Source organism: Mycolicibacterium sp. CBM1, assembly GCF_054073305.1.
On sequence record NZ_JBSXPP010000025.1, the window covers coordinates 1 to 48,026 of the forward strand.

Consider the following 48,026-nt stretch of genomic DNA (forward strand, 5'->3'; position numbering starts at 1 on the left):
GGGGCTGATGAACGGATCTGTGACATCTGAAATCGCTTGACGAGCTGTCAGGCTGGAAGGATGTCGTTGTGCCTAAGCCCTACCCCGAGGAGTTCCGCCGTGACGTGGTGCGGGTGGCGCGCGAGCGTGGCCCTGGGGTGTCTGTGGAGCAGGTCGCTCGCGATTTCGGGATTCACCAGACCACGCTGAATTCGTGGCTTCGTATGGCTGATGCCGATGAAGGCCCGAAGTCGGTCGCAGCCCCGGATGTGCTGCGAGAGAACCGAGAGCTCAAGCGGCGCAATCGCCTGCTAGAGCAAGAGAACGAGGTCTTGCGCAAGGCGGCGGCCTATCTGGCGCGAGGATCGCTACCGGGAAAAGGCTCTACCCGCTCGTGAAGGAGCTGGCCGCAGCCGGTGCCCCGATCCGGGTGCCGGTGGCGGTCTCGTGTCGGGTCTTGAAGCTTCACCGCCAGCACTATTACGCCTGGCTGTCGTGTCCAGTCACCGACGCCGAGTACGACGAGGCGCATTTGGCGAATGCGATCTTCGACGCCCACCGCGAGGATCCTGAGTTCGGTTACCGGCTGTTGTTCGATCAGGTCCGCGCCGCCGGCCACAACGTCAGTGAACGTACGGTGTGGAAGATCTGCTCGATCAACCAATGGTGGTGTGCGTTCGGCAAGAGACGTCGCGGCCGCAAGGGCTTACCTGGCGCCCCGGCGCACGAGGATCTGGTGCGTCGCAAGTTCACTGCGCTGGGACCAAATCGGTTGTGGCTCAGTGATATCACCGAGCACCCGACCGCTGAGGGCAAGGTCTACATGTGTGCGGTCAAGGACGTGTGGTCCAACCGAATTGTCGGATACTCCATCGCTGAGCGGATGACCTCACAATTGGCCGTTGACGCGATCGAGTCCGCCGTAGCCCGCCGCGGCGGCACAGTCGCTGGTTGCACGTTGCACACCGACAGGGGCGGCCAATTTCGTTCCCGAAAACTCCAGCGGTCGCTACGGCGCCATCAGATGCTCGGCTCCATGGGACAGGTCGGCTCCGCCGGGGACAACGCCGCCATGGAAAGCTTCTTCTCTCTGCTGCAACGCAACGTCCTCGACCGCCAACGCTGGCCCACCCGCGATGACCTCCGCATCGCGATCGTCACGTGGATAGAACGCACCTACCACCGCCGTCGAAGGCAAGCCCGCTTGGGCCGATTGACCCCCATCGAATTCGAAGCCATCATGACCCAGACGGCCAACCAGGCCGCCTAACCAACTGTCACAGAATCCTTCAGCAGGCCCGGATGTCCCGATTGCGCTGATTTCTGCGTGGCTGGGTCACGCTTCGAAGTCTTTGACGATGGCGGCATACGTTCATTCGCAGCCGGAAGCGCTCGCAGCGGCGGCAAGGAGTTTCGAGAGAGTCGTCGAGAACGGCACTCAGGCGCACTGATCACCTCGACATCAGGGCCGGGTGGAGCAGAACGTCACCGGCCTCTTACTTCAGCCGCCGAAGGAAAGTGACTCACGCCGAGTCCCCAAGCCCGCCAGACCCCGTCAGGGCCGCGAACAAGAGTCAGAATTCTTGCGTCGTAAATCGGCATGGCGGCGAATGCAACCGCGGCGTGTTCAGCTTCTGGCATGAACTTGACGTAAGCGATGCCATCGTCGCCAGGGCACCGCTCGACGAACTGCATGATGGCATGGTCGCGCAGCATCTCTTCGGCTTGGCTGTAGTCGCCCCATAGGCGGGGATCGACGGTCAGAGCGCGCAAAACATCGAGAAATTCAGCTGTGTCCGTCAGCGCCTGCCACCAGATGAACGCCGCGCCAAGCGGCACGTTAGGTGTGGGTTGGCCCTCTGGGAAGAACGCTTTAAAGGCTTCCTCTCCGCTGCGCATCTCCAATGGCAGTGGATCGCCCGGCTGGTGGCCAGCCTGGCGTAACTCAGCCTGTATCGCTGCCCGTGCGAACGTGGGCACGGTCCGCTCAAGGCCGAGGTAGTACTCAGTGATGGTGAATTGTGGACGGGTATACGCCTGCCGATGCTGCTGGAGGCACGCCAGTACTGAGGCGGGCTCAAGATCCAACTGGTCTTGCAAGAAATCGTCAGGGTGGACGACTTCGATGTCGTAGTGCGCCAAGGATTCCGGCGGGAAGTCACGGGTGTTAGCGGTGACAATGAGCGCAGCCCCGCCACGAACAGCTGCTGCCGCGACGTGGCGGTCTTTCGGATCATTGGTCATCGCCGGCACGAGATCTTCGAAGCCAGCCACGTTCGCGTTCGGGAACGCTGATGCCATCTGCGCGATGCGGCGGGCGGCTCTGCCGGGCTCAACTCCCAGCTTGACGATGTTTCGCTCGACTTCGGACAGGAGATCGTCCGACCACAAGGGTTCAAACAGCTCGGCGTCAGCGATTCGGAGCAGCAGGTCGGCGAGTTGGTAGGGCACCAGAACACACGCATCGAGGACCACCCGTATTCGGGACACGAGTCAGCGCGTCTCCCCGAACTCGCCCAGTCGGCCGTACGCGTCGTCGGCGGCCGCCTCAGCGTTCATCGCGTCGAGCGTGGTGCGCCGTTGATGACGGACCTGCTCCTGATAGGCCAGAAGATCGGTGAGCTGCACCCGGCGATGCCGGCCCGGCTGCGTGTATGGAATCGTGCCGGCTTTGAGCAGTTTCACCAGCGTGGGTCGAGATACTCCGAGAAGGTCCGCGGCTTCTTGCGTCGACAACACGACGCGTTGCGGCTCCAAGGTGACTGCTTGCCCACCAGCTAGTGCATGGACTGCATGAGTCAGCACTGCTCTCAGCTCAGGCGTCAACGGAAACGACTGACCGTCGGTCGTTTCGATCGCCAGAGGCGACGCCGCTTCCAGGGCGACGAGTAGCGCAGCTAGATCCCGGTCGGTATCGGCCGGGAAAATCGTGTGTTCAGCTGTCGCAGTCACACCACCATGGTAATTCGAAAGAATCGAAAACGCACCGTCCGTGCGGCCCACGTTCATTCGTCAACTACTCGGCGATTCACATATCTGGGATGTGCCATCCGCTGGTCGGATGGGACACCTAGCAAGCGACGCTGGCGCAGACTTCCTTGCGGCTTGTGACAATTCGTGACAATTTCCACCGTGGAACAAGACAAGCCCCCTCAACGAGGGGGCCTGACCAGCGTGGCAGGTACAGGATTCGAACCTGTGTAGGCTTTCGCCGACGGATTTACAGTCCGCTCCCATTGGCCGCTCGGGCAACCTGCCGGGGGTCGCACCCGCCGGGGTTCCCGTTTGGTGCGAGTAGCAGGGTACAACGAGGATGTACCCCGAACACAAACCGGCCGATCACAACCGAGGAGGACACGAGTCCAATGGCGGATTCATCGTTCGACATCGTGAGCAAGGTTGACCGCCAGGAGGTCGACAATGCGTTGAACCAGGCGGCGAAAGAACTGAGCACCCGGTTCGACTTCCGCGGCACCGACACCACCATCGCCTGGAAGGGCGAGGAGGTGATCGAGATCGTGAGCTCCACCGAGGAGCGCGTCAAGGCCGCAGTCGACGTCTTCAAGGAGAAGCTGGTCCGTCGCGACATCTCCATGAAGGCCTTCGACGCCGGAGAACCCCAGGCCAGCGGCAAGACCTACCGCGTCTCCGGCACCTTGAAGCAGGGCATCGACTCCGAACACGCCAAGAAGATCAACAAGCTGATCCGTGACGAGGGGCCCAAAGGGGTCAAGTCGCAGGTGCAGGGTGACGAGATCCGGGTGAGTTCCAAGAAGCGCGACGACCTGCAGGCCGTCATCGCGCTGCTCAAGGGAGCCGACCTCGACGTCGCCCTGCAGTTCGTCAACTACCGGTAGCAGCTCCTAGCCGAAGTCCTCGCTCGACCAACCGGTCAGTGCCTAGTGTGGTGAGCATCACCACCGCCGCGTTGAAGCGAGGACAGCGATGACCGCCACCCCCGAGACCGCACCCGTGCCCGCCGAGCAGGACGGCGGCTCCTACGACGTCGTCATCATCGGCGCCGGTATTTCCGGGATCGGGGCGGCCTACCGCATCCACGAAAGCAACCCGCGGGCGCGGTACGTGATCCTCGAACGCCGGGACCGCATCGGGGGCACCTGGGACCTGTTCCGCTATCCCGGGGTGCGCTCGGACTCCAGCATCTTTAGCCTGTCCTGGCCGTGGGAGCCGTGGGTCCGCAAGGAGGGCGTGGCCGACGGCGACCACATCCGCGAGTACATGCAGGACACGGCCCGCAAGCACGGCATCCTGCCGGCCATCCGCTTCAACACCCACGTGCACTCCGCCGATTGGGACTCGACCACCGACACGTGGACGGTGCACGTTACCGAGGATGGTGTCGCCAAGACCTATCGCGGGCGCTTCGTGTTCTTCGGCTCGGGTTACTACAACTACGACGAGGGCTACACCCCGGAGTTCCCCGGGCTCGGAAGGTTCACTGGCACCGTCGTGCACCCGCAGTTCTGGCCCGCAGACTTGGACTACACGGGCAAGAAGATGGTCGTCATCGGCAGCGGTGCCACCGCGGTCTCGCTGATCCCGGCGCTGGCGCAGAAGGCTGCCAAGGTGACGATGCTGCAGCGCTCACCGACCTACCTGCTTGCTGGCTCACGGGTCAACCCGCTGATCGAAGCGGTGCGAAAGGTGCTGCCCCGCAGGATCTCCCATGCTTTCGCCCGATACTTCGCGGTGGCATTCGAAAGTGTGGTCTGGTTCTTGGCGCGCACCGCTCCTGGGCTGGCCCGACGGTTGATCCGGGCGCAGAACGCCAGCCGGCTGCCTGCGGGCTATCCGGTGGATGTTCACTTCAAGCCGCGCTACAACGTGTGGGACCAGCGGCTGTGCCTGGTCGCCGACGGCGACATGTTCGACGCTATCAAGGACGGCCGCGCCGAGGTGGTCACCGACCACATCGACCACTTCGATGAGACCGGAATCGCGCTGAAGTCGGGTCAGCACCTCGACGCCGACATCGTCGTCACCGCCACCGGCCTGCAGCTGCAGGCGCTAGGCGGGGTACGAATCACGGTGAACGGCAACGAAATCAAGCCGCAAGACCGGTTCTCCTACAAGGCCCACATGCTCGAGGACGTGCCCAACCTGATCTGGTGCATCGGCTACACCAATGCGTCGTGGACGTTGCGTGCCGACATGACCGCGCGGGCAGCGGCGAAGCTGATCGCGTACATGGACACCCACGGCTACACGCACGCCTACCCGCATCTCGGGGGTGAGCCGATCGCCGAGAAGCCGACCTGGGACCTGCAGGCCAGCTATGTGCTGCGCAACCTGCACGCCTTGCCGAAGTCAGGGACCAAGCGGCCGTGGGTGGTTCGGCAGAACTACCTTGCCGACGCCATCGACCACAACTTCATGGCCAAGGTCGACGAAGACATGACGTTCGGGCGAATCGCGACCCCTGCGCGCGTCGCGGGCTGATCCGCGACCAACGCCTCGTCTTTGCCCATCACGTGAGCGGGCAACGTCGGTTGTCGCCCGAAGATGGGCATCAAGCCATCCTCCGGCGTGCGCTCTCACCAGCTATTTCAGCAGGTGAAGTGACGGAGGCGCGACGGCACGCTAAATTCTGACAAGGCGGCCAGCAAACGGAGGGAGGGCGCCGTGGGGATGTCGTTGGCCGAGCTGGACAAGTGGGATCCCGACGCGATCCACGCCGTGTTCTCCGCAGTCACCGACCACTCGGAATCGACCCGGTTGACTTCCGACGGCCTCGGCCAGGTGATCAACGCCGTCCCGTGGGAGGGCAAAGCCCACGACGCCGCGGTGTCGGCCAACTCCGATATCCGCCGTGACCTCAACCTGCACGCCGACGAACTCGATGCCGTCGCCAAGGCGGCCAAGGCCGCCGAGACCGAGATCCGGTCGATCAAGTCCGACTGGCAACACCTCCAGCAGGAGGCGTCCGCCGCGGGCATGACGATCGACCCCGTGGCTGGGACCGTCACCTACGTAAGGTCCTCGGACCCCGACGAGGCGGCGATCCAAGAGCACAACTACCAGGTGATTTGCGAGGAAGTGCACCGGCTGCTGCAACGCGCCGACCAAGCCGACGCGGATCTGGCCGCCGCCATCGACGGCGCCGACGGTCACAAGTCGGCCGATGAGGTGAACGAGCAACTCTCCGATCACTGGGTGGCTCCGGAGGACGCCGAGAAGGTGGTCCACGATGCGCTCGCCGGCGACAAGGGGGCTGCAGCCCGCGTCAACGGTGTGCTGGACAGCATCACCGAGGCACAGCAAGCGGGGGTTCCGCTGACCCCCGAGCAGGGCGCCGTGCTCAGCCAGCTACAGGCGCAGGAACACGGTATGTCGGTGGACGCGCTGCAGACCGCTGAGCAGCGGCTGGGTGACCAAAAGGACATGGTCGGTAACTCGTGGCAGCTGATGAGCAATCCTAAAATCAATTTCCCCAAGACCGAACTGAAGCCGGGCGCGCAGACCGATTTGAACTCCAGCGTTCGCGGCGGCTTCGATCAGCTACCCACCAGCGTCCAAGATGCCTTGAAGCAGACGACCTTCAGCGACGGATGGCTTGACCACGGCAAAGACCTGAGCATGATCGCCGGGATTGTGCACGACGGGGATTCGCACTTTCAGCACGGAACGGATGTCGACCGGGGTCTGATGGGCCGAGCCACCGATCTGATGCGGGTGTCGACGGACGAACAGCGGTTCGGACAGATGTTGAACGATCCGAACTTTGCGCTGCTGAATCCGTTGTCACAGCAGCTGTTCGAAGCGGGAAGCCCCGACCACATTGTGGACAGCGAGTTGGTGAACGCCGTGCACAACCCCCTGCTTGCCGATATGAAGCCCAACGAGTTCCTCTCGTACGCCACCAACAACCACTGGACTGATGGCGGTGCTGCGGTGGCCAAGGTGTTCGACTGGACCGGTCACGCGCCGAGTTCAGAGGCTCAGATCGCCGGTGCGACGGCGCACACCTATGCGAATTTCCTTGGCGACCAAGCCAAAGGCTTACTCGACATGCCCGGCCACCACACACTCGGTGAGATCAACCCGAAGTTGGTCCAAGGCTTCGCGCACGGCCTGGCACCGTATGTGCCCAACATCGCCGGTGAGCACAACGCGCTGAGCCAGTTCTTCGGAGATCTCGACGACGCAGCCTCACAGGGCAACGATCTGATGCCCAAAGCCAAAGGACTGTTCTCGGTGCTCAACACCGACCCGGAAGCGGCGAAGTTCTTCGACGGCAAGGCTTATGAAGAGATCCTGCGTGACCAGAACAGCTATGCGAAGGGCATCGCCGACGGCCTACCCGGTTCCGTGCTGGACAACACTCGCATGCAGGAGGCCGACACGATGCGGGCGTTGGTCGACGTCGGCACCAATAACGCGCTGGATGCCAAGGGCGTCAACACCGATCTGCGAGCGGCTGAAGCGTACGCGTCCAAATCGGCCGCCTACGACATGGCCGTCAACGTCTTGAGCGCTGGGGCCGACGCGACGCCGGCCGGCCCTGCCGGGGCGCTCGGTGTCGAGGCGCTTGGTTCTGCGTTGAAGTCCGACATCATCGGTGCCGCACCGAGCGCAACAGCACAAGCCGCTCTGTACCCGAATATGACGGAATTCGACGCCGATCGAGCGGTTCTCAATGGGTTGCATGCGAATGGGGTTGCGGTCGACCTGCCCCCTGGATTCATTGAAGATCATGCAACCGGCGGATCGCATATCTCGACGTACGCAGAGTATGCCGCGCAAGCCCGCGGCCAGGTACTGAGTGAAGCCCAATACAACACCGCGATCCGGCAGGCCCTCGCGTCGATCGTCGGCGCAGATAATGTGCCTACCGTCGGAATGGAGAAAGACACGTACAACGACATCATCAAAAACCCGCACCCTTGGAGTTGAGTGTGACCTATCGGGCGTCTCAAGCGGCTCGCCGAGTATTCGCCCTACTCGGAGCTGCGGTTCTGTTGACTTCATGCACCGAACACGTCAAGGGTGCGCCGGTTTCACCTCCACTGCCAGATCCATGGAAAGGCTTGACTGGTGACGTGCGCATGGTGTGGAGTGCCGAGCCGGGTATTGATCTGACTACCGGTCCGGCGGTAGTCGTGCGGGCCTATATCGAGTCGTACTTTCTCGCCAGCAGCATGGGCACACTCGACGTTGCGTATCCAGGATTCAGTCGAGCCCTGCCCGCGAAGCAGTCGAGCGGTGAGCCAGCTTCCGACGACCCCTGGCCTGATACCAACTATCCAGTGAAGTATCCCTTGGTGGGCACCAACAAGGATCACATACTGCGAGTGGACAACTCAGGCGAAACGACAGTCGCCGTAGTATGCGACTTTGCTTACGGTGTCGGGTTCGACCTTGGCGACGGCTCCTATGGACATGATTCGAACTTCGAGGATGACGGCGTCGGCACGATCTGGATGAAGATCGTGATGACAAGCCAACCACCCTCAGCACAGCGTGGCCCGGCGGCCGCACCGACGACCGACATCTTCAATGGCGCCCAGATCAGCGGACGTTTGGTTGACATCCAGAGGGACACTCCCCAGTGGCCGACGCGCGAGGCTGATGCCCAGGCCTGCCGAGACCGAGCACCGGACCCCAAAGAGCGGCGAACATTCCTCTGGCGGAATAAGCATCCACGCTCGGACTACCCCACCCTGCCGCCCTACCCCGGCTGGCCCGCGGCGGGTCCCTCCTAGGTGACGTGACAGCTCTTCCGAAACGCGGTATCACTGGTGATATCGCGTTCTGGAGGACACACATGCCTGCAAAGCTCTCCGTCGACCTCGACGCCCTGCGCCAGTCGGCAACCAAGGTCACCGGCCACGGTGACGATCTGCACGCCAGCCACACCACCGCCGGCACCCGCATCTCCGGCGCACAGGGCGGCTGGGCCGGCAAGTCGTCCCAGGCCCTGGCCAACCGCGTCGCCAAGTGGAACACCCGCACCACCGAGCTGGTCGCCAAGATCGGTGATCACGCCCAGGGCATGCACACCAGCGCCACCCACTTCCAAACCACCGAGCAGGACAACGCCCAGGCGCTGCGGGACGTCGCATCGCAGTTGCCGAACTCGACGAACTCCATGTGAACACCGGGGTGTCGGCAATACCCTGAACGCCATGACACCTGATCGCCGCGAACCCAACGTCGTCGTGCTCGGTGGCGGGTCCTGGGGCACCACCGTCGCATCCATCTGCGCCCGCCGCGGGCCGACCCTGCAATGGGTGCGTTCGGAGGAAACCGCCAAGGACATCAACGAGAACCACCGCAACTCCCGTTACCTCGGCGACGATGTCGAGCTGTCGGAAACCCTGCGCGCCACCACCGATTTCAGTGAAGCCGCCAACTGCGCCGACGTCGTCGTCATGGGGGTCCCCAGCCACGGCTTCCGGGGCGTCCTCATCGAACTCAGCAAAGAGCTGCGCCCCTGGGTGCCGGTCGTCAGCCTCGTCAAGGGCCTCGAGCAGGGCACCAACATGCGGATGAGCCAGATCGTCGAAGAGGTCCTGCCCGGCCACCCGGCCGGCATTCTGGCCGGCCCCAACATCGCCCGCGAGGTCGCCGACGGCTACGCGGCCGCCGCCGTTCTGGCCATGCCCGACCAACATCTCGCCGCCCACCTCGCGAAGATGTTCCGCACCAAGCGATTCCGGGTCTACACCACCGACGATGTCATCGGCGTGGAGATGGCCGGCGCGCTGAAAAACGTCTACGCCATCGCCGTCGGCATGGGCTACTCACTGGGCATCGGCGAGAACACCCGCGCCATGGTGATGGCCCGCGCCGTGCGGGAGATGTCCAAGCTCGGGGAGGCCATCGGCGGCCAGCGCGACACCTTCGCCGGCTTGGCTGGCATGGGCGACCTGATCGTCACCTGCACCTCCAAGCGCAGCCGCAACCGCCACGTCGGCGAACAGCTCGGCTCCGGTAAGACCATCGAAGAGATCATCGAGTCGATGAACCAGGTCGCCGAAGGCGTCAAAGCGGCCAGCGTGATCATGGAGTTCGCCGAGAAGTTCGGACTCAGCATGCCGATCGCCCGCGAAGTCGACGCCGTCATCAACCACGGGTCCACCGTCGAGCAGGCCTACCGTGGCCTGGTCGCCGAGAAGCCCGGCCACGAGGTCTACGGCGCGGGCTTCTAACCAGCCGCCGACTACCCGGGGAACGACGGGAACAGCGGGTTAGAGCCCTCCGGCCGGTCCAGCATCGGGCTGGGCCCGGAGGTGAACGTCGCCGTCGGCCCGACGACGAACCCGACCTGGTCGTGGGTGTTGACGCAGGCCACCGCCCCGCCACCGTCGACGCCGCAGGTGATCTCCCGGAAGTTCAACCGGGTGTTCGGCGGCAGCGGCTTGACCTCGCCGGCAGCGGAGAAGATCGGCCCACCCGTGCTGGAGAAGCCCGGTTCGCCGGATGCCCCGCCGCTGACCAGGTTGGCCCCGTCCGGGGCGCCGGGCAGCGGGCCGCTGCAGCCATAGCTGGTGTTCTGCCTGTTGATCACGCATGTGACACCGGGCGGGCCGGCGAACGCGTACCAGTTTCCGCCCATCGTGGTGTAGTCCACCGGGCTGATCGGGGTGTAGGCGTTCACGTTCGGAAGCACCGGTGCCGGGGCCGGCGCGGGAGAAGGATCGGCCCAGGCCGTGCCCGGCACGCCGATCGCCGCTGCTCCCGCCACGCTCAGCAGGCCGATCAGGATTCTGCTCGCCATGTCCACACCCTACGTAAGCGCCGCATACGGCGCGCGTTTGCACTTTCCCGGTCCTTCGGTCGAAGCTGCCCGGTTCGTTACCGCAATGCGGGTCCCACGCCAGCTGCGCGCGCTGCCTCAGGCCGGGATCGTCATCGCCACCAAGGCAACCGTTGCAGGGATGTGAGCCCCGGTCAGCGGGTCAGCGTCCGGCCATCTTCTCCAGCCGGGCGATCCGGTCCGGGATCGGCGGGTGCGTGGAGAACAACTTCCCGATCTTCTCCCCCGAGCGGAACGGGCTGGCGATCATCAGGTGGGCCTGGTCGGCCAGCTGCGGCTCCGGTGGGAGCGGAGCCTGCTCCACCCCGCCGCTGATCTTGCGCAGCGCCGACGCCAGCGCCAACGGGTCACCGGACAGTTCCGCCCCGGACTCGTCGGCTTGATACTCGCGCGAACGCGACACGGCGAGCCGGATCAGCGTCGCGGCGATCGGACCGAGCAGCGAAACCAGCAGCAGCGCAAAGGGATTGGCGCCACCGTCACGGTTGTTGCCGCCGAACATGCTCGCGAACATCGCGATGTTGGCCAGTGCGGTGATCACCGACGCCAGCGCGCCGGCCACGCACGAGATCAGGATGTCGCGGTTGTAGACGTGGGACAGCTCGTGGCCGAGCACTGCTCGCAGTTCTCGCTCGCTGAGCAGGTTCAGGATGCCGGTGGTCACGCACACCGCGGCGTTGCGCGGGTTTCGGCCGGTGGCGAACGCATTGGGGTTGGCCGTGTCGCTGATGTAGAGCCGCGGCATGGGCTGGTGTGCGGTGGTCGCCAGCTCGCGCACCATGGCATAGATCTGCGGGGCCTGCACCTCGGTGATCGGCTGGGCATGCATGGCACGCAGCGCCATCTTGTCGGAGTTGAAGTACACGTAGGCGTTCATCCCGAGCGCGAAGATCAGCGCCAGGAACATCACGTTGCGGCCGAACAGCGATCCGATGAACACGATCAACGTCGACATTCCGACGAGCAGCATGAACGTCTTGAACGTGTTGGCGGTCGGATGCCAGGTCATCGAGTATTCCTCCTACGAGCGACGCACTCTCCGCGACATTAACGCCCGGCACCAACCGGCAGGTTCCGCAAACCGCGTGTCAACCGTGCCGGTTGATCGTGTAATCCACCAGCGAGGCCAGCGCCCGCCGCCCTGGAACGTCCGGCAGTCCTGCCAGCTCTTCACCGGCCTGGGCGGCGTACCGCTCGACGGTGGCTTTCGCCCTGGCAAGCCCGGCGCCGCTACGCAGCAGCCCCAGCGCCTCGGCCAGCGCATCGTCGTCTTCGACCGGGCCCGCGAGCAACTCCCGCAGCCGGTCGGCGTCCGGGCCCGTCTCGGCCAGGGCATACAGCACCGGCAACGTGTGCACGCCCTCCCGCAGGTCGGTGCCGGGCAGCTTGCCCGACTCGTCGGGATCACTGTCGATGTCGATGATGTCGTCGGAGATCTGGAACGCCGTACCGACGATGCCGCCGAGCCGGCTCAGCCGCTCGATCTGGTCGTCGGTGGCACCGGAGAACGTGCCACCGAACCGGCCCGATGCCGCGATGAGGCAGGCCGTCTTCTCGTACACCACCTTCAGGTAGTGCTCGATCGGGTCGATGTTCTGCGCGGCACCCTTGGTCTCCCGCATCTGGCCGGTCACCAGCTGCGCGAACGTCTCGGCGATGATCAGCACCGCTTCGGGGCCCAACCGGCTCACCAGGCGCGAGGCCGTGGCGAACAGGTAGTCGCCGGCCAGGATCGCGATGTTGTTGCCCCAGCGAGCATTCGCGCTGGGCGCACCGCGGCGCATCTGCGCCTCGTCCATGACGTCGTCGTGGTACAGCGTGGCCAGGTGCACCATCTCGATGACAGCACCCGCCACCGTGACCTGCCAGGCGTCCGGTTCGGGCCCGATCTGCGCCGAGAGCACCGTGAACAGGGGCCGGAACCGCTTACCGCCGGCCTCGAACAGGTGCACGACGGCCTCGGTCATCAGCTCGTCACCGCCACGCAGTTCGGTGCTCATGAGCTCTTCGACCCGGGCCACCCCGTCGCGGACACTCTGGGCGAACTCCGGGTCCCCGAAGTCCACCCCTGCCACCACCGTCGCCGGAGTCCTCACCCTGCCAACATACTGGGGGCATGGACTACCGGTGGGCAGGAGGGCACCGACCCGGGAATTCGGCGCAGTGCGATGTGGTCGTCGTCGGGGCAGGCCCGGCGGGCTCGTCGGCGGCCGCCTGGGCCGCCCGCAGCGGCCACGACGTGCTGGTCGTCGACTCCGCCGAGTTTCCCCGGGACAAGGCCTGCGGTGACGGCCTGACCCCCCGCGCGGTGCTGGAGTTGCAGCGCCTCGGGCTCGATGAGTGGCTCGCCGGCCACATCCGCCACCGGGGACTGCGGCTGTCGGGCTTCGGCGCCGACATCGAGGTGCCCTGGCCCGGCCCATCGTTCCCCGGGACCGGCTCGGCGGTTCCCCGCACCGAACTCGACGACCGGATCCGCAAGGTCGCCGAAGACGCCGGTGCCGCGATGCTGCTGGGCGTGAAAGCCGTTGACGTGTCCCGAGATGTGCGGAGCCGGGTGGAAGCGGTGGTGCTGGCCGACGGGTCCGAAGTGCGGTGCCGGTGGCTGATCGTCGCCGACGGGGCCCGATCACCGTTCGGCCGGGTGCTGGGTCGGCAGTGGCATCAGGAGACGGTCTACGGCGTCGCGGCACGGGGGTACCTGGCCTCGCCGCGCTCCGGCGAACCGTGGATCTCCTCGGATCTGGAACTGCGTTCGCCCGCCGGCAATCGAGCCGGAGCGGGGCAGGTGCTGCCCGGATACGGCTGGATCTTCCCGCTCGGCAACGGCGAGGTGAACATCGGCGTCGGAGCGCTGGCCACCGCCAAGCGACCCGCTGACGTGGCGCTGCGCCCGCTGATCAAGCACTACGCCGACCTCAAGCGCGAGGAGTGGGGCTTCGAGGGCGCTCCCCGGGCGGTGGCCTCGGCCCTGCTGCCGATGGGCGGGGCGGTATCCGGTGTGGCGGGGCCGAACTGGCTGCTGATCGGCGACGCCGCGGCGTGCGTGAACCCACTCAACGGCGAGGGCATCGACTACGGGTTGGAAACCGGGCGGCTGGCGGTGGAGATGCTGGGCGCGGCCGACCTCACCACCGCTTGGCCATCGGTGCTGCAGAGCCATTACGGGCGCGGCTTCTCGGTGGCGCGGCGCCTCGGGTTGCTGCTGACGCTGCCCCGCTTTCTACCGCTGACCGGACCGGTAGCCATGCGCTCGTCGCACCTGATGGCGGTAGCCGTCCGAGTGATGGGCAATCTGGTCACCGACGAGGACGCAGATTGGGTGGCACGGGTGTGGCGCACAGCGGGGTCAGGGTCGCGGATTCTCGATCGGCGCAAACCGTTCAGCTGACGTGTTGAGTGAGCGTTGACGTCTGCGATCGACCGCCGATTCGCAGCGTCGCCGCTCACTGAACGACGGCCCAGGGCCGCACACCGTCCGTAATGACAATTTTGACAAAACATTGCCTGCTTGGGGCTAGGCTCCCGCGCATGACTGATTACGACGCGATCATCGTCGGCGCCGGACACAACGGCCTGACGGCCGCCGTGGTGCTGCAGCGCGCCGGTCTGCGCACCCTGTGCGTGGAGGCCAACACCTACAGCGGCGGCATGTCGGCCACCGTGGAGCTCATCGACGGGTTCAAGTACGAGATCGCCGGCTCCGTGCGCTTCCCCACCGCACCGAAGATCAACTCCGAACTCGGGCTGGACACCCTGCCGACCATCGAGAACGACGTCATGTCGGTCAACATCGGTGAACACGGCGAGGAAGCGATGATCTTCCACAACGACCCGATGGCGATGATGACCCATCTCAACGAGAAGCACGGCATGGACGCCGTGATGGCGATGGCCAACCTATACGCCTGGAGCACCGGTCCGCGAAAGGCGCTGGGCCGCTTCGACGCCCTGGCGCTGCCGAAAACCATCGACGAAATGTACGCCTGCGCCGCCGACGAGAACGAGCGCCGCGCGATCCACGAGATGCTGTTCGGCTCCGCGATGGACGTCATCGACCGCTTCCTTCCGGACAAGGACAAGCATGCCGTGATCCGCGGCATGCTGGCCTTCTTAGCGGTGAACTCCACCTACCGCGGGCCGTATACCCCAGGCAGCGCAACGTGTTTGGCGTTTGCCCTGGCCATCCCCGAAGAGGGCGGCCAGATGACCACCAAACTCAAGGGCGGCATCGGCGTGCTGGCCGAGCACCTCAAAGCGCTCTACACCGAGGAAGCCGGCGAGATGCGCTACCGCACCAAGGTCGAACAGATCCTGGTCGAGGACGGCCGCGTCACCGGGGTCCGCCTCAAGGACGGCGAGGTGATCACTGCTCCGATCGTGGTGTCGAATTTGGCCCCGGACACCACACTGCTGGATCTCGTTGGTGCCGAGCATCTTCCGTCGTCGCTGGTGACCAGGATGGCCGGGCGCGACCACCGGGCGTCGTTCATGCAGATCCATTTCGCCCTCGACGGGCTGCCCCAGTACGCAGCCCCCTACGACTTCCTCAACGAGCCTGGCATGCAGATGTCGGTGGGCATGTTCGGCTCACCGGAGGAGCAGCAGCGGCAGTGGGACAACTGCCGCTTCGGTACCGTCCCAGCGAACCCTGCGCTGTCCATACAGATCCCCACCGTCGGGGATCCGGAGATGGCCCCCGAAGGCAAGCACGCGGCCAGCGCGTACGCCTACGCCTTCCCGATCGAGGCGCCGCGCGAGCAGCATGGTCATCTGAAAACGCTGATGGCTCAACAGGTTGTCGACAAGATCACCCGGTTCGCGCCGAACTTCAAAGACATCCTGATCCGGGACATCACGTTCGCGCCATACCACATGAACACGATGTTCGGTGCACCCAACGGCGACTTCTGCCACGGTCTGCTGCAGCCGGAGCTGATGGGCCCGAACCGGCCGGGACCCAAGGGCTTCATCGACGAGCCGATCCCGATCGAGGGGCTCTATCTCGGCGGTGCGGGCTGCCACGGCGGACCGGGCATCACGTTCATCCCGGGCTACAACGCCGGCCATCAGGTGTTGGCCGACGCGGGCCGCTAGCGATTTCCGCGACGGGCTAGGGCTTGACCGCAGCGTGCAGGGCGACGATGCCGCCGGTGAGGTTGCGCCAGCGCACCTGTCCCCAGCCGGCGTCGCGGATCTGCTGCGCCAGCGCGGCCTGGTCCGGCCAGGCCCGGATGGACTCGGCCAGATAGACGTAGGCCTCCGGGTTGCTCGACACCGCGCGGGCCACCCGAGGCAGCGCCTGCATCAGGTACTCCTTGTAGACGGTCGAGAACACCGGAACCACCGGGGTAGAGAACTCACACACCACAAGCCGTCCACCCGGGCGGGTCACGCGCGCCATCTCCCGCAGACCAGCCGTGTGGTCGACGACGTTGCGCAGGCCGAAGCTGATGGTCACCGCGTCGAATACGCCATCGCCGAAGGGCAGCTTGGTCGCGTCGGCAGCCACCTTGGGCACCGGGCGCGCGGCGCCGGCCATCAGCATGCCCACCGAGAAGTCCGCGGCCACACACCACGCGCCCGACTTGGCCAACTCGACCGTCGACACCGCCGTGCCGGCGGCCAGATCCAGCACCGTGTCACCGGGTCCGACGTCCAGGGCCGATCGGGTGGCCCGCCGCCAGGTGCGATCCTGACCCAGGGACAGCACCGTGTTGGTGACGTCGTACCGGCGCGCCACGGCGTCGAACATCGACGCCACATCGCGGGGGTCCTTATCCAGCGTCGCGCGACTCACGGTGCCGACGCTACCCGAGCGGGAATGGGCGGCACGGAGACGCGTTGGGTTAAGCCATGACCGAAAAAATCTGGTTCATCACCGGGACATCGCGCGGATTCGGCCGGGAGTGGGCGATCGGGGCTCTCGAGCGCGGTGACAAGGTCGCCGCCACCGCGCGCAACACCGAGAGCCTGGCCGATCTGGTCGACAAGTACGGCGCGGCGATCCTGCCGATCCAGCTCGACGTGACCGACCGCGCCGCCGACTTCGCGGCGGTCAAGCAGGCCCACGACCACTTCGGCCGGCTCGACATCGTGGTCAACAACGCCGGCTATGGCCACTTCGGCTTCATCGAGGAACTCACCGAGGCCGAGGCTCGCGCTCAGCTGGAGACCAACCTGTTCGGCGCCCTGTGGGTGACGCAGGCCGCGCTGCCGTTCCTGCGGACACAAGGCAGCGGACACATCATCCAGGTGTCGTCGATCGGCGGGATCAGCGCGTTCCCGCTGGTCGGCATCTACCACGCCTCGAAGTGGGCGCTGGAGGGCTTCTCCCAGGCCTTGGCACAGGAGGTCGCCCCCTTCGGTGTGCACGTGACGCTGATCGAGCCGGGCGGCTTCGACACCGACTGGGCGGGCTCGTCGTCCACGACGTCCTCGGAGTTACCCGACTACGCCGAGCTACACAAGAAGGTCGCTGAGAGCCGCGCGCAGCGGTGGGCCAAGCCGGGCGATCCGGCGGCATCGGCGCGAGCGATCATGAAGGTCGTCGACGCCGAACAGCCGCCGCTGCGGGTGTTCTTCGGCGAGTCCCCATTGCAGACGGCCCGCGCCGACTACGAGAGCCGCCTGGCGAACTGGGAGCAGTGGCAACCGGTCGCCGTGGAGGCTCAGGGCTAATTACATCGCGTGCGCGTCGACCTTCGAGAGTTGGCGCGCACGCGATGCCATCCGTTCACTGAGGTGGATCAGCCGATCCTCGTGCCCGGCGGGCATCGTGTAGGCCAGCCGGCGTAACTCGATGGCAAAGTCGTGGAGATCTTGGCGAAACGATGCATCGCTCATCAGACGCCCCCGTCTTGGAGTGTTGTGGTGAAAATTGACAGACGAGCTGTTTCCGCTTCTCCCCCTTGAGTTTTAGTGTGCTCCTGCTCACAGAGGATGGGAAGGCTTCTCAGCAAGAATTCAGTGAACTTCCACCCTCACGCCGCGCGGTTGCGCCGCCGACCCTCGAGGCGAACCGCTTCGTAGTGGCCGAGTAGTTCCTCGCAGATCGCCGGCCAGGTACGGCCGAGCACGCTGCGCCGGGCAGCCACCGAGTAGCGGGCGCGTTCGTCGAGTAGATGCTCGACGGACTGTTCCAGGCGCGCCTCGAATTCGTCGACGGCGAGCAACAATCCGGTGCGGTACGGGGCCACCAGGTCGCGTGGGCCACCCGCGTTCGGCGCCACCACGGGCAGGCCGGAGGCCATCGCTTCCTGCACCGCCTGGCAGAACGTCTCGTGCTCGCCAGGGTGGACGAAGACGTCCATGCTCGCGTAGGCGGCGGCCAGCTGCTCACCATAGAGCGCGCCGGTGAACACCGCCGACGGCAACAGGGCCCGCAGCTTGTCGCGGTCGACACCGTCACCGACGACCACCAGCTGCAGATCGTCGCGGCGCTCGAGCACCGCCAGCCGCTCCACATGCTTCTCCGGAGCCAGCCGCCCGACGAAACCGACGATCGGCTTACCCTGCGGCGACCAGCGCCGCCGCAGTTCACCGTCGCGCGCCGACGGCGCGAAGCCCGTAACGTCGACACCCCGAGCCCAGTGATGGACCCGCGGAATACGATGGGCAGCAAGATCTTCCATGGCCGCGGTCGACGGCGCGAGGGTACGGTCGGCATGGGAGTGCAGATGACGCGTCCAGGCCCACGCGGCTCGGGATGCCACACCCATGCCGTAGCTCTCGGCGAACCCGGCGACGTCGGTCTGGAAGACAGCCACCGTCGGCACCCCGAGGTAGCGCGCGGCCTGCAGGCCGCCGTAGCCGAGCAGCGCCGGTGACGCCAGATGCACGACGTGCGGGTCGAACCCGCGCAGCACCCCCACTATCCTCGGCCGCGGGACCCCCAGCGGCAGCGAGGTCACTTTCGGGAACATCCGCGACGGCACCCGATGCACCCGGATCCCGTCGTAGACCTTGTCGGCCGACGGTTCTCCCCGTGGGGTGTCGGGAGCGATGACCAGCGCTTCATGACCGGTGCGGCGAAGATGCTCCAATACCCGCAGCACCGAGTTGGTGACCCCGTTGACGTTGGGCAGGAAAGATTCGGCGACAATCGCAACGCGCACGTCACGAGCGTGACAGCGGCGCCTGTCAGCAAGGTTGCGCCAAGGCGTACGCGACACGAAAAACTGGTGTGGATGCCCCAGGGGATTAGCGCGCAGGCAGTTTTGTGTTGTGCCCGTCATGCATCACCTAGGGTTGAGCGCCGACGACGTGCTGACCACGACCCGCGCCGTGCGCAGGCGGCTCGACATCAGCAGGCCGGTCCCGCGGGAGATCGTCGGCGAGTGCGTGCGCATCGCCACCCAGGCTCCCAGCGGGCGTAACCGGCAGCGCTGGGACTTTGTGATCGTCGACGACCCGGTCCTGCGCGCGAAGGTCGCCGACGTATGGCGCAGGGGCTTGATTACCCCGACCGGCGTGGCACCGACCGCGGGCAGCCGCACACCGCTCAGCGGCGACGAGTGGTCCAGGATCGCAGATAGCGTCGACCGCCTCGCCGCTGTACTGCAGGATGTGCCGACCCTACTGATCGCCGGGGTCCGCGTGGACGGGCGCGAGGAGCTGACGACCGTACGGGGCCAGGCAGGAGCGTGGGGGTCGGTGCTTCCCGCGCTGTGGAGCTTTATGCTCGCGGCCCGGGAACGCGGCATCGGAACCGCTTGGACCACATGTCATCTCAGCTACGAACACGAGATGGCCGAGCTGCTCGGCATTCCCTACGACCGGGTGGTGCAGGCCGCACTGACCCCGGTCGCCTACACGACGGGCACGTCATTTCGCCCGGCGCCCCGTGCCGATCCGTCCGGCTTCGTCCACTGGAACTCCTGGTGAGGAACTGGTACCGCAGGTACGGTGCCAGCATGCGGTACTGGTCGGCGCTTGTGGTGACCGTGGTGGTTCTGATTACCGGGTGCAGCAGGGATATCGCCGGTGCGGCAGAGATGGATCCGCACGGACCCGGCACCGCGGTGAGCAAGGACGGCTACGGGATCGTGGCCGGCGACCCGAACGCGCCCGTGCACATCGAGATCTACACCGAACCGCAGTGCAGCCACTGCGCGGATCTGCAGAAGGACTTCGGCGACCGGCTTGCCACCTACCTGGACTTCGGCCAGCTGACCATCACCTATCGGCCACTGACCTTCTACGACGCCAAGCCCGGCGGCTACTCCGACCGGGTGAGCAACGCGCTGTTCCTGGCCGCTGGGCCCGGCACGTCGGCCACGGCGTTCCAGTCGTTCGTGCAAAAGCTGTGGGGACACCAGGATCCGGGTGGACGCGGACCCGGCGGCGAGGACATGGCGGCGATGGCCCGCGACAGCGGGGTGGCCGCGACCGCGGTCGAGGCGATCCGGGCGGGCAAGCCCGCGGTGAACCTCAAAGAGATGGCCGACACCAACTTCGAGTACCTCTACGAACTCGACCCGATCAACACCGGCACCCCCACGGTCTACGACATCAAGCGCGACAAGATCCTCGACATCTACGACGACAACTGGCTGTCCAAGTTGATGTCCTCCTGATTCAGACGGCGCTCCAGCATCGCGAGCGCGGCCAGCACCAGCCCGCCGACCAGCCAGGCCACCACCGCGATCGAGCCGGCCGGGATGATGGCCAGCGCCGCGGTACGGTGCTGCACCCGGACTAGATCCGGGTCGCTCTTGTCGTACTCGACGTAGATGCGCATCCCCTCGGCCAGCTCCGACGGGTAGAGCACTCCCAGTTCGGGCCGGTAGGTGACCCGGTCCGGGGTGACGAACTCGATGGTCGACCGTCGCGGGCCTGCGGAGAGAACCTCGGCCTGCGCGACGCCCATGTTGCGTTCGATCTCGCGGTCGTTTCGCCAGGCGCCGGCCACCAGCAGGATGGATTGCAACGTCACCAGGCCGATGAGGATCCACACCGCACACTTGCTCCAGCGCAACACTTTCCGGCGCGGTGTGTCGACAGCATCGGGATCGCGCCAGGGTAGCGCGGGTCGCAGCAGAGCTTGCAGCAGGGCGAGAAGCCTGCCGATCACAGCGCCGCCCGGATCGCGGCGTGCAGCTGCCGCAGCGAGGACCTGTCGGCCTTGACCTCCAGCACGCGCATTCCCTCGTACGGCTCGTCGAGGACCGCGACGAGATCGTCGACCTCGATCTGTCCCGCGTCGACGTGATAGGCCCGGCACAGCGCGCCGACGTCGACGTCGTGCGGGGTGCCGAAGACCCGCGACGACACGTCGGAGAATCGCGGATCGCCTTGCTCCAGCAACTCGAAGATGCCGCCGCCGTTGTCGTTGGAGACCACGATCGTGAGGTTCTTCGGTGTCGGCTCGGTCGGCCCGATCAGCAACCCGGAGCTGTCGTGGACGAATGTCAGATCCCCGAGCAGCGCCACCGTCCGGCCCGGATCATGGGCCAGAGCCGCGCCGATCACCGTCGACACCGTTCCGTCGATGCCGGCCACGCCGCGATTGGAGCGGACCTTCACCCCGTCGGTGTTCAGCCCCACCAGCGCGACGTCGCGCACCGGGTTGGACGCGCCGAGCACCAACTGGTCACCGGGGCGCAGCGCATCGGACACCGCCGCAGCGACGTGCAGCCCGGTGGTCAGCGGATGAGCCGCCAGTTGCTCGCGCACCGCCGTCAGCGCATGCCGATTGACCTCCGCGCAGCGGTGCAGCCACGCAGGATCCGGGGTGCCGTGGGTCTCGGCTCGGGTGCCGGTGGCCTGCGAGTTGCCGGACACATCCGGCCAGCGCGGGCCGGTGGTCAGGGCGTAGACCGGCACCGACGGGTCGGCCAGCAGCGCCGACACCGTCCGGTGCAATGTCGGGCGGCCCAGCATGATGACTTGGCGGGGCCGCAGCAGTGGCAGGGCCAGCGGGTGCAGGGCGTTCGAGGCATGCGGGGCGGTTGGCTCCGCAACAGTCGGCAGACCCGCGAGGTTGGGGTGGACACCGGCGCCGTGCCCAGCGATGACCACCGTGTCGGGGGTCAGGTCGATTTCCAACGGTTGGTCGAACGTGACCGGCGGCGTGTAGGTCCAGGGCTTGCCGCCGGGCCGACCGGGTGGGAACCCGGACCCGGCGCCCGCGTGTTCGACGGCGGGTACCAGCGGCTCGCGCAGCGGGATGTCGAACTGCACCGGCCCGGCGTTGGCGGTGCGCGCCCCGGTGGCCGCGGCGATCACCCGGCAGGTGGCCGAGCGCCACTGCGCGTTGAGTGAGTCGACCTTCTCCGCGGAGTTCTCGGCCAAGCCGAGGCTGATCGACGCACGCACCTGGGTGCCGAAGTAACCCAGCTGTTCGAAGGTCTGGTTGGCGCCGGTGCCGAGCAGCTCGTACGGGCGATTGGCCGACAGCACGATCAGCGGCACCCGGGCATAGTTGGCCTCGACGACGGCCGGCCCCATGTTGGCCACCGCAGTGCCTGAGGTCATGGCCACGCAGACCGGAGCGCGTTCGGCCACCGCCAGGCCGATGGCCAAGAATCCGGCGGTCCGCTCGTCGATGCGGACGTGCAACCGCAGCCGACCGGCCCGGTCGGCGTCGGCCAACGCGAAGGCCAGCGGAGCGTTACGTGAGCCGGGGCACAGCACGACATCGCGGACGCCGCCGCGAATCAGTTCGTCGACGACGACGCGGGCCTGAGCCGTCGATGGGTTCACCACTACAGCGTGTCACAGCCGCGTATTGACGCCCAAAAGCGCTCAGACCAGCGAGCCCGCGAAGAAGTCCAGCATCGCGCTGTTAACGGTGTCGGGCCGTTCCAGGAAGCCGAGGTGCCCGGTGTGCCCGATCTGCACATAGCGCCCGTAGGGCAGTGCCTCGGCTACCTCCCGGCCCAACGCGGGCGGGGTTAGCACGTCGTCGGCGAACCCGATCACCAGCACGTCGGTCGGTATGGAGCGATAGGCGGGCAGCCGGTTCTCCTTGGGGTAGACCTCAAGCTGAGCCCGCAGGCCGGGGGTGCGTTTGATCGGGAACGCGGTGAACATCTCCATCCAGTCCCCGATGGCTTTCTCGTCGTTGATCGTCTTCGGTGAGAAGTTCTCCAGCACACGCACTTTGGCAGCGTAGGCCGGTGGCACCTGGATCTCCGCCTTGGTCAGTTCGACGTCGGCGGCGCGGAAGGAGCGCCGGGTGCGGTCCAACCGCCCGCGGGTGCCCATCAGAACTGCCTGACTGACCAGATCGGGCCGGGCCAACATCAGCTCCTGGGCGATATAGGCGCCCATCGACATGGCCACCAGCCGGGTCGGACCGCCGACCACCTGCTCGATGAGGTCGGCGGTATCGTCGACCATCTGCTCGGCGGTGAAGCCACCGGCGTTCTCGGTCGCGCCGATGCCACGGTTGTCGAACGTGATGCAGCGGTAGCCGGCGGCCTGGAAGGCCGGGACCTGATGGATGTGCCAGGTGCGGCCGGCCCCCCCGGTGCCGGCGATGAACAGCACCGGATCGCCGGAGCCGTTGTCCTCGTAGGCCAGGTTGATCACCTGGCAGAGGCTACGCGCCCCCGTTTGCGCCTGCCTCGCGACCGGGCCGCGGCGATGGCCCCGGTTTATGCCGCTGCCCTCGTGGCCCGCCACGCCGGGCTCGACCAGGCCGGCGAAGTGCGCCGGTCCAGCACTCCTGCCTTCACCCCCGCGCTACCGCACGGCCCAGATCGGCGCCGCTGCGCGACCGCGACGTCGAGGTCGGCCGGGCCGGGAATACGAGACCCACCGACGCCTGACTATGGGCTTCCCAATCCATATCCCGCAGTCCGCTTTTGCCGTCCGGAATGAGCACCGGTAATGCGAAGAGCCGACTTCGGAATCGCCGGGAACTAATCAACCGCCAACGACGACCAATAGCGCGACCTATGAGTCGGAGGGTGGTGACCGCCCGCACCTGCCGCCTGAATCTCGCCGTTAAACAGAGGGAGAATCGCCATGCAGATCACCGAACGATCCTGTGACCAGGGCGGAATCGAGGTGCACGGCTTCGATGCAGCGGTAGCCAGTCCGAGCGACATCCGATTTATCAAGCAGCGCATCTACACCGACAAAGTCGTCATTCTCAAAGCCCAGGAACTGAAGCCGGCCGCATTCGTCGAACTGGGCCGACAGTTCGGCACGCCGATCTCTTACTACGAGCCGATGTATCACCACCCGGAAAACGAACTGATCTTCGTCTCGTCGAATCTCAGCCGCCCGGAAGGGCAGATAGGCGTGCCGAAGACCGGCGGGTTCTGGCATGCCGATTACCAATTCATGCCCGAACCCTTCGCGTTCACGCTCTTCTACCCGCAGAAGCTACCCACCGGGACACGCGGCACTCGGTTCATCGATATGGCCACCGCCTACCAGCGTCTGCCCCCTCGGCTCAAGGAGACGATCGCCGATACCTACTGCCGACACAGCGCGCGCCGGTACGTCAAGATCCGCCCTTCGGACGTGTACCGTCCGATCGGCGAAGTTCTGGCGGACATCGAGCGTGTCACCCCACCGCAGAAGTGGCCGACCGTGCTCGTTCACCCGGTGACCGGCGAACGCATCCTCTACATCTCCGAGGCATTCACCTACGCAATCGAAGATGCCTACGGCAACCCGCTGCCGACCACCCTGGTGGACGAATTGCTTGATTGCTCAGGGCAACTCGACCAGTCGTATGCGCACCCCAATATCTTCGTCCAGTCCTACGAGCTCGGCGACCTCGTGCTGTGGGACAACCGGACACTGATCCACCGAGCCCTGCATAACCCGAACGACGAACCTAGCGAGTCCTACCGCGTGACCGTCACCGACGAATACCCACTCGGAGCGGAGGTCGCAGCATGACCAGATCTACCCAACACCCGCCTGCCGAATACCGCCACGTCGACGACGTCCTGCTCAGCCGCACGATGGCGCCTTATGTCAGCAAGGACACCGTCTACCTCAAGCGAGCGACCGTACAGCGGTGCGAAGGCGTCGTGATCGGCAGCGGCGAAATGGGATTCGCCCGATCCTGTTACATCGAGGAGACGGGGCATTTCAACGCGGTCGAGTTCATCATCTCCTACAACCAGCTCTTCTACTACACCCTCGCGGCGTCGGTACGCGACGACCTGATCCCGGAGCTGGCGGGCTGGACGATGGACGACTACTGGCAACGACAGCTGCCCTCGATCCTGATCAGCAAGATTGCCACTCGGTTCCGGCAACCGATCAATGCTCGGGCCTATCGCGGTGACCTGACCATCACCGATGTCGAGTTCCGTAACCGGTCGCGCCCGTTGTTGGCCCTGCAGACCACCATCGAGTTCTCCGATGACGGCGTGGGCAGCGCCGTCGGTGAGCTCGAGATCGTGTTGGTGGACCTGCCCACGAATAGCCCGTGACCCGAGCCCATTTCGACCTCGTCTCCACGCTCGAGCGGACGGCGCGGACCGACGGGGGACGTTGCGCCTTGATCTTCGGGGCGACCCGGGTGTCGTTCGCTGAACTGGCCCAACGCGCGACAGCGGTATCCCAGGCACTCGCCGCGGCAGGTGTGGGCCGCGGTGACCGGGTGGTCCACGTGGCCAAGGACTCGCCGGTGCTCTATGAGTTGCTGTACGGCTGTGCACGGATCGGCGCCGTGCTGGTTCCGGTCAATTGGCGGTTGACCGCCGACGAGATGAACTACATCGTCGATCATGCCGAAGCCCGCCTCGTGGTGACCGACCGGACCGATGTCGCGGGGGAAAGCGTTGTCGGCCTGGCAGACTTCGCGTCCTGGCGCGACCGTGCGGACGGGAGTGCCGAGCCCGCCATCACCGTGGATCGGGACAGTCCGATCGTGCAGATGTACACCAGCGGGACCACCGGCAGGCCCAAAGGAGTCGTGCTCGCTCACCGAACCTTTGTGGCGGTGCGGGAACTTCTGGACAGCGCCGGGCTCGACTGGATCGATTGGCATGAGAACGACGTCAGCCTGGTCGCCCTGCCCGCTTTTCACATCGGCGGAATGTGGTGGGCCACACAGGCGCTCAACAGCGGCGTGACCAGTGTGATAATCCCGCGATTCACCCCGGCGGAGGCCCTGACGGCGATCCGCGACCACGGCGTCACCGTCAGCTGCCTCGTCCCAGCGATGCTGCTGATGCTGGTGTCCCAACCCGGGGTGAGGAAGTCGGACTTCGCCACAGTGCGCAAGATCACCTACGGCGGCTCTCCGATCGGCCCGGATCTGCTGTCCCGTTCGATCGCGACCTTCGGGTGTGACTTCGCGCAGATATACGGACTGACCGAGACCGGAAACACCGCTGTGTGCCTTCCCCCGGAAGAACACCGGCCAGGTCGGGCCCGATTGCACGCGGCGGGCCGCCCCTACCCTGGCGTCGGCGCGAGCATCCGCGATGCGCAGGGCACCGAGCTGCCGGCCGGGACATCGGGCGAGGTCTATCTGCGCAGTCCGGCACAAATGCTCGGGTACCACCGTGATTCGGTCGCGACGAGCCAGACGGTGGTGGACGGCTGGATTCGCACCGGTGACGCCGGATATATCGACGAGGACGGCTTTCTGGTGATCCGCGACCGGGTCAAGGACATGATTATCGTCGCGGGTGAGAACGTTTACCCAGCGGAGGTCGAGAAGGCCCTCAACTCACACCCCGGGGTGCATGACAGCGCGGTGGTGGGTGGTCCCGACGATCGGCGCGGCGAGTGCATTCATGCGTTCGTGGTCGCCAACGCCGACGCCCGGCTCGACGTCGACGAGCTCCGAGAACATCTGGCCGGCAAGCTCGCCCGGTTCAAGCGGCCCGACAACTACCATTTCGTCGATATGATCCCGCGCAACGCGAGCGGCAAGATTCTGCGCCGGGGTCTGCGCGAGCAGTTCTGGACCGCGACGGAGCGACGGGTCAACTGACGGCGTCGTCTCCCCTGCCGGTGCGACCACGCCGAATGCCCAGCCAGCCAAGGAGCACGGCGACGAATTCGATCAACTGGCGCAGCGGGCTGCGGCTGTCGCCGACGGCGCAGCCGGCGGACTCGATCGCACTCGCTGTGCGTTCGGTGGCGCCGTAGCCGGCTTTCCGGACGACGGCGCAGAGGTCGGCAGTGTCGATGTCATCGCGGGTGTCGATGGTGGCGGTCTTGGTGCCGAAGTCCACCGAAGCGCGCACTCCGTCGACCTTGTTGAGCTGCTTTGCGATGTGCGACGCGCACATCCGGCAGGTCATCCCGGTGACGTCGAGTTGGATTCGGCGCTCATGGTCCGCGGTGATCTCGGTCAATTCCATTCCTCACTGGTCGGGAGGCGGGTTGCCATCCGGTAGACGTACTCGGCGGTCATCAATTCGGGTAGGGCGACCGGCTCCGTCCTGAGCTCGGCGGTCGGACCGAGACCGAGGTCGATGCTCGACAACTCGCCCAGATACTCGGCGTAGGTTCGCGAGCCCAAGTGCATGCCCAACGTGAACCAGGCGTCGATGGCCGACCATCGCCGTGGGTTTCTTCTCGCCCAAACACTGGCATCCAGCCGTCGTTTCCAGTCCACAGCGTCGAGTTCATCGCCGCCGGACTGCGCGAGGAAGTCCCGGTAGGCCACCGGTTGTCCGTGCACCACGGTGAGAGCGCGGCCCGGCTTGGTCACCGCACCGCACTCGGAGAGCGCATCCAGGATCGCCCGAGCCGCAGCCCGTCCGGTGGTGACCTCTTCGGTCACCGTGACGGCGGGGTGGGCACACAACGCGAGGCAAGCGTCGGCAACGGCAGTGAGGATATCGGCGCCGCCCGCCATCTGCTCCGGCTGGCCGAGCACCCGCGGCAGCCGCGCAATGGTGAAGTCCAGCTCAGAGGAGTGGGCCACGATCAGCTCGGCCATCGCCTTCGATGCGGCGTACGGGTAGGGCGCCTCGCGCGGATCGATGACCTGCGGTGCGGTCACGTCACCGGTGACCACGAACGTCGACAACTGCACGAGCCTCGCGTTTCGCCCGGCACAGACCTGTGCGGCGACCGACACCAATTCCACATTGGCGGGCCGAAGCTCACGGTAGGGCACCAGGACGTTGGTGTTGCCAATGCAGTTCACCACCGTGGCGGCGTCGGTGTCGTCAAGCAGCCGCTCCAAATCCTGCGGACCCAATCGGCCGGGACAAACCTCGAGCCGCACCGACGGGTGACGGCGCAGGGACAACCACGGCTCCCGTTCGGGCACCGGCGATCTGGTGACGAACACCCACTCATCCGGCACCGGCGCCGACTCGATGACATCCATTGCCGCCTCGGCGAATCCAGTGCCGAGAATTCCCGACCCACCCAGGACCAGGATCGGTCGTTGCCCGCGGCCAGGCGCGGGTCGATCGTGCTGTCGAGCTGTCCGCGACCGTTTCTCGGGCACTGCCGCCAGGTCCTGTTCGATCTCGGCGGCGGTAGTGGCGTCCAGCCAGCTGAATGGCCGGCACATGTCGGCGACGAGATTCGTGGCGGTGTCGGCGCTGATGAGATCCAGAATGGTCATGTGCCGAGCCAGATATCGGCGGGTGTGAGGCAGGATCCTGATCAAGTCCAGCGAGCCGACACCTTCGTCGAGCAGAGACGAGTCCGCCGTGATGTCGCGGCCGAGCCGACGACTCCACATCATGGCGAGGCCGGTCGCCCGCTCGTCGACCGCCGGGTCTTGGGCAGCCCCGCTGATCGGCGATAGCGAACGCAATGTCGCACTGTCGATCTTGCCGTTGGTCCGCCGCGGGATGCCCGGAACCCCAGCGACGGTGAATGACGGGACACCCATGCCGCCCACTATGGTCCTGATCCGCGCAGCCGCTGCCGCGTCGTCCGTGCCGGCGCGAGTCCGGCTGGTCGCGAACCACACCCCGAGACTGTCGTCGTTGATCTCGACGGCCACATCGGTGACGTCGAGCGCCGCGGCCACGCGCCGCGTCACCTCGGCGGTGTCGACCCGCCGGCCCGCGACCTTGACCACGGCGTCCCGGCGCCCCTTGAGCACCGGAAAGCCGTCCTCGTCGACAACCACCCGATCCGCGGTGGCGAAGGCACGCCGCCGTGTCCCGTCCGCACTGGTCACCACGCCGAAGCCGGCACTCTCGACACCGAGGTAGCCGGAGGCGACCGACTCCCCGACGATGACGACCTCGCCAAAAGCGCAGTACACCGAACCCGGGACCACCGGCCGGCCCAACCTCGACCGCGCATGCACGTCGAGGGCCCTACCGCCGGAGACGATCGGCAAGTACGTGGAAGCCACCGTCGCCTCGGTCGGTCCGTAGCTGGATATCAGCGAGATATTCTTCCCCACAGTCAAAGCGATCCATCGGTCGACGGCTCCGGACCGAATCGCCTCACCCCCGACGACAACCTGCCGCAGCTGGGAGCACCGGATAGTCGCCATGGCCTGTTCGTCATCGCACAGCAGATGCCACACTGCAGTCGGCAGATCGACGACGGTAACTCTCCTCGCGCGGACATCATCGGACAATCCTTGTAGGTCAGCGGCTTTCATTGCTGCGGAGCGGACGATCCGGGCACCGCAGAGCGTCGCGGCGAAGATCTCCTCGACACTGATATCCGAAGTCAGCGGCGCACATTGGAGGACGGTGTCCTCGGCGGTCCAGCCGTACGCCTGGACGATCGCGTGGCTGAACACCGACAGCGACTCGTGCGAGACCCGAACCAGTTTCGGCTGCCCCGTGGAGCCGGAGGTCGGCATGAAGTAGGCCGTCCTGGCGCCCAGTTGAGGGTCGGCCGCCACATGGTCAACGCGGCGGGCCACCACCTCCTGTGCATCGGCGGCAAGAGCACCGGTCGCCACCCAGCCGGCAATGTCGACAATATGAGCCGAGACGCCCTCCCCTTGAGCCGCAATCGCGTTCGCACGTGCCGGCAAATCGTCTGGCGTGTCGCAAACACTGTAGCCGCAGCCGGCCAGGTGACAGGCAACCAGAAGCGCGACGGTCTTGTCGGTGTCGTCGTCGGTGAAAACCACCACATCGCCCGGCTTCACGGCGGTGCGGACCAGCCAGGCAATCCATTCGTCGACGTGAAGCCCCTGCCGCAGGTCGGAGCGTACGGCGCCGGTGCCGTCCAGGAACCAGGCCTGCGACGCCATCGGGGACGGGGACGGGGATCGGCCGGGCCGGGCCGATTCTGGGCGGCTGCGGGTGCCATCGTCCTCGATACCGAACCACTCACCGACCGTCGCAGCCAACGGCTGGTGCCAGGTGGTCGGCATGGCTTCCAGCACTGCGGCAATCCGTCCCGCTACCCCGACACCGGACTGTGGGAAATCGTCTCGCGTCCAGACGGTCACGTCGAGGATTTGCTCCTCGTCGTCGAGGACGCATGCCACCGTTGTCGTCTCGACTGGGCCGATCGCGGTGGTCACCGGCGCCTCGCGCAGGTGACGACGCAGCGACGCAGCGCAAGGTTCGCGCAGAAAGTTCAGCGTCAACGCCGTCACATGCGAGGTGCGGTTGACCGCCAGGTAGATGCGGCGATAGTGCTCCTCCCGGAGCCACTTTCGGCGCATCGCCCGGACGTATCCCCGATCCAGAATCCGGGCCACGTCGTGCACCGACGCGAAAGGCGGGAACCATGTCGGCTGCGGCACCGAGTTGACCAGGCAGGTCGCGACGTCAAGATCCGGCTCGCCGAACCGATTGTCGGTCGCATGGATCAGGAGACTGGCCGTGCTGTGCCGGGTACTCGCATCGACGGCGACGGCAGCAGTTGCGACCAGAACGTTCAGCGGGATCCCGGTGGACTCACTCAGATCGACCAACGACGCGTACCCGGCGCCGCCGAGTCGCACAGAATCCCTGCGGACTGCTCTAGTTGCCGTCGCAGATGTCTCCGCCGAATTCTGTCCGTAGCAGAGCCGGGCATCGGCGGACAATTCGCCACGCAGCGTCTCGGTGAGCCGCCGATGAGCGTCCTGCACTCTGCTCGTCTCACGCCGATGCGCGGCGGCCACCTGTGCCACACCAGCTGCGACAGAAGGCATTTCTGCGGGGCATCCAGCGGAAAGATAGTCACCCAAGTCGGCCTCGATGATCCCCGTGGCGCCACCGTCGAGCAGAATGTGATGGGTAAATGCATCGAGGCCGCAGGCATACCCGTCCCGATCAGTTCGAATCACATACCGAACAAGTGGGACACCGTAGATGCTGTGCACCCACCCGCGTTGCAGTTGACCGGCTCCGTCGTCGACACGGCTCTGAGCATCGTGAACAACACTGACGATGTCATCGACGCACAGCATCGGAACCAGGTCAGGGTAAGCACCGTCACGAGACGTTTGCCGCAGGACGCATAGCTGCACCGGGTTCTTCAGAATGGTGGCGTGCAAGGCCGACCGCAATACAGCCACCTGCAGCCGGCGCAACTGGTAGCGGCGGGCAACCAGGTACAGCGCAGGGTCGCCGTCCTGCAGGACCCCGCTGTAGATGTTCTGTTGGGACCGCGACAGCGGGATCCCCGTGAGCTCACCCCCGTCAGGCCCGGTCACGGACGTCCTGCAGAATGGGGACCCACGCCGCGACCGTCAACACGTCGGCCAGCCGCAGTGGTATCTCGGAATCACGCTGCACACCCAGATGTTTCATCAACAGTACGAAGCGAATCGAGTCCAGGCCGAGGTCCCGGAGGTCGGTCTCGTCGCCGTCGGTGAAGTCCGACGCGTCGACGTACAGCACCGCACAGACGGCCGCGACGACCGCGTCCCGCACGGCCTCAGCCACGGGCCGACGCCCCGAGCTTCGCAGCCAAGGATGCCCGCATGACCTTGCCGGACTGGGTGCGGGGGACCTCGGTCACGATCACTATCGTTGACGGTCTGGCGACCGACTCTGCCTCGCGCCTGAAGGCGGCCGCTATCCGCTGCTTGAGTGTGCCGGTCGCCGACTCGTCCAGCGCGGTCGACGGGATCACAGCCAGACCGACCAGCGCCCCGAATTCGGCGTCGGGAATCTCGAAGCATGCGGCTTCTTGAACACCCTCGACACTCTCGGCGATCCGGTCGACATCGTCGGGCGCGATGTTGACTCCGCCGGAGATGATCAGCTCCGAGGATCGGCCCCTGATATAGAAGAAGCCGTCATCATGGCGTTCCAGGATGTCACCGGTATTGACCCAGCCCGCGACCAGAACTTGCCGGGTATGGTCCGCATTGTTCCAGTACCCCAACATATTCGCCGGGGACTTGATCCACAGTGTTCCAGAGCTGGCCGGGCTGGCGGCATCCGAGCCGAGCGGCGGGCCGCTGCCGTCGGCGTCGAGATGAACCTCGACACCAGGGTAGGGACGTCCAACGGCACCGGCTTCGATCCTGGTGATCGAACCGTCTTCGGTGGGCAGACACAGTGCGGTGCAGCCGGTCTCGCTCAAACCGTACACCTGGGCGGTCTTGACTCCGGCCGCCTCGATGAAGCCCACATCCGCCGCGATCGCCCGAGACCCGCCGTACCCGACAAGACGCAACGCCGGCATCGTCGCTCCGGTGGCCCGCGCGTCGGCGACCAATCGTGACAACAGAGTCGGGACGACGCACGTCGTCGCCACGTCGTTGTCCATCAGGATGCTCAGCAGCGACGCCGTGTTCTCGCCGCCGGTGATACACACGCAACCCTGCATCAAGCACGTCATGATCCACCACAGTCCACCGATATGGGTGGCCGGCAGGGGCGAGTACGTGGTCTCCCCGACGACCCAGTCGACCCAGTCCAGCCGGTCCGCGTGCAAGATGTCCTGCACCGCGAAGAACGTACGGTTGGCCAACAACACAGCCTTGGGCTCGCCGGTTGTTCCACTGGTGAAGATCATCGCCAGTGGATCGTCGGCGCCAAGATCCGCTACACCACCGCGAATGTCCAGGCCGCGCAGCCGCGCAGCGTCCGCCTCGCCGGCACCAGGGGCGACACGGAGAACGGCTAGGGAACCGAGGCTACCGGCAAGTTCGGCAATGCTGAGTGGACTGCCCGGAGTGGCGAGAATCACCGCGGGATCGGCAATCTGGGCGAATCGCCGCATGGTGGCCAACGGAAGCCGTCCGTCCACCAGCACCGCGATGGCGCCCAGCTCTGCGCAAGCCAGCACCGACAGGTAGGTCTCGGGGCCGTTGTCCGACAACACGAACACCCGCGAGGCCCGCGTCACCGACTGTGCGGCGAGCTCGGCAGCCAACCGTCGCGTCTCGGCGGCCAGGTCGCGGTAGGTCAGCGTGCCGGTTCCGTCGCATCGGCGCAGGGCAACGGCGTCCGGCCGTCGCTGGGCCTGTCCGAGGATCCTGTCCAGGACGGTCTGCGGGTGGGATCGCACTGGTGGGCAACCGCTTTCTGGATCGTATGTCACGGGATGTTGAGGGCGGCCAGTTCGATCTCACCCGACGCAGCACCACCGTCGTCATCCCAGAACTCGATGCGGCACGGCACCTTCAGGTAGCGCCAATTCCGCTCGACGACCTCGAAGTCTTCGCAAAGCAGGCGGGCGGAGAACCGCTGTGCGTTGATCGGACGCCTGAATCGTGATGATGCCGACTTGATCAGCATGCTGGGAAGTTGATAGTCGAAATAGTCCTCGATCGACCAGCCGACCAAGGCTGGGATCTCCTCGTTGAGGATCGCCGGCGCGAACGCGCTGTACGCGATCTGATTGAAACAGATGACCATATCCGCGGCGTTGAAATGCCCGGTGCTACGGATGTAGGACGAGTCGGGAATGCTGAAGTTGCCCACCGCGAACACCGAGTCTGCGCTGGCCCGGTAGTCGGCATCGAGAAGATAGCGACATCCCTTGTACGCGTACGGCTCCAAAACCCTGACCAGCAGGTCCTCGGGGATGGGGCGGGTAGCCGCACGGATGCCATGAACCGGGGCCACGTCAGCGGTGCTCATACGGCGTAGCCCGGAGTCGCAAGGCCGTCCAACATGGTCAGCCGGTATGTCGTCAAGGTGCCGGACGCCATGCCGTGCTTGGCTCGATGCATGAGTGCCCTGTTGTCCCACAACACAATATCGCCTACCTCGTAATGCTGGCTATGGATGAACGGCGACGCGAAGTCGGGATCGAGTTGGCCGGTCGCAAGCATGAGCTCCTGCAGGATCGTCGGATCGAGCATGCGGCCGTCGGCATCCTCGATCGTCGTGGTGCCCGACGCACAGATGTAAAGGATCTCGTCGCCCGTGTCTGGATGCCGAATCACAGTGGGCCACTTGATGGGTGGGGTGGTCTCGGAGATCTCGGCCCACACTTCACCGATCGGCCGGTACACGTCGGAAGGACGGATCTTGATGTGACGACGTGGATCATGGGTACTGAGCGTCCCTCGCACCGGATCCTGCTTGGCGGCGGGCAATGACCGCCAGACCTTGTTCAGATCGATGAAGTAGGTTCCCCTGTCCTGCCCCGGCACCGACAACGGAAGTACCATCGAAAAGGCGAACGGTTCGCGCATGAACATGTAGTCGATGTGCCAGAACGCGCCGGTCCGCGGCACGCCGCGGCCTTCCTCGGTCGAAGATACGAAGATCTCCGGGTAATCCTCGTGGTGATACATCGGTTCGTAGTAGGGGACGATGTCGCCAATGATCCGGCCGAGCTCGATGAACTGCTCGGCGGACGGGTGGACGTCCTTGAGCACGACGAGCTTGTTGCGGTAGACCACATCTCGGATCTCGTCGCGGGTTATGTCGCGAAAACGTTCAGGATCGACCCCGGTGATCTGCGCACCTAGGCCCGCACCCTTGACGTTGAGTGTCATCTACTCTCTCATTTCGTTGTCGGTCACCGCCAGTTCCGGCGACCGGCTGTCCAGCGGCGATCGCAGCGGGCTATTCACGACGCTGGCTCTCGGATTCGCCAAAGTCCCAACCGGCGGGAAGCATGGGAACCGAGCTCGATTCGCCGTCGGTGGACAGATGTCTCAGCCCCGATGCGGTCGCTCCGGTCGTGGTGGCAGCTCCTGCGAAGCCGATGCGCCCAACACCCTGGCTACTCGCGGTGCTGGGCATCGGTGGCATTTCAGGGACCGCGGCCGCCGGTGTCGAGGCAGGCGCCTCGAGAAACTCGTAGCGATATCCGTGTGTCCCGGCACCGATCTTCGCGCTCCCCCGCCGGCGGCCGCGTGCGGCGGCTGCGGCCCGCGCGGCAGCGATGGCAGCGACCGCCTCGTTCATCGAATCGCCGGCCTTGGCTTGGGATTCGGGACCGGTCGCCACCGGCGGTGGGGGCAGCGGTGGAATGACGTAGCTCAGTGCGAATGCGGGTGCCGGCCCACTCCCCGCGGATGACACGGGGGTCGTCGGGCTCGGGCTGGCAACCTGGGGGACCGGGCTCGGCGCCGCTGCCGGGGCCAGCGGTAAACCGGCACTCACCGGCGAATCGCCACTCGCGCCGGCACCGGCGTCCGCGGGAGCCGCAAGCGGGTCGGTTTGCGGGTCGCCGGTGAACAGCAGGGCGAGCGCGCTCAACGCGCTCAGTGCGCTCAACGCGGGCAGGAAGAACGGCAGGAGGAGAAGGCCGTAGGAAGCGTAGTAAGGAATCCAGAGGATCTCGTAAACAACTGCCGCGACTGCGGTGAGGAACAGCGTGGCCGCCGGACTGAATCCGAGGTCTTCGAAGAATGCCAGAAAGTACTTGTACGGATCGGCGATGAAGTCGGTGATGTCTTTGATGAGCTGGCTGAGCCAGTTCGACGCACTCTGCGCCGCGCCGACCGCCTCGGCGCCCGGTGCGAGGATGGCCGGAGCGGGCTCGGCGAGCGGAATCGCGGACTCCGCCGCTGCCGCGACCGCCTGATAGGTGGCCATCACCTCAGCGGCTTGAACCCACATACGAACGTAGTCGGCTTCGTTGACCGCGATGGGGATCGCGTTGATGCCGAAGAAGTTGGTGCTGATCAACATCCCATGGGCAACGTGGTTGGCGGCCAGTTCGCCCAGGCTGGGCATCGCACCGAGCGCAACCCCGTAGGCCGCGGCGATCGTATTGTGTGCCGCGGCCCCGGCAGCGCTGGCAACGGACGCCTGCTCCAGCCAGGCCAGATAGGGAATGTGGGCGGCCGCATATTGCGCGGCGCTCGGCCCCTCCCAATGGGCGGTCTGTACGTCGGCCAACAACTGGGTCAGCTCGACCGCAGCGGCGCTGTAGGTGACACTGAGTTCTTGCCACTGTGCGGCGGCAGCCAGCAGCGACCCCGGTCCTGGTCCGGCGCTGAGCAGAGCAGAGTGCACCTCTGGCGGAACGGCCATCCAGACCGGTGCTGTCACCACTCCACCTCCTCAGGCCGACGCACCTTGTTCGACGGATAGTCGTATGCCGGTGCCGGAAAGTTCCTGCCGCTCTTCGCCGATGCGCACCAGCCGACACCAGTACGGTGTGTGCCATGCCAGTGATCGACGCTCGCTTTCTAGACGGGATATCGAAGACGGCTTTGCTCACCCTGTATCAGCGCGCAGCCGAAGCGGCGCGGCCCGACGGGATCATCGCGGATCCAATGGCCATCACCCTGCGCGACCGTCTTGGCTACGATTTCCACCACTTCGGTCGGACCCATCAAGCCACCGCACTGCGAGCCCTTGCCTTCGACATCGCTTCCCGTGAGTTCTTGGTCGGACATCCTCGTGCTACCGTCGTCGCCCTCGCCGAGGGACTGCAGACCAGTTTCTGGCGCCTCGACAACGGCGCAATCACCTGGGTGTCGATCGATCTGGCACCGATAGTCGCCCTCCGCCGGCAGTTGCTGCCACCGTCAGACCGTCTTCATCATCGCGCTCAGTCCGCTTTCGACCCGTCCTGGATGGACGTTGTTGACGACACTGATGGGGTGTTGATCACCGCGGAGGGCTTGTTCCAGTACCTCGACCGTGACTCGGTGTTCGACCTCATCACACAGTGCGCCAGCCGGTTTCCCGGTGCAACGCTGATCTTCGACAGCGTTCCTCAGTTCCTCAGCGCGTACTCTATCCGCCGCGGTATCAAGGTGAGTAAGCACTACACCGCGCCGCCCATGCCGTTCTGGTTCACCGCCGATGACTACGACCAACTCCGAGCGTTGCCCGGAGTCCGCGCGGTTCGCGAGCTACCGATGCCACCGGCGCGCGGCGCAATGCTGCGGCGCGCAGCCTCATTCGTCTACCGGTCTGCCGCTCTTGCGCGTTTCCGGGCGCCCACGAATCTTGTCGAGTTCGGCTAGGACTTTTCCGGCACGGACACAACCGATTCCTCAGGTGCGCCGGTGACGTCGGGCCAGGGCGCCGGAACCGGACGGGATCGCACCACCTGCGGCCACCAGAACCACTTACCCAACAATGCGGCGATCGACGGAGTCATGAACGCCCGGATCACCAGCGTGTCGAAGAGAAGGCCCACCGCAATCGTCGTACCGATCTGGGCGACCACCTTGAGCTCGCTGACCGCCATCGACATCATCGTAATGGCGAAGACCACACCCGCTGAGGTGGTCACCGAACCGGTGCCGCCCATTGCCCGGATGATGCCGGTATTCAGGCCCGCGTGGATCTCCTCTTTGAACCGCGCGACCAGCAACAGGTTGTAGTCCGCTCCAACCGCCAGCAGGATGATCAATGACATTGCCATCACCATGAAGTGCAGTTCGACGCCAATGAGGTACTGCCATATCAACATGGACAGGCCGAATGAGGCACCGAGCGAGCTCAGAACCGTGCCGACGATCACCGTCGCGGCGACAGCGCTTCGAGTAATGATCAGCATGATCACGAAAATCAGTGCCAACGCCGCGATTCCAGCGATGAGAAGGTCGCCGTTGTTGCCCTCCTGCATATCCTTGAACACCGAAGCGGTACCGCCGACGGAGATGGCCGAGCCCTCCAACGGCGTCGCCTTCAACGCCTGCTTGGCCGCTTGTTCGATGGTGTCGATGTGCTTGATGCCGTCGGGAGTGAGCGGGTCGCCCTCGTGGATGATGATGAACCGGACGGCGTGACCGTCCGGGGAGAGGAAGACCGTCATCCCACGTTTGAGTTCGTCGTTGTCGAACGCCGCCGGGGGCAGATAGAACGAATCGTCATTACGTGCAGCGTTGAACGCCTGACCCATTGCCGCTTGATCGCTTTGCATTGCCGCCGTTTGCTTCAACAGCCCGTCCTGGGTGGCGTATAGGGTCAGCAGCATCGCCTTCATCCGCTTGAGCGTCTCGATCTGAGCAGGGAACTGCTGAACGAACTGGGGCATGAGGGTATCCATGCGGCCCAGATCGGGCAGTATGGCGTCGATGTCGCCGGTCAACGCGTCGGTTCCGTCGAGGGCGTCGAACACCGACCGCGCCGATGCGCACGCCGGGATGCTGAAACAGTTCGGCTCCCAGTACAGGTAGTTGCGGACCGGCCGGAAAAAATCGTCGAAATCGGCGATGTTGTCCCGCAGCACCCGGACATCGTCGGCCATGGCTTTGGTTTTGCCGACCACGTCGTGCGTGGTCGTGCCCATCTCGGTCATCAGCGCCTGCATCCGCATCAAGGCGTCGATGCTGCGTTGTATCAGGTCAGCTTGCGCAAGAACGTCTTTCATCCGGTCCTGAAGATAGCTCTGGTTCAGTACCTGCACGCTTCCCTGCATGCTCAGCTGCGCTGGAATCGTACTGAATTGCAACGGCATTCCGTCGGGCCGGGTGATGGTCTGCACCCGGCTGATCCCGGGCTGGTTCAGGACATTCCTGGCGATCTTGTCGATCAACAGGAAGCCAGCGGGGTTGCGCAGGTCGGTTTCCGTCTCGATCAGCAACACTTCGGGATTGAGCCGAGCGCTGGAGAAGTGTCGCTCGGCAGCGGCGTAGCCGGCGGCGGAGGGGAGGTCAGGCGGAAGATAGCGTCTCTCGTTGTAATTGGTTCGATATCCTGCCAGCGACAGCAGCCCGACCAGCGTTACGACGCTGGTCGCAACCAATACCGGTCCTGGCCAACGGACGATCAGTGCGCCGACCTTGCGCCAGCCCCGAATTCTGGTGGCGAGTTTGGGTTCCAAGCGACCCCAACGGGCGGCCACCGTGACCACCGCCGGCCCCAGGGTGAGCGCGGCCAGCACCGCCACCAACATTCCGCTCGCCAACGGGACACCCAATGTCTGGAAGTACGGCAAGCGCGTGAAGTGCAGACACAGCGTCGCACCGGCGATGGTCAACCCAGAGGCGAGGATGACGTGGGCGGTGCCGTCGAACATCGTGTAGTAAGCCGATTCAGGATCCTGGCCGTCGGCCCGAGCTTCCTGATAACGGCCGACCAAGAAGATCGCGTAATCGGTGGAGGCGGCAATGGCCAAAGTGACCAACAGGTTCGTGACGAACGTCGTCAGGCCGACCAGGTTGACGTAAGCCAGCGTCGCCACGACGCCGCGGGCCGCGGCCAGCTCCAGCAGTACCATCGCGAGCACGATCAGCACGGTTGCCACCGACCGATACACCAGCAGCAACATCGCGGTGATGACCACGAAGGTGAGGGCGACGATGACGACTGCGCTGCGGTCGCCGGCTGCCTGCTCGTCCGCGGCCAGCGCCGCTGGTCCGGTGACGTAGGCGCGCACCCCTGCTGGAGCAGGGATCTGTCGAACCAGGTGCCGTACCGACTCGATCGATTCGTTGGCCGCCGTTTCGCCCTGGTTACCCACCAGATACACCTGCACGTAGGCGGCCTTGCCGTCGCTGCTCTGAGCACCCGCGGCGGTGAGCGGGTCACCCCAGAAGTCCTGCACGTATTCGACGTGTTCCCGGTCAGATCGGAGCCGGCCGACGATGGCGTCGTAATAGCGGTGAGCGTCGGCGCCGAGAGGCTGCGCACCTTCTAACACGATCATGGCCGAACTGTCGGAACGGTACTCGGCGAAGACGTGCCCCACCCGCTTCGTCGCCATCACCGATGGCGCGAAGTCCGGGCTCATCTGAACCGAGCGCATCGCGCCGACGACCTCGAGCGGGGGGACGGCCGTACTCAGCAGACCGACTACCGCGACCCACCCGACAATGATAGGAATGGCAAGCCGCCGAATCCATTTCGCCAGTGCCGACCGCTTCGGCTGCGCCCCGGTCCCGGACATCATGTCCGCACCGCGGTGCCCTGGTGCCACCGGATCGCGGCGAGCTCACCGGCGTCGAACAACGGGATGTCGAGGTGTTTGGTCGACGTCGGACTGAGAGCCTGCACCGCGGCCCACTGGTTCCCTCGGCTCGACGCCAAACCGCTGAGCGGGGGTGCATGCCCTGGGAGATCCGCGGAGCGGATCGCGCACGCAGCAGCCGCGCCCCGTGCACTGATCTCGATCACCGTCCACACTTCGTCGAATCCGCCAGCCCACAGCGAGGTCAAGGTCTCGGGCAACGAGCGGCCGACCACGCTGTAGGCAGTGACGTAGCCCGACGAGCCGTCGGCCACCGTGGCCCAGTGTTCGCGCGCCTGCGGCCCCAGCAGGTCCGGAATGTCGAGATCGCCACCGCTGACCATCCACCCGCGTTCACGCAGCTGATCCGCAAGCCGGCGGGCGGTGAGCTCGGCAGTCTTCCGAAGCGGAATCGTGACCGAGCGCGACTGCAGCGCAACCAGATTCGCAGTCACCGACATGGTGAGACCAATCCAGGTGGTTCGTCTCGACGAAATGTCGCGGGTGGTCACCCGCATAGCGTCGCAACGCACACCGTAGCGATCGAGATATCCGGCGATCAGGTCGAGGGGCAGATCGCCGTTGCCCTCGAGTACCCGGAGGACAACGGTGGTGCGCGCATCGGCGTCGCAGTGCTCGACTGTCTGGTGGATAGCCCTCGTGCGTCGTCGGCCGCAAAGCAGCAGGCCCAGACGGCGCTGCGCGATGGTGGTCAGGTGCAGGCCGCGCCACGAGCCGAACAGCACAACCGTCGCCATGACGGCCACCGCGAGCGCCCACCGTTCGGGAACCGTACGCCATGGGTAAGCCATCACCGCGGGCACGACAGCCAGCACCACCAACGCGATTCGGCCGCTTCCAGGTCCGATGACCCTCACCGGCACTGCCCCTTTCTCCTACGCGTAGCAATGGCGGCACCGGTGAGAGCGGTGGCGACAGCCAACGCGGCTGTTCCGGCGAACGCGACGGTGCGCGGCCTGTGGTCGGGGTCAGGCGCTTTCGACGGAACGGCGATTCGGGCCGGACCGGTGCCGATCTGGTTGCGCTGCGGTCCAGGCAGCTCCCAAGTCAGGGCTGCGACGGGATCCACGGTTCCGGCACCCACCAAATTCGACGGGTCGCGCGCCCCATTGTGGGCAACCGCCTGCAGACGTTGAATCACCTGCGCGGCAGGCATGTCCGGGAAGCGGCTGCGCACGAGCGCGGCAACCCCCGAGACGTAGGCGGCGGCGTAGCCGGTGCCGCTCAGCGCAGTCCATCGCCCTCCTGCACCGGGAATCCCGTTGACCAGTTCTGCCGACGGCGAGTTGCCGACGGAGACGACGTTCTCCCCCGGCGCCGCGATCCCCAACCAAGGTCCGGGCATGCTAAACGGGGAGGGCTCCCCCGCAGACGTCAGCGACGCCACCGACAGCACATAGGGTTGCCACCACGACGGCACCGAGATCGACGTGGCACCCTCCCAGTTGCGGGGATCGGTGCGGTCGGCCGACGGGTTGACCGGGTTCGCCTGACAGTCGACTCCGCCGGGCCCCTGGGTGCTGCCCACATCGCCGGCAGCGGCGACGATGACGGCGTCCCGGTCGACGGCCGCATAGCGCAACGCCGCACCCAGCATCTGCTGGTCGATGGCGCCGTCGGCCCGAGGACAGGTGAAGACCGAGATGTTGATGACGCGGGCGCCGAGGTCCGCGGCGCGGACAACGGCACGGGCGAGGGTGGCAATATTGGTCGCGGCACTCGCCGCGGCCGGATCCGCATCTGGTCGACGCACTGCATACGCCGCCGAAGTCTGGCGGATCGATAGCAGACGTGCCGCGGGGGCGACACCCGAGAACGCGTCGGCGCCGGGCTGACCGCCGATGATGCCCGCCACGGCGGTACCGTGTCCGTCGCAATCAGTCAATCCGTCGGTCGTCGCAATGTAATCACCACCGGGTTCGACGTTGGGCAGTCGCGGACCAGGTGTCACACCGGAGTCGATGATCGCAACGATCTGCCCCTCACCCCGGGTGAACTGCCACGCCCCAGCCAGATTCAACATCTGTTGGTGCGCTGTGGCCGTACCCGGTTGCGTTCCGGGAATGACGCCGGTCGTCACGCACTCGGCACGTTGCTCCATCGGCACGATGGGTCCGGTGGTGCCCATCGGCGGCGTCTGGGCGGAGTCCACGGAGGGTGGGCTCAGCGCCCACGCCGACGGACTCATCACAAGCACAACAGAACATCCCGCGGCGAGTCCTCGGACACCGGCACGAATCATCGCTGAAGTACCCAGCCGAACAGTCCGACGACGTAAGCCAGCACCGGCAGCAGCGATGCATCCACCGCGACAGCGAGCATCCCGACTACGCGGCGGATCGGCAACGAATAGCTTTGGGGTGCCGCCTGCTTCGGGCTCAACGACAGGCCGACGAACGCGCCGGCCAGTGCCGCCAACACCGCCAAGACGCACGACGCGGCCAGGTACTGCCGCATTGTGATGAAGATCCCGAGCAGTGCCACCGACACCAGGAAGGGCTGCAACAACAACCAGGTCTTGTTGGGCACGCTGTCCCAGATCCGCGCGCGCAACACCGCGGCAACCGCCGTGGCGACCACTGCGTACCAGACCCATCCACCGGCGGTGTCCAAGGGGGACAGTCCCGCCAAGGACCCCACCACCGAGAGCACCACCGCCCCGGCGAGGAATCCAAGCTGATGCGCTTGAGCGGTCCTCACCCGGCGGGGCAAGTCTGCAAGCACATCAATGGCCGGAGCTGTCGGTGCAGGATCTCCCGGCGCGGGAATGACCGGTAGCGGCAGCCGAGCCGTCACCGCCGCGAGCTGGGGCGACCGGACAGCGATCAGCAGCGCCGCGGCCAGCAGCCCGCAGCCGAGGGTACGCACCGGAAGATGCCAGATCTGCGCCACCGCAGCGGCGGTCAGGATCGCCGTGCCCACCACTGCCGATCCGGCGAAGAAGGCGACGAGTCGATCGAGGACGATCATGCAAGTCAATGACCAAGCGCTGACGCCGGCCGCGGCCAGCATCACCGAAGGTGCCGACAGGTCGTTCGAGACAGCCAACGCGAGCGCGGTCGCGATGGGCGCCAACGCGACGACCGACAACTCGGTGGCCACATGCTCGGCCCGTGCGCGCGCAAGCAGTGTGGCCACGATGGTGGCGGCGGCCAGCGCGCCCACCGTGTACAGGCCGGCGACACCTCCAGTGGTTGCCCGGTATGTAGCCGACAGCACCGTCGCGGCGAGGATCACCGTGACGACGGCGGCGCGCGCGATCAACCGAATGTTCCTGATTCCCCATGGCCGCAGCCTCGCCGCCGAATAGATCACGGCGGCGTCAGCGACGTCCTCGACCAACCCGGTGGCCGAAGGTCCGACTGGAATCGTCTGCAGAGCAAGCAGATCGCCGTCCACTACACCGACAGTCTCCAGACTGGCATCCGTGGAGAAGGGAGCGCCGCCGATGAGAGCCAGGCTCACCGGCCTTGGTGCGGCCGGGGTCGCTGCGCCGTCCGCAACCGGTGCGGGCGGCAGCAAACGGCAGACCGCGGGCAAAATCTCGCGCAGCGGCAGACGCGCCGGCAAGGCCATGTCCACGACCCGGCTGTCGGCCAGGATTGCGACCCGCACGATGGGCAGAACAGCAGCGCTGTCGATGGTCGCGGAGAGCTCAGTCATGTCTCGTTCTCTTTCACATTCGCTAGGTGGTGCAGCCCTGGGCCGGATGACAGGACGAGAACCACTGCCCGTCGGGTAGACACGCGGTGAGATTGGCGAGGGCGCGGGTGATCGCTGAGTCGCTGCCCGGCATGAACATCGATACCCATTGCCCGTCGTATGCCCTGGTCGGACTGACCAGCACCCGCCCAACAGCGGTGTCCACCACGGCTATCCCCACTTCGGTGGTCACCGGCCGCGCGTGGACATGGTGACCGGCAACAATCTCGACATAGTGTCGTGGACCCTCGAACACCGCCCGCACCACCGGCCGAGCCGAGTCTGGGATGCCCAGCTGGTCCATCACATCGGTGAGTACCGCGCCGTCCCGCAACCGTGTGTCGGCCCGGGCCCCGGCAACAACCGGCAGAGCGAATTCGTCGAAGGATGCCGGCGTCTGGCCCGGCAGCCCAACGGTGATCATCGGGGTCAGCGCATAGGCCGCAACGACATCGACCGCTGAGAACGTCACCAGGTGGGCATTGCGCAGCGCGACCACGGTCTGACCATCTCGGCGGGCAACGAATCCACGCAGCATGTCCCCGACAGCCATGGCCGTGCTCACGTAGCGCAGGTCGAGCCATCGTTGCGGGCGGCAGACCACGCTGATCCACTGCTGTACAACGGGATTGACCTGTCCGCCGACGAGAACCCCGAGGTCGGCGAGCTCGGCGTCCTGACGTGCCAGGAGTGCGGCACGCTCCCGCGCGTCACGGTACGGCGGAGTCATGGCCAGCACCCAGGGAAAGCTGCCCGCGCCGGTCCGTTCCGCGACGTACCAGGCCGCGTCGATCGTCAGCTCGACCGCGTCAGCCGCGGGCATCGGCTGTCGACCCGCTCCGACTCAGCCCCACTTGGAGCCTTCGGCCTGGTCCCTGGCCTGCATTGCCAGCGTGTTGGACTCATGGGTGCTCGCCATCGTCCGGTAGGCGCGGACCAGATCCTCCATCGCCGTATTCCACTGTGCCTGCCACGCCTGATAGGTGAAGCCGGTGTCGCCCTGCCAAGCCCCCCGCAGCGCGGCCTGTTCGGCGGCGACGTCAGCACCGACCGCCTGCAATGTGCCGGCATAGCCGGCCATGTCCGCCGCATGGGCGAGCATCGCCGGGTAGCTGTACATGATTTGCGACATCACATACCTCCGTACGTCGTGGCCGCGGCCGCGTCCTGGGCGACGTATGTCGCGCCAGCCTCGCCGAGGTTGGCCTGCGCCAGGTCGAGCAGCGCATTGACCTTTGCGGCGGCTTCGGTAAAGCGCGCGTGCGCCGCCTGGAAGGCGGCCGAGGCCTCACCCATGTGAAACGCCTGCGCACCCATCGCCTCTTGCTCGGCCTGGGCGATGGTGCTGCGCATCAACGCTGTCTTCGCACCGAACGCCGACTCGGAAGCGACGATCTGCGGAATGTGCGCATCGAGAAGACTCATATCCTTGTTCTCCAATCGTGTGAATACGGCCGTTTGGTACCTACGACTCCGCGCCTCAGTCGCCCCCCTGTCCGCCGTAGCCGACCGCGGCCTGCGCATCACCTAGGGCATAGCTGTTGCCCGACTGCGCGACTCCGCCGCCGGCGCGCGACAACTCAGCCGCACCCTGAACTGCCGCAGCGGCATGCAAAGCTCCTGCAGCCGAGAAATTCGCCGCCGCCTGCAGCGACACCGCGTCAGCCGCAGGCGGCAGCACCGCGGTGATCGCCGGCGCCGCGGCCGCCTGCGCGGCGGCCAGCCGAGCGGCCAAGGCCTCGACGGCCCCGCCGATTGCCGCCAAGCCTTCGGGAACCACGCGAAGTGTCATGCCAGATTCCCATCCTCGGAGACTGCTCCCCCGACCCGGGATCCGACGAGCGGATCGACGATCTGCAGATGCGTCGGGGTGTCGGTGTCGTCGAGCAACAACCCGCGTCCGGGTATCTGTCTGCTGAATCGGTGACCGCGGATCTTGGCGCTGTCCTGGGGATTTCCCGACAGCATCAGCGTGGTGGCCTGCAAGTCGTTCATCCGTCGTAACAGCGGGTTGGTCATCAGCGCGTGGCCCGAGCCGGAGGCGCGTGCCGTTACGACCACGCGCAGCCCAAGATCGATTGCTTCGGGGAGCAACCCGAGTAATGGGGTCCAGGCCCGCTGACCGGCGTAGGGTCCGCTCAACGCTGGACCGTCGGGTATCTGGTCGGCGTCGTCGATGACGAGGTAATGCGTATGGCCCGCATGGGACCACGTCTTCAGATCCGCTCTTGGCGTCCCGGCCTGAGGGCGGCGTGCCTCGATGATCGCAGCGAGTCCCAGCACCGCTGGAATCACCCGATCGACATTCACGGTGTACTCGTTGTCGGCAAAGAGCGGCTCGTCGATGAGGTGCAACCGTCTGTCGACGACCGTGAAGGCAAGGGCTTCTGGCGTCGTGTACTCACGGAGCGTGCGGATTAGGTGCCGCATAAGCGTGGTCTTCCCGGACCGGCTGTCGCCCAACACCATCAGCAGCGGATGCTTGGTAAAGTCCAGGACCACTGGCGTGAGATCCTGCTCGCGCAGGCCGATGACGACTCGTTCGGGTCCGCGGTAGAGCGGTGCCACGTCTGCCGGTGCGAGTGCCGCCGGAAGCAGGCGCACCGGCGGCGCCGCTTTCCCGGGAAAGCGGGCGTTGATGTGCGGGATCTGGTCCAGGTCGGGCGCGGCAACGAGGAAGTGTTCGGCCGCCATGGTCAGACCGCGGCCGGGTTGGTCGTGTGGCACGGTCTCGGCGGGACGACGCAGTCCACCCGGGACCCGGACATTGCTGTCCCGTGGATCTGGCAGGCGCAGTTCCAAGCGCAGACCCAGGCCGTCCCTCATGGCCAGCGGCACCTCAAGCCAACTCGGAGTGGTGACCACGACATGGATGCCATAGGCCAGACCAGCATTGGCAATCTCAGTAGCCCTGGCCAACAACGGGTTACGCATGTTGAACTGGTCAGTGTTGTCGCGGCTGAAAGCATAGAGGTTATCGATCACCAGGAATACCCGCGAGTGCATGACGCTGTGTCCGGCCAACCGTCGGTCGGACAACAACTGCTCGAGTTCGCCAAAGGTACGCCGAATCAATTCCGGCTCCAGCGGCGACGCGACACTGCCCACATGGGCAAGACCGGTGAGACTCCGCAGCGTGCCGCCGCCGTAGTCGATGCAGTAGAACGCCACCTCGGCCGGAGAGTGCACGGCAGCCGCCGACATGATGAAAGTCGCCAGGGCGGTGGACTTTCCGGACTTCTGGCCCCCATGGATCACCACGTTTCCGGCCGCCGACGTGGCATCGAACACAAGCGGGTCGCGACGCATGTCGAAGGGACGGTCGATCTCCCCCAGCGGCCAGCGCCAGGTTCCCTGCGCGACGCCCGCGGAGGCAAGGACATCAGCCAACCGAATCGGCTCGTCCAACGGCGGCAACCACAATCTCGGCGCACTGGGGCCGTACGCCGCCAATTGATCACCGATGGTCGCGATCAGCTTCCTGGGCACCACGGCCGCAGCGTGGTCGGAGACGACGGCAACATCCTGGTCGATCTCGACGCCTGCCGCCGTGAACACCCGTGGATGTGGATCCGTCGGCACGGCATCCGCTTTCACCGGGCGTGGTGGGTCGTAGATGCCGTCGACGTAGGTGCTGCGGAACTTGATCGGGGCGGCGCCGGGAGCGGGTACCAGAAAGCCGATGCCCTTGTGTTCCTTGCCTGATTCGACGTGATAGGCGTCTTCGACGCCGATGATCTGCCGGGAAGCCGCCGGACTGGCCACCTTCAGCCCGATGCGATACGAGGTGTTCTTGTCGATGTCGCGGATCCGGCCGATGTCGAGGGTCTGCGAGGCGAACAGGATGTGGATCCGAAACGACCGCCCCTTGCGGGCGACGTAGTCGAACAGGTCGGCGTACTCGGGATGTTCGGCCAGCATCAGGGTGAACTCGTCGGCAACCACGAACAGCGTCGGCAGCGGCGGAAGATCGATTCCAGCAGCTTCGGCGGCAGGCCGTGCGGCCTCGTATTCGGTGACCGAGTTGAAGGCGCTGCCCTGCACGCGGCGACCGGCGTCCCGCAGCACGTTCTCCCGGCGGGCGACCTCACCGCGCAGCGTGTCGGCGAACCGGTCGGCCAATGACTTCTTCTCGGCCATGTTCGAGATAACCGCGACGACCTGCGGGAAATGCCGGAAAATATCGGCGCCGGCCTCCCCCTTGAAATCCACGTAGATGACGATGAGCCGATCCGCCGAGTGAGTGGTCAACAGCGACAGCAGGATCGACATCAACATCTGCGACTTACCCGAGCCGGTCATGCCGATCATCAAGCCGTGCGGCCCCATACCACCCTCGGCCTCGTCCTTGAGGTCGAAATACATCGGGACACCGGTGGCCGTCACGCCGATCGGCACCCGCAGCTCC

At 65.8% G+C, this 48,026-nt stretch carries 44 protein-coding genes and 1 tRNA gene; 17 read left to right on the forward strand and 28 right to left on the reverse strand.

What is annotated here, in order from left to right:
• Positions 1-68 precede the first annotated feature (68 nt).
• A protein-coding gene (locus ACXDF8_RS24550; RefSeq protein WP_457224969.1) for an IS3 family transposase occupies positions 69-1,249 on the forward strand; the annotation gives its coding sequence in 2 pieces (ribosomal slippage) (positions 69-353 and positions 356-1,249; 1,179 coding nt in all).
• A 215-nt stretch (positions 1,250-1,464) separates the two neighbouring features.
• On the opposite strand, the gene ACXDF8_RS24555 is transcribed toward ACXDF8_RS24550, so the two are convergent.
• The 3 genes from ACXDF8_RS24555 to ACXDF8_RS24565 form a co-directional block, all read right to left on the reverse strand.
• Positions 1,465-2,454: a VapC50 family PIN domain-containing toxin gene (locus ACXDF8_RS24555; RefSeq protein ID WP_457225877.1), complete on the reverse strand. Its 990-nt coding sequence runs from the start codon at positions 2,452-2,454 to the stop codon at positions 1,465-1,467.
• Positions 2,455-2,472: 18 nt separating this feature from the next.
• Positions 2,473-2,931, reverse strand: coding sequence for a helix-turn-helix domain-containing protein (locus ACXDF8_RS24560; RefSeq protein WP_457225878.1), 459 nt, complete (start codon positions 2,929-2,931; stop codon positions 2,473-2,475).
• 223 nt (positions 2,932-3,154) lie between these two features.
• Positions 3,155-3,237, reverse strand: a tRNA-Tyr gene (locus ACXDF8_RS24565).
• A 107-nt stretch (positions 3,238-3,344) separates the two neighbouring features.
• On the opposite strand from ACXDF8_RS24565, the gene ACXDF8_RS24570 reads away from it, so the two are divergent.
• The 6 genes from ACXDF8_RS24570 to ACXDF8_RS24595 all read left to right on the forward strand — a co-directional run bounded on the left by ACXDF8_RS24570 (position 3,345) and on the right by ACXDF8_RS24595 (position 10,151).
• Complete coding sequence (locus tag ACXDF8_RS24570) at positions 3,345-3,836, forward strand: YajQ family cyclic di-GMP-binding protein (RefSeq protein WP_457225879.1); 492 nt, start codon at positions 3,345-3,347, stop codon at positions 3,834-3,836.
• An 88-nt stretch (positions 3,837-3,924) separates the two neighbouring features.
• A complete protein-coding gene (locus ACXDF8_RS24575; protein WP_457225880.1) occupies positions 3,925-5,439 on the forward strand; it encodes a flavin-containing monooxygenase in 1,515 nt (504 codons plus the stop codon).
• 189 nt (positions 5,440-5,628) lie between these two features.
• Positions 5,629-7,893 carry a TPR repeat domain-containing protein gene (locus ACXDF8_RS24580; protein WP_457225916.1) on the forward strand — a complete coding sequence of 755 codons (2,265 nt, stop codon included), beginning with the start codon at positions 5,629-5,631 and terminating at the stop codon, positions 7,891-7,893.
• A 134-nt stretch (positions 7,894-8,027) separates the two neighbouring features.
• Positions 8,028-8,702, forward strand: a complete 675-nt coding sequence (locus ACXDF8_RS24585) for a hypothetical protein (protein ID WP_457225881.1) — start codon at positions 8,028-8,030, stop codon at positions 8,700-8,702.
• Positions 8,703-8,764: 62 nt separating this feature from the next.
• On the forward strand, positions 8,765-9,094 hold the full coding sequence (locus tag ACXDF8_RS24590) for a WXG100 family type VII secretion target (protein ID WP_457225882.1): 330 nt from the start codon (positions 8,765-8,767) through the stop codon (positions 9,092-9,094).
• A 31-nt stretch (positions 9,095-9,125) separates the two neighbouring features.
• Complete coding sequence (locus tag ACXDF8_RS24595) at positions 9,126-10,151, forward strand: NAD(P)H-dependent glycerol-3-phosphate dehydrogenase (RefSeq protein WP_457225883.1); 1,026 nt, start codon at positions 9,126-9,128, stop codon at positions 10,149-10,151.
• Between the two features lie 11 nt (positions 10,152-10,162).
• On the opposite strand, the gene ACXDF8_RS24600 is transcribed toward ACXDF8_RS24595, so the two are convergent.
• Positions 10,163-10,720, reverse strand: coding sequence for a hypothetical protein (locus ACXDF8_RS24600; RefSeq protein WP_457225884.1), 558 nt, complete (start codon positions 10,718-10,720; stop codon positions 10,163-10,165).
• Between ACXDF8_RS24600 and ACXDF8_RS24605 the strand changes: the two genes are divergently transcribed.
• Positions 10,719-10,886 carry a hypothetical protein gene (locus ACXDF8_RS24605; protein ID WP_457225885.1) on the forward strand — a complete coding sequence of 56 codons (168 nt, stop codon included), beginning with the start codon at positions 10,719-10,721 and terminating at the stop codon, positions 10,884-10,886. The genes ACXDF8_RS24600 and ACXDF8_RS24605 overlap by 2 nt on opposite strands.
• Positions 10,887-10,901: 15 nt before the next feature.
• On the opposite strand, the gene htpX is transcribed toward ACXDF8_RS24605, so the two are convergent.
• Together htpX and grcC1 are read right to left on the reverse strand one after the other, a co-directional pair.
• Positions 10,902-11,768 carry a zinc metalloprotease HtpX gene (gene htpX / locus ACXDF8_RS24610; protein WP_457225886.1) on the reverse strand — a complete coding sequence of 289 codons (867 nt, stop codon included), beginning with the start codon at positions 11,766-11,768 and terminating at the stop codon, positions 10,902-10,904.
• A gap of 79 nt (positions 11,769-11,847) precedes the next feature.
• Positions 11,848-12,855 carry a nonaprenyl/(2E,6E)-farnesyl/geranylgeranyl diphosphat synthase gene (gene grcC1 / locus ACXDF8_RS24615; protein ID WP_457225887.1) on the reverse strand — a complete coding sequence of 336 codons (1,008 nt, stop codon included), beginning with the start codon at positions 12,853-12,855 and terminating at the stop codon, positions 11,848-11,850.
• Between the two features lie 20 nt (positions 12,856-12,875).
• Here grcC1 and menJ point away from each other — a divergent pair, with 20 nt between their 5' ends.
• Together menJ and ACXDF8_RS24625 are read left to right on the forward strand one after the other, a co-directional pair.
• Positions 12,876-14,150 carry a menaquinone reductase MenJ gene (gene menJ, locus ACXDF8_RS24620; RefSeq protein WP_457225888.1) on the forward strand — a complete coding sequence of 425 codons (1,275 nt, stop codon included), beginning with the start codon at positions 12,876-12,878 and terminating at the stop codon, positions 14,148-14,150.
• Positions 14,151-14,290: 140 nt separating this feature from the next.
• Positions 14,291-15,856 carry a phytoene desaturase family protein gene (locus ACXDF8_RS24625; RefSeq protein ID WP_457225889.1) on the forward strand — a complete coding sequence of 522 codons (1,566 nt, stop codon included), beginning with the start codon at positions 14,291-14,293 and terminating at the stop codon, positions 15,854-15,856.
• A 16-nt stretch (positions 15,857-15,872) separates the two neighbouring features.
• On the opposite strand, the gene ACXDF8_RS24630 is transcribed toward ACXDF8_RS24625, so the two are convergent.
• Positions 15,873-16,559: a demethylmenaquinone methyltransferase gene (locus tag ACXDF8_RS24630; protein WP_457225890.1), complete on the reverse strand. Its 687-nt coding sequence runs from the start codon at positions 16,557-16,559 to the stop codon at positions 15,873-15,875.
• Positions 16,560-16,615: 56 nt separating this feature from the next.
• Between ACXDF8_RS24630 and ACXDF8_RS24635 the strand changes: the two genes are divergently transcribed.
• On the forward strand, positions 16,616-17,440 hold the full coding sequence (locus ACXDF8_RS24635) for an SDR family oxidoreductase (RefSeq protein WP_457225891.1): 825 nt from the start codon (positions 16,616-16,618) through the stop codon (positions 17,438-17,440).
• Here the strand turns inward: ACXDF8_RS24635 and ACXDF8_RS24640 are convergent, their stop codons facing one another.
• On the reverse strand, positions 17,441-17,605 hold the full coding sequence (locus ACXDF8_RS24640; protein ID WP_457225892.1) for a hypothetical protein: 165 nt from the start codon (positions 17,603-17,605) through the stop codon (positions 17,441-17,443).
• A gap of 137 nt (positions 17,606-17,742) precedes the next feature.
• Positions 17,743-18,876 carry a glycosyltransferase family 4 protein gene (locus ACXDF8_RS24645; protein WP_457225893.1) on the reverse strand — a complete coding sequence of 378 codons (1,134 nt, stop codon included), beginning with the start codon at positions 18,874-18,876 and terminating at the stop codon, positions 17,743-17,745.
• A gap of 118 nt (positions 18,877-18,994) precedes the next feature.
• On the opposite strand from ACXDF8_RS24645, the gene ACXDF8_RS24650 reads away from it, so the two are divergent.
• Together ACXDF8_RS24650 and ACXDF8_RS24655 are read left to right on the forward strand one after the other, a co-directional pair.
• Entirely contained in the window at positions 18,995-19,645 is a 651-nt protein-coding gene (locus ACXDF8_RS24650; protein ID WP_457225894.1) for a nitroreductase family protein, read from the forward strand.
• Between the two features lie 29 nt (positions 19,646-19,674).
• Positions 19,675-20,337: a DsbA family protein gene (locus ACXDF8_RS24655; RefSeq protein ID WP_457225895.1), complete on the forward strand. Its 663-nt coding sequence runs from the start codon at positions 19,675-19,677 to the stop codon at positions 20,335-20,337.
• Here ACXDF8_RS24655 and ACXDF8_RS24660 read toward each other — a convergent pair.
• Genes ACXDF8_RS24660 through ACXDF8_RS24670 form a run of 3 tightly spaced genes read right to left on the reverse strand, consistent with a single transcriptional unit; the run spans position 20,298 to position 23,296 of the window.
• Positions 20,298-20,813, reverse strand: a complete 516-nt coding sequence (locus tag ACXDF8_RS24660) for a DUF3592 domain-containing protein (protein WP_457225917.1) — start codon at positions 20,811-20,813, stop codon at positions 20,298-20,300. The genes ACXDF8_RS24655 and ACXDF8_RS24660 overlap by 40 nt on opposite strands.
• Before the next feature lie 17 nt (positions 20,814-20,830).
• Positions 20,831-22,465 (reverse strand): 2-succinyl-5-enolpyruvyl-6-hydroxy-3-cyclohexene-1-carboxylic-acid synthase, encoded by a 1,635-nt coding sequence (gene menD / locus ACXDF8_RS24665; RefSeq protein WP_457225896.1) that lies wholly within the window; start codon positions 22,463-22,465, stop codon positions 20,831-20,833.
• Positions 22,466-22,507: 42 nt separating this feature from the next.
• Positions 22,508-23,296 (reverse strand): alpha/beta fold hydrolase, encoded by a 789-nt coding sequence (locus tag ACXDF8_RS24670; RefSeq protein WP_457225897.1) that lies wholly within the window; start codon positions 23,294-23,296, stop codon positions 22,508-22,510.
• A gap of 438 nt (positions 23,297-23,734) precedes the next feature.
• Between ACXDF8_RS24670 and scoE (ACXDF8_RS24675) the strand changes: the two genes are divergently transcribed.
• The 3 genes from scoE (ACXDF8_RS24675) to ACXDF8_RS24685 are packed head-to-tail and all read left to right on the forward strand — an operon-like array spanning position 23,735 to position 26,678.
• Entirely contained in the window at positions 23,735-24,622 is an 888-nt protein-coding gene (gene scoE, locus ACXDF8_RS24675; protein WP_457225898.1) for a (3R)-3-[(carboxymethyl)amino]fatty acid oxygenase/decarboxylase, read from the forward strand.
• Positions 24,619-25,164: an FcoT family thioesterase gene (locus ACXDF8_RS24680; protein WP_457225899.1), complete on the forward strand. Its 546-nt coding sequence runs from the start codon at positions 24,619-24,621 to the stop codon at positions 25,162-25,164. Before scoE (ACXDF8_RS24675) ends, ACXDF8_RS24680 begins: the two co-directional genes overlap by 4 nt.
• Complete coding sequence (locus ACXDF8_RS24685) at positions 25,161-26,678, forward strand: AMP-binding protein (RefSeq protein ID WP_457225900.1); 1,518 nt, start codon at positions 25,161-25,163, stop codon at positions 26,676-26,678. Before ACXDF8_RS24680 ends, ACXDF8_RS24685 begins: the two co-directional genes overlap by 4 nt.
• Here the strand turns inward: ACXDF8_RS24685 and ACXDF8_RS24690 are convergent.
• The 7 genes from ACXDF8_RS24690 to ACXDF8_RS24720 form a co-directional block, all read right to left on the reverse strand.
• A complete protein-coding gene (locus ACXDF8_RS24690) occupies positions 26,671-27,045 on the reverse strand; it encodes a cation transporter (RefSeq protein WP_457225901.1) in 375 nt (124 codons plus the stop codon). The genes ACXDF8_RS24685 and ACXDF8_RS24690 overlap by 8 nt on opposite strands.
• Positions 27,042-31,280: an AMP-binding protein gene (locus ACXDF8_RS24695; protein ID WP_457225902.1), complete on the reverse strand. Its 4,239-nt coding sequence runs from the start codon at positions 31,278-31,280 to the stop codon at positions 27,042-27,044. The genes ACXDF8_RS24690 and ACXDF8_RS24695 overlap by 4 nt, the downstream gene beginning before the upstream one ends.
• The gene (locus ACXDF8_RS24700; protein WP_457225918.1) at positions 31,267-31,500 is read right to left on the reverse strand and encodes a phosphopantetheine-binding protein; all 234 of its coding nucleotides are present in this window, start codon (positions 31,498-31,500) and stop codon (positions 31,267-31,269) included. The genes ACXDF8_RS24695 and ACXDF8_RS24700 overlap by 14 nt, the downstream gene beginning before the upstream one ends.
• Before the next feature lie 4 nt (positions 31,501-31,504).
• Positions 31,505-33,088 (reverse strand): fatty acid--CoA ligase FadD10, encoded by a 1,584-nt coding sequence (fadD10, locus tag ACXDF8_RS24705; RefSeq protein ID WP_457225903.1) that lies wholly within the window; start codon positions 33,086-33,088, stop codon positions 31,505-31,507.
• 29 nt (positions 33,089-33,117) lie between these two features.
• A complete protein-coding gene (locus ACXDF8_RS24710) occupies positions 33,118-33,663 on the reverse strand; it encodes an FcoT family thioesterase (RefSeq protein ID WP_457225904.1) in 546 nt (181 codons plus the stop codon).
• Positions 33,660-34,529 (reverse strand): (3R)-3-[(carboxymethyl)amino]fatty acid oxygenase/decarboxylase, encoded by an 870-nt coding sequence (gene scoE, locus ACXDF8_RS24715; RefSeq protein ID WP_457225905.1) that lies wholly within the window; start codon positions 34,527-34,529, stop codon positions 33,660-33,662. Before scoE (ACXDF8_RS24715) ends, ACXDF8_RS24710 begins: the two co-directional genes overlap by 4 nt.
• Before the next feature lie 70 nt (positions 34,530-34,599).
• Positions 34,600-36,018: a PPE family protein gene (locus tag ACXDF8_RS24720; protein WP_457225919.1), complete on the reverse strand. Its 1,419-nt coding sequence runs from the start codon at positions 36,016-36,018 to the stop codon at positions 34,600-34,602.
• Between the two features lie 134 nt (positions 36,019-36,152).
• On the opposite strand from ACXDF8_RS24720, the gene ACXDF8_RS24725 reads away from it, so the two are divergent.
• On the forward strand, positions 36,153-36,962 hold the full coding sequence (locus tag ACXDF8_RS24725) for a class I SAM-dependent methyltransferase (protein WP_457225906.1): 810 nt from the start codon (positions 36,153-36,155) through the stop codon (positions 36,960-36,962).
• Here the strand turns inward: ACXDF8_RS24725 and ACXDF8_RS24730 are convergent.
• The 9 genes from ACXDF8_RS24730 to eccCb form a co-directional block, all read right to left on the reverse strand.
• A complete protein-coding gene (locus tag ACXDF8_RS24730; RefSeq protein ID WP_457225907.1) occupies positions 36,959-39,838 on the reverse strand; it encodes an MMPL/RND family transporter in 2,880 nt (959 codons plus the stop codon). The genes ACXDF8_RS24725 and ACXDF8_RS24730 overlap by 4 nt on opposite strands.
• On the reverse strand, positions 39,835-40,773 hold the full coding sequence (gene eccE, locus ACXDF8_RS24735) for a type VII secretion protein EccE (RefSeq protein WP_457225908.1): 939 nt from the start codon (positions 40,771-40,773) through the stop codon (positions 39,835-39,837). Before eccE ends, ACXDF8_RS24730 begins: the two co-directional genes overlap by 4 nt.
• Entirely contained in the window at positions 40,770-42,158 is a 1,389-nt protein-coding gene (gene mycP, locus ACXDF8_RS24740) for a type VII secretion-associated serine protease mycosin (RefSeq protein ID WP_457225909.1), read from the reverse strand. Before mycP ends, eccE begins: the two co-directional genes overlap by 4 nt.
• Entirely contained in the window at positions 42,155-43,579 is a 1,425-nt protein-coding gene (eccD, locus tag ACXDF8_RS24745) for a type VII secretion integral membrane protein EccD (protein WP_457225910.1), read from the reverse strand. The genes mycP and eccD overlap by 4 nt, the downstream gene beginning before the upstream one ends.
• Before the next feature lie 22 nt (positions 43,580-43,601).
• The gene (locus tag ACXDF8_RS24750) at positions 43,602-44,441 is read right to left on the reverse strand and encodes an ESX secretion-associated protein EspG (RefSeq protein ID WP_457225911.1); all 840 of its coding nucleotides are present in this window, start codon (positions 44,439-44,441) and stop codon (positions 43,602-43,604) included.
• A 21-nt stretch (positions 44,442-44,462) separates the two neighbouring features.
• Entirely contained in the window at positions 44,463-44,750 is a 288-nt protein-coding gene (locus ACXDF8_RS24755) for a WXG100 family type VII secretion target (RefSeq protein ID WP_457225912.1), read from the reverse strand.
• Positions 44,750-45,043 (reverse strand): WXG100 family type VII secretion target, encoded by a 294-nt coding sequence (locus ACXDF8_RS24760; protein ID WP_457225913.1) that lies wholly within the window; start codon positions 45,041-45,043, stop codon positions 44,750-44,752. The genes ACXDF8_RS24755 and ACXDF8_RS24760 overlap by 1 nt, the downstream gene beginning before the upstream one ends.
• 55 nt (positions 45,044-45,098) lie before the next feature.
• Positions 45,099-45,410, reverse strand: a complete 312-nt coding sequence (locus ACXDF8_RS24765; RefSeq protein WP_457225914.1) for a PE domain-containing protein — start codon at positions 45,408-45,410, stop codon at positions 45,099-45,101.
• Positions 45,407-48,026, reverse strand: a 2,620-nt coding sequence (gene eccCb / locus ACXDF8_RS24770; RefSeq protein ID WP_457225915.1) for a type VII secretion protein EccCb, incomplete at its 5' end; no start/stop codon positions are given. The genes ACXDF8_RS24765 and eccCb, both read right to left, overlap by 4 nt.

What these genes read in the sequence shown, in the direction of transcription:
- ACXDF8_RS24600 (WP_457225884.1), bottom strand. Translation starts at nt 10,720, where the DNA reads ATGGCGAGCAGAATCCTGATCGGCCTGCTGAGCGTGGCGGGAGCAGCG.
- ACXDF8_RS24655 (WP_457225895.1), top strand. Translation starts at nt 19,675, where the DNA reads ATGCGGTACTGGTCGGCGCTTGTGGTGACCGTGGTGGTTCTGATTACC.
- ACXDF8_RS24710 (WP_457225904.1), bottom strand. Translation starts at nt 33,663, where the DNA reads ATGAGCACCGCTGACGTGGCCCCGGTTCATGGCATCCGTGCGGCTACC.
- ACXDF8_RS24625 (WP_457225889.1), top strand. Translation starts at nt 14,291, where the DNA reads ATGACTGATTACGACGCGATCATCGTCGGCGCCGGACACAACGGCCTG.
- ACXDF8_RS24575 (WP_457225880.1), top strand. Translation starts at nt 3,925, where the DNA reads ATGACCGCCACCCCCGAGACCGCACCCGTGCCCGCCGAGCAGGACGGC.
- mycP (WP_457225909.1), bottom strand. Translation starts at nt 42,158, where the DNA reads ATGATTCGTGCCGGTGTCCGAGGACTCGCCGCGGGATGTTCTGTTGTG.
- scoE (WP_457225898.1), top strand. Translation starts at nt 23,735, where the DNA reads ATGCAGATCACCGAACGATCCTGTGACCAGGGCGGAATCGAGGTGCAC.
- menJ (WP_457225888.1), top strand. Translation starts at nt 12,876, where the DNA reads ATGGACTACCGGTGGGCAGGAGGGCACCGACCCGGGAATTCGGCGCAG.
- ACXDF8_RS24725 (WP_457225906.1), top strand. Translation starts at nt 36,153, where the DNA reads ATGCCAGTGATCGACGCTCGCTTTCTAGACGGGATATCGAAGACGGCT.
- ACXDF8_RS24570 (WP_457225879.1), top strand. Translation starts at nt 3,345, where the DNA reads ATGGCGGATTCATCGTTCGACATCGTGAGCAAGGTTGACCGCCAGGAG.
- ACXDF8_RS24590 (WP_457225882.1), top strand. Translation starts at nt 8,765, where the DNA reads ATGCCTGCAAAGCTCTCCGTCGACCTCGACGCCCTGCGCCAGTCGGCA.
- ACXDF8_RS24595 (WP_457225883.1), top strand. Translation starts at nt 9,126, where the DNA reads ATGACACCTGATCGCCGCGAACCCAACGTCGTCGTGCTCGGTGGCGGG.
- ACXDF8_RS24755 (WP_457225912.1), bottom strand. Translation starts at nt 44,750, where the DNA reads ATGTCGCAAATCATGTACAGCTACCCGGCGATGCTCGCCCATGCGGCG.
- ACXDF8_RS24760 (WP_457225913.1), bottom strand. Translation starts at nt 45,043, where the DNA reads ATGAGTCTTCTCGATGCGCACATTCCGCAGATCGTCGCTTCCGAGTCG.
- ACXDF8_RS24650 (WP_457225894.1), top strand. Translation starts at nt 18,995, where the DNA reads ATGCATCACCTAGGGTTGAGCGCCGACGACGTGCTGACCACGACCCGC.
- ACXDF8_RS24720 (WP_457225919.1), bottom strand. Translation starts at nt 36,018, where the DNA reads ATGGCCGTTCCGCCAGAGGTGCACTCTGCTCTGCTCAGCGCCGGACCA.
- htpX (WP_457225886.1), bottom strand. Translation starts at nt 11,768, where the DNA reads ATGACCTGGCATCCGACCGCCAACACGTTCAAGACGTTCATGCTGCTC.
- ACXDF8_RS24635 (WP_457225891.1), top strand. Translation starts at nt 16,616, where the DNA reads ATGACCGAAAAAATCTGGTTCATCACCGGGACATCGCGCGGATTCGGC.
- ACXDF8_RS24765 (WP_457225914.1), bottom strand. Translation starts at nt 45,410, where the DNA reads ATGACACTTCGCGTGGTTCCCGAAGGCTTGGCGGCAATCGGCGGGGCC.
- eccD (WP_457225910.1), bottom strand. Translation starts at nt 43,579, where the DNA reads ATGACTGAGCTCTCCGCGACCATCGACAGCGCTGCTGTTCTGCCCATC.
- ACXDF8_RS24605 (WP_457225885.1), top strand. Translation starts at nt 10,719, where the DNA reads ATGTCCACACCCTACGTAAGCGCCGCATACGGCGCGCGTTTGCACTTT.
- ACXDF8_RS24750 (WP_457225911.1), bottom strand. Translation starts at nt 44,441, where the DNA reads ATGCCCGCGGCTGACGCGGTCGAGCTGACGATCGACGCGGCCTGGTAC.
- ACXDF8_RS24680 (WP_457225899.1), top strand. Translation starts at nt 24,619, where the DNA reads ATGACCAGATCTACCCAACACCCGCCTGCCGAATACCGCCACGTCGAC.
- ACXDF8_RS24640 (WP_457225892.1), bottom strand. Translation starts at nt 17,605, where the DNA reads ATGAGCGATGCATCGTTTCGCCAAGATCTCCACGACTTTGCCATCGAG.
- ACXDF8_RS24580 (WP_457225916.1), top strand. Translation starts at nt 5,629, where the DNA reads ATGTCGTTGGCCGAGCTGGACAAGTGGGATCCCGACGCGATCCACGCC.
- ACXDF8_RS24730 (WP_457225907.1), bottom strand. Translation starts at nt 39,838, where the DNA reads ATGATGTCCGGGACCGGGGCGCAGCCGAAGCGGTCGGCACTGGCGAAA.
- scoE (WP_457225905.1), bottom strand. Translation starts at nt 34,529, where the DNA reads ATGACACTCAACGTCAAGGGTGCGGGCCTAGGTGCGCAGATCACCGGG.